General features: G+C 55.8%; 52 protein-coding genes, 1 tRNA gene and 1 other annotated feature (2 of these 54 only partly in view). Of the genes, 27 read left to right on the top strand and 26 right to left on the bottom strand.

Annotated elements, in window-relative coordinates; genetic code table 11:
- On the top strand, nt 1–2783 hold the 3' portion of the coding sequence (gene mscK / locus KCR01S_RS08390; RefSeq protein ID WP_061282041.1) for a mechanosensitive channel MscK. 568 nt of this gene lie to the left of the window's left edge; 2783 of the gene's 3351 nt are visible here — the last part of the coding sequence; its start codon lies beyond the left edge, outside the window; the stop codon is at nt 2781–2783.
- A 32-nt stretch (nt 2784–2815) separates the two neighbouring features.
- On the opposite strand, the gene KCR01S_RS08385 is transcribed toward mscK, so the two are convergent.
- The 3 genes from KCR01S_RS08385 to priC all read right to left on the bottom strand — a co-directional run bounded on the left by KCR01S_RS08385 (nt 2816) and on the right by priC (nt 4521).
- Nucleotides 2816–3739, bottom strand: coding sequence for an Rpn family recombination-promoting nuclease/putative transposase (locus KCR01S_RS08385; protein ID WP_061282039.1), 924 nt, complete (start codon nt 3737–3739; stop codon nt 2816–2818).
- Nucleotides 3740–3822: 83 nt separating this feature from the next.
- Nucleotides 3823–3981 carry a pleiotropic regulatory protein RsmS gene (rsmS, locus tag KCR01S_RS24055; protein WP_072277122.1) on the bottom strand — a complete coding sequence of 53 codons (159 nt, stop codon included), beginning with the start codon at nt 3979–3981 and terminating at the stop codon, nt 3823–3825.
- Nucleotides 3982–3993: 12 nt separating this feature from the next.
- Nucleotides 3994–4521, bottom strand: coding sequence for a primosomal replication protein N'' (gene priC / locus KCR01S_RS08380; RefSeq protein ID WP_061282037.1), 528 nt, complete (start codon nt 4519–4521; stop codon nt 3994–3996).
- Between the two features lie 67 nt (nt 4522–4588).
- Here priC and KCR01S_RS08375 point away from each other — a divergent pair, with 67 nt between their 5' ends.
- From KCR01S_RS08375 to KCR01S_RS08335, 9 genes are all read left to right on the top strand, one after another.
- On the top strand, nt 4589–4966 hold the full coding sequence (locus KCR01S_RS08375; protein ID WP_061282034.1) for a DUF454 family protein: 378 nt from the start codon (nt 4589–4591) through the stop codon (nt 4964–4966).
- 149 nt (nt 4967–5115) lie between these two features.
- A complete protein-coding gene (gene apt / locus KCR01S_RS08370) occupies nt 5116–5667 on the top strand; it encodes an adenine phosphoribosyltransferase (protein WP_035891847.1) in 552 nt (183 codons plus the stop codon).
- Between the two features lie 92 nt (nt 5668–5759).
- Nucleotides 5760–7691: a DNA polymerase III subunit gamma/tau gene (gene dnaX / locus KCR01S_RS08365; RefSeq protein WP_061282032.1), complete on the top strand. Its 1932-nt coding sequence runs from the start codon at nt 5760–5762 to the stop codon at nt 7689–7691.
- Nucleotides 7021–7085 (top strand) — a sequence feature (DnaX frameshifting element). Its footprint overlaps the gene before it by 65 nt.
- Nucleotides 7692–7748: 57 nt before the next feature.
- Nucleotides 7749–8081 (top strand): YbaB/EbfC family nucleoid-associated protein, encoded by a 333-nt coding sequence (locus tag KCR01S_RS08360; RefSeq protein ID WP_052283815.1) that lies wholly within the window; start codon nt 7749–7751, stop codon nt 8079–8081.
- Nucleotides 8081–8686, top strand: a complete 606-nt coding sequence (gene recR / locus KCR01S_RS08355) for a recombination mediator RecR (protein WP_061282030.1) — start codon at nt 8081–8083, stop codon at nt 8684–8686. Before KCR01S_RS08360 ends, recR begins: the two co-directional genes overlap by 1 nt.
- A gap of 108 nt (nt 8687–8794) precedes the next feature.
- Complete coding sequence (gene htpG / locus KCR01S_RS08350) at nt 8795–10669, top strand: molecular chaperone HtpG (RefSeq protein ID WP_061282027.1); 1875 nt, start codon at nt 8795–8797, stop codon at nt 10667–10669.
- Nucleotides 10670–10884: 215 nt separating this feature from the next.
- Entirely contained in the window at nt 10885–11529 is a 645-nt protein-coding gene (gene adk / locus KCR01S_RS08345) for an adenylate kinase (RefSeq protein ID WP_061282025.1), read from the top strand.
- A gap of 191 nt (nt 11530–11720) precedes the next feature.
- Nucleotides 11721–12683 carry a ferrochelatase gene (gene hemH / locus KCR01S_RS08340; protein WP_061282024.1) on the top strand — a complete coding sequence of 321 codons (963 nt, stop codon included), beginning with the start codon at nt 11721–11723 and terminating at the stop codon, nt 12681–12683.
- Between the two features lie 63 nt (nt 12684–12746).
- Nucleotides 12747–14051, top strand: coding sequence for an inosine/guanosine kinase (locus KCR01S_RS08335; RefSeq protein WP_061282176.1), 1305 nt, complete (start codon nt 12747–12749; stop codon nt 14049–14051).
- A 42-nt stretch (nt 14052–14093) separates the two neighbouring features.
- Here the strand turns inward: KCR01S_RS08335 and ybaL are convergent, their stop codons facing one another.
- Nucleotides 14094–15770, bottom strand: coding sequence for a YbaL family putative K(+) efflux transporter (gene ybaL / locus KCR01S_RS08330; protein ID WP_052283810.1), 1677 nt, complete (start codon nt 15768–15770; stop codon nt 14094–14096).
- Nucleotides 15771–16025: 255 nt separating this feature from the next.
- Nucleotides 16026–17246, bottom strand: a complete 1221-nt coding sequence (locus KCR01S_RS08325) for an MFS transporter (RefSeq protein ID WP_061282022.1) — start codon at nt 17244–17246, stop codon at nt 16026–16028.
- Between the two features lie 174 nt (nt 17247–17420).
- On the opposite strand from KCR01S_RS08325, the gene ushA reads away from it, so the two are divergent.
- Nucleotides 17421–19073 carry a bifunctional UDP-sugar hydrolase/5'-nucleotidase UshA gene (gene ushA, locus KCR01S_RS08320; RefSeq protein WP_061282020.1) on the top strand — a complete coding sequence of 551 codons (1653 nt, stop codon included), beginning with the start codon at nt 17421–17423 and terminating at the stop codon, nt 19071–19073.
- Nucleotides 19074–19126: 53 nt separating this feature from the next.
- Here ushA and ybaK read toward each other — a convergent pair whose 3' ends face one another.
- The 3 genes from ybaK to copA all read right to left on the bottom strand — a co-directional run bounded on the left by ybaK (nt 19127) and on the right by copA (nt 23193).
- On the bottom strand, nt 19127–19606 hold the full coding sequence (gene ybaK, locus KCR01S_RS08315) for a Cys-tRNA(Pro)/Cys-tRNA(Cys) deacylase YbaK (protein ID WP_061282017.1): 480 nt from the start codon (nt 19604–19606) through the stop codon (nt 19127–19129).
- Nucleotides 19607–19807: 201 nt separating this feature from the next.
- Entirely contained in the window at nt 19808–20602 is a 795-nt protein-coding gene (locus KCR01S_RS08310) for a TraB/GumN family protein (RefSeq protein WP_061282015.1), read from the bottom strand.
- A gap of 89 nt (nt 20603–20691) precedes the next feature.
- Nucleotides 20692–23193 carry a copper-exporting P-type ATPase CopA gene (gene copA / locus KCR01S_RS08305; protein ID WP_061282012.1) on the bottom strand — a complete coding sequence of 834 codons (2502 nt, stop codon included), beginning with the start codon at nt 23191–23193 and terminating at the stop codon, nt 20692–20694.
- A 95-nt stretch (nt 23194–23288) separates the two neighbouring features.
- Here copA and cueR point away from each other — a divergent pair, with 95 nt between their 5' ends.
- On the top strand, nt 23289–23699 hold the full coding sequence (cueR, locus tag KCR01S_RS08300; RefSeq protein ID WP_061282010.1) for a Cu(I)-responsive transcriptional regulator: 411 nt from the start codon (nt 23289–23291) through the stop codon (nt 23697–23699).
- A 3-nt stretch (nt 23700–23702) separates the two neighbouring features.
- Here cueR and KCR01S_RS08295 read toward each other — a convergent pair whose 3' ends face one another.
- Complete coding sequence (locus KCR01S_RS08295) at nt 23703–24164, bottom strand: NfeD family protein (RefSeq protein WP_061282008.1); 462 nt, start codon at nt 24162–24164, stop codon at nt 23703–23705.
- On the bottom strand, nt 24161–25078 hold the full coding sequence (locus KCR01S_RS08290; RefSeq protein ID WP_061282006.1) for an SPFH domain-containing protein: 918 nt from the start codon (nt 25076–25078) through the stop codon (nt 24161–24163). The genes KCR01S_RS08295 and KCR01S_RS08290 overlap by 4 nt, the downstream gene beginning before the upstream one ends.
- A gap of 129 nt (nt 25079–25207) precedes the next feature.
- Between KCR01S_RS08290 and fetA the strand changes: the two genes are divergently transcribed.
- Both fetA and fetB read left to right on the top strand, forming a co-directional pair.
- Nucleotides 25208–25876, top strand: coding sequence for an iron efflux ABC transporter ATP-binding subunit FetA (fetA, locus tag KCR01S_RS08285; RefSeq protein ID WP_061282174.1), 669 nt, complete (start codon nt 25208–25210; stop codon nt 25874–25876).
- Complete coding sequence (gene fetB / locus KCR01S_RS08280; protein ID WP_061282004.1) at nt 25869–26651, top strand: iron efflux ABC transporter permease subunit FetB; 783 nt, start codon at nt 25869–25871, stop codon at nt 26649–26651. The genes fetA and fetB overlap by 8 nt, the downstream gene beginning before the upstream one ends.
- A 61-nt stretch (nt 26652–26712) precedes the next feature.
- On the opposite strand, the gene KCR01S_RS08275 is transcribed toward fetB, so the two are convergent.
- From KCR01S_RS08275 to tesA, 3 genes are read right to left on the bottom strand one after another with little or no spacing between them, the layout of a single operon-like run.
- A complete protein-coding gene (locus KCR01S_RS08275; protein ID WP_061282002.1) occupies nt 26713–27567 on the bottom strand; it encodes a co-chaperone YbbN in 855 nt (284 codons plus the stop codon).
- A 58-nt stretch (nt 27568–27625) separates the two neighbouring features.
- The gene (locus tag KCR01S_RS08270; RefSeq protein WP_061281999.1) at nt 27626–28393 is read right to left on the bottom strand and encodes an SDR family oxidoreductase; all 768 of its coding nucleotides are present in this window, start codon (nt 28391–28393) and stop codon (nt 27626–27628) included.
- Nucleotides 28394–28415: 22 nt separating this feature from the next.
- On the bottom strand, nt 28416–29048 hold the full coding sequence (tesA, locus tag KCR01S_RS08265) for a multifunctional acyl-CoA thioesterase I/protease I/lysophospholipase L1 (protein ID WP_112202885.1): 633 nt from the start codon (nt 29046–29048) through the stop codon (nt 28416–28418).
- Between tesA and ybbA the strand changes: the two genes are divergently transcribed.
- From ybbA to KCR01S_RS08225, 8 genes are all read left to right on the top strand, one after another.
- Nucleotides 29016–29702, top strand: a complete 687-nt coding sequence (gene ybbA / locus KCR01S_RS08260) for a putative ABC transporter ATP-binding protein YbbA (protein WP_061281997.1) — start codon at nt 29016–29018, stop codon at nt 29700–29702. The two genes, tesA and ybbA, sit on opposite strands and share 33 nt — an antisense overlap.
- Complete coding sequence (ybbP, locus tag KCR01S_RS08255; protein ID WP_061281995.1) at nt 29699–32113, top strand: putative ABC transporter permease subunit YbbP; 2415 nt, start codon at nt 29699–29701, stop codon at nt 32111–32113. The genes ybbA and ybbP overlap by 4 nt, the downstream gene beginning before the upstream one ends.
- 296 nt (nt 32114–32409) lie before the next feature.
- Nucleotides 32410–33552 (top strand): porin, encoded by a 1143-nt coding sequence (locus KCR01S_RS08250; protein WP_061281993.1) that lies wholly within the window; start codon nt 32410–32412, stop codon nt 33550–33552.
- Nucleotides 33553–34010: 458 nt separating this feature from the next.
- Nucleotides 34011–35597, top strand: a complete 1587-nt coding sequence (locus tag KCR01S_RS08245) for an ABC transporter substrate-binding protein (RefSeq protein WP_061281991.1) — start codon at nt 34011–34013, stop codon at nt 35595–35597.
- Nucleotides 35598–35652: 55 nt separating this feature from the next.
- The gene (locus KCR01S_RS08240) at nt 35653–36597 is read left to right on the top strand and encodes an ABC transporter permease (protein WP_061281989.1); all 945 of its coding nucleotides are present in this window, start codon (nt 35653–35655) and stop codon (nt 36595–36597) included.
- Nucleotides 36598–36603: 6 nt separating this feature from the next.
- On the top strand, nt 36604–37449 hold the full coding sequence (locus KCR01S_RS08235; RefSeq protein ID WP_061281987.1) for an ABC transporter permease: 846 nt from the start codon (nt 36604–36606) through the stop codon (nt 37447–37449).
- On the top strand, nt 37442–38419 hold the full coding sequence (locus tag KCR01S_RS08230) for an ABC transporter ATP-binding protein (protein WP_061281985.1): 978 nt from the start codon (nt 37442–37444) through the stop codon (nt 38417–38419). The genes KCR01S_RS08235 and KCR01S_RS08230 overlap by 8 nt, the downstream gene beginning before the upstream one ends.
- On the top strand, nt 38416–39387 hold the full coding sequence (locus tag KCR01S_RS08225) for an ABC transporter ATP-binding protein (RefSeq protein WP_061281983.1): 972 nt from the start codon (nt 38416–38418) through the stop codon (nt 39385–39387). The genes KCR01S_RS08230 and KCR01S_RS08225 overlap by 4 nt, the downstream gene beginning before the upstream one ends.
- Here the strand turns inward: KCR01S_RS08225 and mnmH are convergent.
- The 5 genes from mnmH to ppiB all read right to left on the bottom strand — a co-directional run bounded on the left by mnmH (nt 39384) and on the right by ppiB (nt 43494).
- Nucleotides 39384–40472, bottom strand: a complete 1089-nt coding sequence (gene mnmH, locus KCR01S_RS08220; protein ID WP_061281980.1) for a tRNA 2-selenouridine(34) synthase MnmH — start codon at nt 40470–40472, stop codon at nt 39384–39386. The genes KCR01S_RS08225 and mnmH overlap by 4 nt on opposite strands.
- Before the next feature lie 108 nt (nt 40473–40580).
- Entirely contained in the window at nt 40581–41648 is a 1068-nt protein-coding gene (gene purK, locus KCR01S_RS08215) for a 5-(carboxyamino)imidazole ribonucleotide synthase (protein ID WP_061281978.1), read from the bottom strand.
- A complete protein-coding gene (gene purE / locus KCR01S_RS08210) occupies nt 41645–42154 on the bottom strand; it encodes a 5-(carboxyamino)imidazole ribonucleotide mutase (protein ID WP_061281976.1) in 510 nt (169 codons plus the stop codon). Before purE ends, purK begins: the two co-directional genes overlap by 4 nt.
- Nucleotides 42155–42273: 119 nt before the next feature.
- Entirely contained in the window at nt 42274–42996 is a 723-nt protein-coding gene (lpxH, locus tag KCR01S_RS08205) for a UDP-2,3-diacylglucosamine diphosphatase (protein ID WP_061282170.1), read from the bottom strand.
- A gap of 3 nt (nt 42997–42999) precedes the next feature.
- Complete coding sequence (gene ppiB, locus KCR01S_RS08200) at nt 43000–43494, bottom strand: peptidylprolyl isomerase B (protein ID WP_052283787.1); 495 nt, start codon at nt 43492–43494, stop codon at nt 43000–43002.
- 186 nt (nt 43495–43680) lie between these two features.
- Between ppiB and cysS the strand changes: the two genes are divergently transcribed.
- Entirely contained in the window at nt 43681–45072 is a 1392-nt protein-coding gene (gene cysS, locus KCR01S_RS08195; protein WP_061281974.1) for a cysteine--tRNA ligase, read from the top strand.
- A 45-nt stretch (nt 45073–45117) separates the two neighbouring features.
- Here cysS and KCR01S_RS08190 read toward each other — a convergent pair whose 3' ends face one another.
- From KCR01S_RS08190 to folD, 6 genes are all read right to left on the bottom strand, one after another.
- Nucleotides 45118–46053 (bottom strand): LysR family transcriptional regulator, encoded by a 936-nt coding sequence (locus tag KCR01S_RS08190; RefSeq protein WP_061282168.1) that lies wholly within the window; start codon nt 46051–46053, stop codon nt 45118–45120.
- A gap of 23 nt (nt 46054–46076) precedes the next feature.
- Nucleotides 46077–47282 carry an MFS transporter TsgA gene (gene tsgA, locus KCR01S_RS08185; RefSeq protein WP_061281971.1) on the bottom strand — a complete coding sequence of 402 codons (1206 nt, stop codon included), beginning with the start codon at nt 47280–47282 and terminating at the stop codon, nt 46077–46079.
- Nucleotides 47283–47330: 48 nt separating this feature from the next.
- Nucleotides 47331–48164, bottom strand: a complete 834-nt coding sequence (xapA, locus tag KCR01S_RS08180; RefSeq protein WP_061281969.1) for a xanthosine phosphorylase — start codon at nt 48162–48164, stop codon at nt 47331–47333.
- Between the two features lie 256 nt (nt 48165–48420).
- Nucleotides 48421–48942 (bottom strand): metal-dependent hydrolase, encoded by a 522-nt coding sequence (locus KCR01S_RS08175; protein WP_061281966.1) that lies wholly within the window; start codon nt 48940–48942, stop codon nt 48421–48423.
- 150 nt (nt 48943–49092) lie between these two features.
- Nucleotides 49093–49305 (bottom strand): ribosome-associated protein YbcJ, encoded by a 213-nt coding sequence (gene ybcJ, locus KCR01S_RS08170; RefSeq protein ID WP_061281964.1) that lies wholly within the window; start codon nt 49303–49305, stop codon nt 49093–49095.
- A gap of 1 nt (nt 49306) precedes the next feature.
- Nucleotides 49307–50173, bottom strand: a complete 867-nt coding sequence (folD, locus tag KCR01S_RS08165; protein WP_061281962.1) for a bifunctional methylenetetrahydrofolate dehydrogenase/methenyltetrahydrofolate cyclohydrolase FolD — start codon at nt 50171–50173, stop codon at nt 49307–49309.
- Nucleotides 50174–50428: 255 nt separating this feature from the next.
- Between folD and KCR01S_RS08160 the strand changes: the two genes are divergently transcribed.
- Nucleotides 50429–50505: transfer RNA gene (locus KCR01S_RS08160), tRNA-Arg, on the top strand.
- 150 nt (nt 50506–50655) lie between these two features.
- Nucleotides 50656–51126 (top strand): DNA gyrase inhibitor SbmC, encoded by a 471-nt coding sequence (sbmC, locus tag KCR01S_RS08155; protein WP_061281961.1) that lies wholly within the window; start codon nt 50656–50658, stop codon nt 51124–51126.
- A 112-nt stretch (nt 51127–51238) separates the two neighbouring features.
- Here sbmC and KCR01S_RS08150 read toward each other — a convergent pair whose 3' ends face one another.
- Nucleotides 51239–52495 carry a serine hydrolase domain-containing protein gene (locus tag KCR01S_RS08150; protein ID WP_376781981.1) on the bottom strand — a complete coding sequence of 419 codons (1257 nt, stop codon included), beginning with the start codon at nt 52493–52495 and terminating at the stop codon, nt 51239–51241.
- Between the two features lie 154 nt (nt 52496–52649).
- Between KCR01S_RS08150 and KCR01S_RS08145 the strand changes: the two genes are divergently transcribed.
- Nucleotides 52650–53603: a LysR family transcriptional regulator gene (locus KCR01S_RS08145; RefSeq protein ID WP_061281956.1), complete on the top strand. Its 954-nt coding sequence runs from the start codon at nt 52650–52652 to the stop codon at nt 53601–53603.
- 6 nt (nt 53604–53609) lie between these two features.
- Here KCR01S_RS08145 and KCR01S_RS08140 read toward each other — a convergent pair whose 3' ends face one another.
- Nucleotides 53610–54437, bottom strand: coding sequence for a DMT family transporter (locus KCR01S_RS08140; protein WP_072277120.1), 828 nt, complete (start codon nt 54435–54437; stop codon nt 53610–53612).
- Nucleotides 54438–54745: 308 nt separating this feature from the next.
- Here KCR01S_RS08140 and KCR01S_RS08135 point away from each other — a divergent pair, with 308 nt between their 5' ends.
- Nucleotides 54746–56893, top strand: the 5' portion of a protein-coding gene (locus KCR01S_RS08135) for a TonB-dependent receptor (RefSeq protein ID WP_061281954.1). Its footprint extends 39 nt past the window's final position; the window shows 2148 of its 2187 coding nt (coding positions 1–2148); the start codon lies at nt 54746–54748; its stop codon lies off the right edge, out of view.

Here is a 56893-nt window from a genome sequence, read left to right as displayed (position 1 = left end):
ATACGCTGCGTCCCACTCAGCAGACGATGATGCAGGTGCAAAAAACGCTGCTTGATGCTGAAATCGAGTTCCAGCGTAAAAGCCTTGCGGGCAACACGGTGCTTCAGGATACCCTGCAAAAGCAGCGTGATTACGTGACCGCATACAGTACCCGCCTTGAACATCAACTCCAGCTGCTGCAAGAAGCGGTTAACAGCAAGCGTCTACTGCTGTCGGAAAAAACCGCCGCGGAGACCGCTTCGCCTGAAGAAACCGCGCGGATTCAGGGGAACCCGCTGGTAAAACAGGAACTGGAAATTAACCATCAACTGAGCCAGAAGCTGATTACCGCCACCGAAAGCGGCAACCAACTGGTGCAGCAAAATATCCGGGTCAAAACCTGGCTTGATCGCGCGCTGCAGTCGGAAAGCAATGTCAAAGAGCAAATCGCCGTACTCAAAGGCAGTCTGCTGCTTTCGCGTATTCTCTACCAGCAGCAGCAGACGCTGCCGTCGGCGGACGAGCTGGAAGATATGACCACGCGCATTGCCGACCTGCGGCTCGAGCAATTTGAAATCAACCAGCAGCGTGATGCGCTGTTCCAGAGCGATGAGTTTGTCGCCAAGCTGGAAGAAGGTCACAGCAGCGAAGTGGATAGTGAAGTTCATGATGCGCTGCTGCAGATTGTGGATGCGCGCCGCGAAATGCTCGACCTTATCAACAAACAGCTCGGCAACCAACTGATGATGGCTATCAACCTGCAAATCAATCAGCAGCAGTTGATGAGCGTGTCGAAAAGTTTGAAATCCATTCTGACGCAGCAAATCTTCTGGGTGAACAGCAACAGACCGATGGACTGGGATTGGATTAAATCCTTCCCTGGCGCGTTGAAAGACCAGTTTAAGGCGATGAAAATCACCGTGAACTGGGAGAAGGCGTGGCCTGCGGTATTTATTGCTTTCCTCGCCGGGCTGCCTCTGCTGCTGATTGCCGGTTTGATTCGCTGGCGGCTGCAGTGGCTGCGTGATTATCAGAATAAGCTTGGCGATCAGGTTGGTAACCTGCGTAACGACAGTCAACTGCACACGCCAAAAGCGATTTTGATCGACCTCATCCGCGCCTTGCCGGTGGTACTGCTTATTTTGGCGGTAGGCCTGGTGCTGCTGACGATGCAGCTGAATATCAGCGTACTGCTGTGGGCATTTTGTAAAAAGCTGGCAATCTTCTGGCTGGTCTTTGGCCTGTGCTGGAAGGTCCTGGAGAAAAATGGCGTGGCTGTGCGCCACTTCAATATGCCAGAACAGTTGACCAGCCATTGGCGACGTCAGATTGTCCGTATCAGCCTCGCGCTGCTGCCGCTGCACTTCTGGTCCGTGGTGTCTGAGCTTTCGCCGCTGAACCTGATGGATGACGTGCTGGGGCAGTTTGTTATTCTACTGAACCTGCTGGTTATCGCGATTCTGGCGTGGCCGATGTGTCGTGAAAGCTGGCGAGACAAAGAGTCGCACAGCCTGCGTCTGCTCACCGTCACCGTGCTGTCGCTGGTTCCGGTGGGGCTGATGGTGCTCACTGCCACCGGGTACTTCTATACTACGCTGCGCCTTTCTGGCCGCTGGATTGAAACCGTTTATCTGGTTATTTTCTGGAACCTGCTGTATCAGACCGTACTGCGTGGCCTAAGCGTGGCCGCGCGCCGCATCGCATACCGCCGCGCGGTCGCCCGCCGTCAAAACATGGTGAAAGAGGGCGCCGAAGGGGCCGAGCCGCAGGAAGAACCGACCATCGCGCTGGAACAAATCAACCAGCAGACGCTGCGCATTACCATGCTGGTGATGGTGGCGCTGTTTGGCGTGGTGTTCTGGGCGATTTGGTCTGATTTGATCACCGTGTTTAGCTATCTCGACAGCATTACGCTATGGCATTACAGCGGCACCGAGGCTGGCGCCAGCGTGGTGAAAAACGTCACCATGGGCAGCCTGCTGTTTGCGATTATCGCCTCGATGGTGGCCTGGGCGCTGATTCGCAACTTACCGGGGCTGCTGGAAGTGCTGGTGCTCTCGCGGCTGAACATGCGTCAGGGGGCCTCCTACGCGATTACGCAGATCCTTAACTACGTCATTCTGGCCGTCGGGGCCATGACCGTCTTTGGCTCGCTTGGCGTATCGTGGGATAAGCTGCAGTGGCTGGCCGCCGCGCTGTCCGTTGGTCTTGGTTTTGGTTTGCAGGAGATCTTCGGTAACTTCGTGTCCGGCCTGATTATTCTGTTTGAGCGTCCGGTGCGTATTGGCGATACCGTCACCATCGGCACCTTCTCAGGGACGGTCAGTAAGATCCGTATTCGTGCGACCACCATTACCGATTTTGACCGTAAAGAGGTCATTATCCCGAATAAAGCGTTCGTCACCGAACGTCTGATCAACTGGTCGCTCAGCGATACCATTACCCGTGTGGTTATCCGCCTCGGCGTGGCTTACGGCTCGGATCTGGATAAAGTGAAAGCCGTGCTGCTGCAGGCGGCGACCAGCCATCCGAAAGTGATGCACGATCCGGAGCCGTCGGTGTTCTTCACCACCTTCGGGGCCAGCACGCTCGATCACGAACTGCGTCTGTACGTTCGCGAGCTGCGCGATCGTAGCTATACCGTTGATGAGCTGAACCGCACCATCGATCGTCTGTGTCGTGAAAATGACATCAACATTGCCTTTAACCAACTGGAAGTGCATTTGCATAATGAAAAGGGCGATGAAGTGACGGAAGTGAAGCGGGACAATAAAAACGACGGCACGCCGCTGATTGCGGATTAACGGAAAAAAGGCGACAGAGATGTCGCCCTCTTTTACTCGGTCTGAATGGCGAGATCATCGGCGGTTAAGCCGGTCAACTGGGTTATCAGAGTGACTGAGAGCCCGGCGTTTAACATGTTATGCGCAATCTTAACGGCCTCTTCCCGACGACCAAGCGCTTCGCCTTGCTCCATTCCTTGTACTACACCCTGCTTTTGCCCTTTTTCGGCGAGCCATTCTGCAATGGTCATTAGCTGTTCCCTATGCTGTGGTGAATATTCCGCGAGTTTGGCGATGAGTTGTTCCGGCTGCTGCGTGCCGCCCGCCTGCAGCATATAGTGAATCAGCGCCGCTAACTGTGGAGCAGTTAACCAATTTTCTATCAGCAGTGCCCCCAGGCGGTCGAGTAACGTCGCGAGATCGCGCTGACGTATATGTTTAAACAACAGTTCCAGCATTGCCATCCGGCGGTGGGTCATGATCTGATCATCGGGAATCACGGTGATATCCACCAGCGGAAAATCGTGCGTATACAGTTGGGCTGCCAGCGCGGGATCGGCAAACAGCGCCGTCCAGTTCAGGCGATAGGGCCAGGGGCTGGCGCAACCGTGATAAAAAAGCATCGGGATCACCAGCGGCAGCATGTCGTGGCCAGCATCCAGGTGCCGCTGCATGGCGGCGATGGCATAGCGCATCAGGCGAAAGGCCATCAATTTATCCGTGGAGCTTTGATGTTCAATTAATACGTAGATATAGCCTGGTCCATCGCGGGTTTGCAGCGCGTAGAGAATATCGGAGTAGCTGGCTCGTAGATCCTCTTCAACAAAACTGCCTGAAGTCAGTTGCAGCGTTTCCAGATCGCAAAGTGCGAGGAGGCCAGCGGGAAGGTGGGCTTCCAGAAAATCGCGGGCGATCGCCGTATGGTGTAAAAACTGCTTAAAAATGGCGTCGTGCGGGGTCGCCGAGAAAATTTTCATGATAATCCGTCATCACCTTTTCCATACGGTGACGGAAAATTTGCCATAGACGATGACGGCGAGGTAGCTGGCAATTGCGTATTTTACGATGCGTTTTCCGCATTTTTTAGCTTGTTAACATAATCTTGCCGCACCATTTCCAGCGCGCTTAGCACAATTTCCGGGGCGATCTGATTGCTCTCCAGCAGCTCGATAATATCAACCGCCAGTTTGACATCATCCGGGGCGTTTTCCAGCGACATAGCTTCTCCTTGTTAGCGCGTCATCCGCGCGAGCACTCGTTCAATTTCCTGTAGCGCCTGCTGACAGCGCGCGATGCGGCCATCAAAAGCGGTAATTTCACGTGCCAGGCGCTGCTGGTCATCCAGCGTGATGGCCTGCTGATACTGCTGTTGGCGCTGCTGCTTCATTTCCAGCAGACGACGTTCAAAATCCTGCGTTTCCAACCGTTTGCGCTGCCAGCGGCGTAGGCCGGGTGATGCGCTGTCCCATACCCGCAGCGACCAGGCTTCGCTCTCCCGGCTAATTGCTTCAAGTTGCGCGGTCAGGCGCTCGGCAAGCCAGGCAACCTGCGGCAGCTTCTGCTGCTCAACGGCATGTTTAAGCTCGTGAAAATTTGCCTGCGCTTCGTCAAGGTAGGCCTGCATTTGCGTGCTGCGCGTACGAAAGAGTTGGCGATCGAAACGGGCGCTCAGGGTGGCATGCGTGGCCTGCGGCGCGATACGCGTCTGCAAACGGGCAAGCTGTTGTTCTAGCGTTTGTAAAAGCAGGGCCGTTTTCACCAGGTTCTCCGTTTTAATCTTATCGGCTATGCTACATTAGCAGACTCATTTGATAACGATTCGCATTATGCAGCGTACTATTCTACTCATTATTGGCTGGCTGGCGGTAGCCCTCGGCACCCTTGGCGTGGTTTTACCGCTGCTGCCGACGACACCGTTCATTCTGCTGGCCGCGTGGTGCTTTGCCCGATCGTCGCCGAGGTTTTACGCCTGGCTGCTCTACCGCTCGTGGTTTGGCGGCTATTTACGCCACTGGCAGCGCTATAAAGCGATGCCGCCGGGGGCTAAGCCACGGGCGATTGCGCTGATTTTACTGACTTTTGCGATCTCGCTATGGCTAGTGAACATGCTCTGGGTTCGCCTGCTGCTGTTGGTGATTCTCTGCGCGCTGCTGATTTTCATGTGGCGTATCCCGGTGGTTGATGCAGAACAACAAAAGTCGTGAACCGCATTAATGGTGTTGCAATTCTACGAGCTAGCCAGTAAATTCTGGCGTTTTCGAGCACAGGCGCGCCCGGTTAAAATTTAAGCATTCAACATTTTTAACCCGTTTTGCTCGCCTTGAGTAACACTGTTTTAATTAGGCACAAACCTATGACCGCTACTGCACAGCAGCTTGAATATCTGAAGAACAGCATCCAGAGCATCCAGGATTATCCAAAACCTGGCATTCTTTTCCGTGATGTCACCAGCTTACTGGAAGACCCGAAAGCCTACGCGCTCAGCATTGAACTGCTGGTTGAGAAGTACAAAGATGCCGGTATCACCAAAGTGGTGGGGACCGAAGCACGTGGTTTTCTGTTTGGTGCGCCGGTTGCGCTGGCGATGGGCGTAGGTTTTGTCCCGGTACGTAAGCCGCGTAAACTGCCGCGTGAAACCATTGCTGAAAGCTATGAGCTGGAATACGGCACCGATCAACTGGAAATCCACGTTGATGCAATTAAAGCTGGCGACAAAGTGCTGGTGGTTGACGATCTGCTGGCGACCGGCGGCACAATCGAAGCGACCGTGAAGCTGATTCGTCGTCTGGGTGGTGAAGTGCACGATGCGGCATTCATCATCAACCTGTTCGATCTCGGCGGCGAGCAGCGCCTGGAAAAACAGGGCATCACCAGCTATAGCCTGGTGAATTTCCCGGGTCACTAAGCATTTCCCGATACATAGCCTCGCCGATCTGGCGGGGCTGTGATAGCATTACCCCTTCCAGAATCCACCTTCCAGCGTTTCAGAGCCAGCCAATGAGTTATCAGGTCTTAGCCCGAAAATGGCGCCCACAAACCTTTGCTGACGTCGTCGGCCAGGAACATGTGCTGACCGCACTGGCGAACGGCTTATCGTTAGGGCGCATTCATCACGCATATCTCTTTTCCGGCACCCGCGGTGTGGGGAAAACGTCTATCGCCCGTTTACTGGCTAAAGGACTCAATTGCGAAACCGGCATTACCGCGACGCCGTGCGGCGTGTGCGATAACTGCCGTGAAATCGAACAGGGGCGTTTTGTCGATCTGATTGAGATCGATGCCGCCTCGCGTACCAAAGTTGAAGATACCCGCGATCTGCTGGACAACGTCCAGTATGCGCCGGCGCGCGGCCGCTTTAAGGTCTATCTGATCGATGAAGTGCACATGCTTTCCCGTCACAGCTTTAATGCCTTGCTGAAGACGCTGGAAGAGCCGCCTGCGCACGTTAAATTCTTGCTGGCGACCACCGATCCGCAAAAGCTGCCGGTGACGATTTTGTCGCGTTGCCTGCAGTTCCACCTGAAAGCGCTTGACGTTGAACAGATTCGCCATCAGCTAGAGCACATACTTGATGAAGAGCATATCAGCCACGAGCCTCGCGCCCTGCAATTGCTGGCCCGCGCGGCGGACGGTAGCCTGCGTGATGCGCTGAGTCTGACCGATCAGGCGATTGCCAGCGGGGAAGGCCAGCTCACCACGGTATCGGTAAGCGAAATGCTCGGCACGCTTGATGACGATCAGGCGCTGTCGCTGATTGAAGCGCTGGTGGCGGCTAACGGCGAACGCGTGATGGAACTGGTCAACGATGCTGCGCTGCGCGGCGTTGATTGGGAAGCGCTGCTGGTCGAAATGCAAAGCCTGCTGCACCGTATTGCGATGGTTCAGCTGTCGCCTGCGGCGCTGGGCAGTGATATGGCGGCGATTGAACAACGTATGCGCAATCTGGCGCGAACGGTACCACCAACCGACGTTCAGCTTTATTACCAGACGCTGCTGATTGGCCGTAAAGAATTGCCGTATGCACCGGACCGCCGCATGGGCATAGAGATGACTCTGCTGCGCGCGCTGGCATTCCATCCGAATGCGCCGCTACCCGAACCGGAAGCACCGCCGCAGGCCTTTGTGCCCGCTAGCGCCCCGGTGACGCAACAGCCGCCATCGATGCCGGCCTCCGCCCCCGTGACGCCGCCCCCGTCGGCTTCGCTCCCTGATTCAACCAATCAGGTGCTGGCCGCACGTCGCCAGCTACAGCAGGGCAGCCAGGGAGCAACCCAACCAAAAAAGAGTGAACCGGCAGCCGCTTCCCGCGCGCGGCCGGTGAATAACGCTGCGCTGGAAAGACTGGCATCGGTATCCGAACGCGTTCAGGCGCGTCCGGCCCCGTCGGCGCTGACGAAGCCTGCGGCGAAGAAAGAGGCCTATCGCTGGAAAGCGACCACGCCTGTCGCCGAGGTGAAAAAAGAGGAAGTCGCCACGCCGAAGGCGCTGAAGAAAGCGCTGGAGCATGAGAAGACGCCTGAGCTTGCGCAAAAGCTGATGGCGGAAGCCATTGAGCGCGATGAGTGGGCGGCGCAGGTCAGCCAGATGGCGCTGCCAAAGCTGGTTGAGCAGGTCGCGCTTAACGCGTGGAAAGAACAAAATGGCCAAGCGGTGTGCCTGCATCTGCGTCCGACGCAGCGGCATCTGAATTCGCCCGGTGCGCTACAGAAGTTGACCGAAGCGATGAGCACTTTATACGGTGCACCTGTTGAATTGACCATCGTGGAAGATGATAATCCGGCGGTGCGTACGCCGCTGGAGTGGCGACAGGCCATTTACGAAGAGAAGCTTGCGCAGGCGCGCGAGTCAATTATCGCGGATAATAACATTCAGACCCTGCGTCGATTCTTCGATGCGGATTTGGATGAAGAGAGTATTCGCCCCATTTGATTGTGAGCCTGGCTCACGATTGTCATCCTTTAACGTGACTTATTGAGAGAGAAGCCTATGTTTGGTGGTAAAGGCGGTCTGGGTAACCTGATGAAACAGGCCCAGCAGATGCAGGACAAAATGCAGAAAATGCAGGAAGAAATCGCTCAGCTGGAAGTGACCGGTGAGTCTGGCGCAGGTCTGGTTAAAGTGACCATCAACGGTGCGCATAACTGCCGTCGCGTTGAAATCGACCCAAGCCTGTTGGAAGACGACAAAGACATGCTGGAAGATCTGGTGGCTGCGGCCTTCAACGATGCAGCTCGTCGTATCGACGAAACGCAGAAAGAGAAAATGGCTTCCGTTTCCTCCGGTATGCAGCTGCCGCCAGGCTTTAAGATGCCATTCTGATGCAAACCAGTCCGCTGTTAACTCAGCTGATGGAAGCACTGCGCTGTCTGCCGGGTGTTGGCCCAAAGTCAGCGCAGCGCATGGCGTTTACCCTGCTTCAACGTGACCGCAGCGGTGGAATGCGTCTGGCGCAGGCATTAACGCGTGCGATGTCGGAAATCGGCCACTGTGCCGATTGCCGTACCTTCACCGAGCAGGAGGTGTGCAACATTTGCTCGAACCCGCGTCGTCAGGAGAACGGTCAGATTTGCGTGGTGGAGAGTCCTGCGGACATCTACGCCATTGAGCAGACTGGGCAATTCTCTGGCCGCTACTTCGTGCTGATGGGCCACCTCTCGCCGTTGGACGGTATTGGTCCGGACGATATCGGGCTCGACCGACTTGAGCAGCGTCTGGAAACGGAGCAGCTCACCGAGGTTATCCTCGCCACCAACCCAACGGTGGAAGGGGAGGCGACCGCCAACTATATCGCCGAGCTGTGCGCGCAGTCAGGCGTTGAAGCCAGCCGTATCGCCCACGGCGTGCCGGTTGGTGGCGAGCTGGAGATGGTCGATGGCACGACGCTGTCGCACTCCCTGGCCGGGCGCCATAAGATTCGTTTTTAATCAATCGAGAGCAGGTTTTACTGCTCTCGCTTGAAATCCTTCCTACCCATCCCCATTTTCCTGTCATCGCTTTTTTTTACCTTGTAATCAGCATTGAGGTATTTTGCAATGAAAGGACAAGAAACCCGTGGCTTTCAGTCAGAAGTAAAACAGCTTCTGCACCTGATGATCCATTCTCTGTATTCTAATAAAGAAATCTTCCTGCGTGAGCTTATCTCTAACGCTTCAGATGCGGCGGACAAACTGCGTTTTCGCGCGCTGTCGACGCCGGATCTGTATGAAGGCGACGGCGAACTGCGCGTCCGCGTCTCCTTCGATAAAGATAAGCGTACGTTGACCATTGCCGATAACGGCATTGGTATGAACCGCGACGAAGTTATCGATCATCTCGGGACTATCGCCAAGTCCGGCACCAAGGCGTTCCTCGAATCCATGGGTTCCGATCAGGCGAAAGACAGCCAGCTTATCGGTCAGTTCGGCGTAGGCTTCTACTCAGCGTTTATCGTCGCTGATAAAGTCACCGTGCGCACCCGCGCGGCCGGTGACAAGCCGGAAAACGGCGTGTTCTGGGAGTCCGAAGGTGAGGGGGAATACACCGTTGCCGATATCACCAAAGCGGATCGCGGTACTGAGATTACGCTGCACCTGCGCGAAGGCGAGGATGATTTCCTCGACGACTGGCGCGTGCGCTCCGTTATCAGCAAATATTCCGACCATATCGCACTGCCGGTCGAGATTGAAAAACAGGAAGAAAAAGACGGTGAAACCGTCGTTTCCTGGGAGAAAATCAACAAGGCGCAGGCGCTGTGGACGCGTAATAAAGCTGAGCTTAACGACGACGAATACAAAGAGTTCTATAAACACATTGCCCATGACTTTACCGATCCGCTGACCTGGAGCCACAACCGTGTGGAAGGTAAGCAGGAGTACACCAGCCTGCTGTATATCCCATCGCAGGCGCCGTGGGATATGTGGAATCGCGATCACAAGCACGGCCTGAAGCTGTACGTGCAGCGTGTGTTCATCATGGACGACGCTGAGCAGTTCATGCCGAACTACCTGCGCTTCGTTCGCGGGCTGATAGACTCCAACGATCTGCCGCTGAACGTGTCCCGTGAAATTCTGCAGGACAGCACCGTCACCCGTAATCTGCGCAATGCGCTGACCAAACGCGTGCTGCAGATGCTGGATAAGCTGGCTAAAGATGATGCGGAGAAATACCTGACCTTCTGGAAACAGTTCGGTCTGGTGTTGAAAGAAGGTCCGGCGGAAGACAACGGCAACCAGGAGGCGATCGCTAAACTGCTGCGCTTCGCTTCGACGCATACCGACTCTTCTGAGCAGACCGTGTCGCTTGCCGACTACGTTTCGCGCATGAAAGAAGGTCAGGAGAAGATTTACTACATCACCGCCGACAGCTATGCCGCAGCGAAGAGCAGCCCGCACCTCGAGCTGCTGCGTAAGAAAGGCATCGAAGTGCTGCTGCTTTCTGACCGTATCGACGAGTGGATGATGAACTATCTGACCGAGTACGACGGCAAGGTGTTCCAGTCGGTGGTGAAGGCCGACGAATCCATCGACAAACTGGCGGATGACGTTGACGAAAGCGCGAAAGAAGCGGAAAAAGCGCTGACGCCATTCGTAGAGCGCGTGAAAACGCTGCTGGGCGATCGCGTGAAAGAGGTGCGTCTGACTCATCGTCTGACCGATACCCCGGCTATCGTCACCACCGATGCAGACGATATGAGCACCCAGATGGCAAAACTGTTTGCCGCTGCGGGCCAGGCTGCACCGGAAGTGAAATACATCTTTGAACTGAACCCGGATCACGTGTTGGTGAAACGCACCGCCGATACCCAGGACGAAGAGCAGTTTAAAGAGTGGGTTGAACTGTTGCTCGATCAGGCGCTGTTCGCTGAGCGCGGTACGCTGGAAGATCCTAACCAGTTCATTCGCCGCATGAACCAACTGCTGGTGTCGTAAGTCTTATCCTCACCCTCTCTCTGGCAGGGGGAGGAAACTGGCCTCGCGCGGGTTTCCTTCCTCTGCCAGTGGAAGAGGGTATCAAACCCCTTCTCGCTAAAATATCGTACCATTAACCGTTTCAGCCGCCCCTCCTTCCTTGAGCCATCGCCGTTCTGGTGGTATCGTTTAGCGCTTTTTTTAAAATATTGACAACCTTTGAGGGGATTTTCGCAATGCGTATCATTCTGCTTGGCGCTCCGGGCGCGGGGAAAGGAACTCAGGCACAGTTCATCATGGAGAAATATGGCATTCCGCAAATTTCCACCGGTGACATGCTGCGTGCCGCGGTAAAATCCGGCAGCGAGCTGGGCAAACAAGCTAAAGACATCATGGACGCGGGCAAACTGGTTACCGACGAACTGGTTATCGCGCTGGTGAAAGAGCGTATTTCTCAGGAAGACTGCCGTAATGGTTTCCTGCTGGATGGCTTCCCGCGTACGATCCCACAGGCTGACGCCATGAAGGAAGCGGGTATCAACGTTGACTACGTTCTGGAATTCGACGTTCCTGATGAGCTGATCGTTGACCGTATCATTGGTCGTCGCGTTCACGCGGCATCTGGCCGTGTTTACCACATCAAATTCAACCCGCCTAAGGTTGAAGGTAAAGATGACGTGACCGGCGAAGAGCTGACCACGCGTAAAGACGATCAGGAAGAAACCGTGCGTAAGCGTCTGGTTGAATACCATCAGATGACTGCACCGCTTATCGGTTACTACTCCAAAGAAGCGCAGGCGGGTAACACCAAGTACGCGAAAGTTGACGGTACCAAAGCCGTTGCCGACGTACGCGCTGAACTGGCAAAAATCCTCGGTTAATGTTTCTCGTCCTTCAGCATGTTCAGTGCCGAATGGCGGCATAAACGCCGTATCCGGCCTACAGAGTATTCCGTAGGCCGGGTAGACGTAGCATCATCAGCACCTTATCTCAGCGCCTCTCACAGCAATTAGTTTTTCTTCTTCGCTTTTCCGCTACAATTATCAACAATTTGAATCGATAAGAGGCGGTAATGCATCATAAGAAACCCGGTATTCTGCTGGTTAACCTCGGCACCCCTGATGCGCCGACGCCGGGCGCAATTAAACGTTACCTGCTGCAATTTCTCAGTGACCGACGCGTTGTCGATACCCCACGGCTGCTGTGGTGGCCGCTGCTGCGCGGCGTGATCCTACCCATTCGCGCCCCGCGCGTGGCGAAACTCTATCAATCCGTCTGGATGGAAGAGGGATCACCGCTGATGGTCTATAGCCGCCGTCAGCAGCGTGCGCTGGCCGCACGCCTGCCGGACGTGCCGGTTGTATTAGGGATGAGTTATGGCACGCCGTCGCTGCAAAGCGCGGTGGATGAGCTGTTAGCGCAGGGCGTTGACCAACTGATCGTTCTGCCGCTCTATCCTCAGTACTCTTGCTCAACCGTTGCGGCGGTGTGGGATGAACTGGCGCGCATTCTGGCGACCAAGCGCGCGATCCCCAGCGTGTCGTTCATTCGTGACTATGCCACTGACCACGACTACATTCAGGCGCTGGCCGCCAGTGCGCGGGCCTCATTTGAACGTAACGGCGAACCGGAAGTGCTGCTGCTGTCCTACCACGGCATTCCCCAGCGCTATGCCAATGAAGGTGATGACTATCCGCAGCGCTGCCGTGACACCACGCGCGAGCTGGTCTCTGCGTTAGGCATTTCGCCTGATAGAGTTATGATGACCTACCAATCCCGTTTTGGCCGTGAACCGTGGCTGACGCCGTACACCGACGAGACGCTGAAAATGCTCGGTGAAAAAGGGGTGAAACATATTCAGGTAATGTGCCCGGGCTTCTCTGCGGATTGTCTGGAAACGCTGGAGGAAATTGCGGTACAGAACCGTGAGGTGTTCCTCGAGGCGGGTGGACAGAAGTATGAGTATATTCCGGCGCTGAACGACGATGACGCGCACATTACGATGATGGCCAATCTGACCGCGTCGTATCGCTAATCGCAAGCAGGCGGGGGAGTGTGCTACTATTCTCCGCCTGTTAACGGCCACACAAAAATCACCATGAAATTTCCCGGTAAGCGCAAATCTAAACACTATTTCCCGGTGGACGCTCGCGATCCGCTGCTAAAACAGATCCAACCTGAGAGCGAAACCAGCGTCTCATGGGTGGTCGGTATCGACCAGACGCTGGTGGATATCGAAGCCAAAGTCGATGATGCGTTTATCGCGCGCTATGGCCTGAGCGCCGGGCACTCGCTGGTGATTGAAGATGAGGTTGCGGAAGCGCTGTACCAGGAACTGGTACGTGAAAATCTGATCACTCACCAGTTTGCCGGTGGGACGATTGGCAACACGATGCACAACTATTCCGTGCTGGCGGACGATCGCTCGGTCCTGCTCGGCGTGATGTGCAGCAATATCGAAATTGGTGGCTACGCCTATCGTTACCTGTGCAATACCTCCAGCCGTACGGATCTCAACTATTTGCAGGGCGTGGATGGGCCTATTGGCCGTTGCTTCACCCTGATTGGCGATGCCGGAGAGCGAACCTTTGCCATCAGCCCAGGACACATGAATAAGCTGCGTCCGGAGAGTATTCCTGAGTCCGTTATCGCCGGGGCTTCTGCGCTGGTGCTGACGTCCTATCTGGTACGCTGTAAACCGGGCGAACCGATGCCGGACGCCACCATGCAGGCTATCGCCTACGCGAAGAAATACGACGTGCCGGTGGTGCTAACGCTGGGGACCAAATTTGTTATCGCCGATAGCCCGGAGTGGTGGCAGAGCTTTATCAAAGAGCACGTGTCAATTCTGGCGATGAATGAAGAAGAGGCGGAAGCACTGACCGGACTGAGCGACCCGCTGCAGGCCGCAGATAAAGCATTGGATTGGGTCGATCTGGTGCTGTGCACCGCCGGGCCTACCGGGCTGTATATGGCGGGCTTCACCGAAAATGATGCCAAACGGAAAACGCAGCATCCGCTGCTGCCGGGGGCTATTGCTGAATTCAACCAGTACGAATTCAGCCGGGCGGTACGTTTTAAAGATTGTCAGGATCCGCTGCGTATCTATTCGCATATTGCGCCGTTTATGGGCGGGCCTGAGAAGATTATGAACACCAACGGCGCCGGTGACGGCGCGCTGGCCGCGCTGCTGCACGATATAACCGCCAACGCCTACCATCGCACGAATGTACCCAACTCCAGCAAACATCAGCACAACTGGCTAACCTATTCGTCGTTGGCGCAGGTCTGTAAGTATGCGAACCGGGTGAGCTATCAGGTATTGAACCAGCACTCTCCGCGTCTGACGCGTGGGCTGCCGGAGAAAGAAGATAGCCTTGAAGAGGCGTACTGGGAACGCTAAGTGGATATAGCAACGGGGGCCAATGGCCCCCGCTTTTTTTCACTACCCGCTCACCGCCTCTTTCAGCGGCGGCTCACTCAGTAGCCCCAGCATGGTTTTCGCAATCTCACGTTCGCCCATCACCACTTCATTTGCGCCTCGCTCGCTAATGTAAGCGACTTCGTCGTCATAATGCGCACGGGCGATAATCTCAAGGTGCGGGCACTTCTCACGGGCGCTGGCCACAATCTCACCGGCCTCGTAGCCGTTAGGAATGGTCAGCAGCAGCCAGCGGGCGCAGTCGAGGTGCGCGAGATTCATGATCTCTTCATTGGCGGCGTTGCCCAACACCGCACGAATGCCGCGCTCGCGCAGCTCGTCTACACGAGTACGCGAGGTTTCAATCACTACCAATGGAATGCCCTGGGCCATTAACTTCTCCCCCAGCAGGCTCCCTACGCGGCCATAACCGACCAGCAGCGCATGGTTGCAGATATCCACCGGGATCTGCTTTTCGTCTTCCAGCGCTTCTTCCAGCGTCTGTTCTTCCAGCGTTTCCGTCTTCTCGAGATACTTCTCAAGCACCGTGAACAGCACTGGATTGAGCATAATGGAGAGGATTGCACCCGCCAGCACCAGGTTTTGTCCGGCCTGCGGTAACAGATCCAGCGCCATGCCCAGACCGGCAAGAATAAAGGCGAATTCACCAATCTGCGCGAGGCTGGTGGCGATAGTCAGCGCGGTACGCTGCGAGTGGCCAAACAGGCGCACCAGCCCAAAGGCTGCCAGAGATTTACCGAAGATAATGATGGCCAGCGTCGCCAGTACGGCCAGCGGTTGCTCAATCAGGATCAGCGGATCAAACAGCATGCCGACGGAGACGAAGAACAGCACCGCAAACGCATCGCGCAGCGGCAGCGTGTCGTGGGCGGCGCGGTGGCTAAGCTCGGATTCATTTAGCACCATACCGGCGAAGAAGGCACCCAGCGCAAAGGAGACATCGAACAGTTCAACGGCGCCAAAGGCGATGCCCAGCGCCAGCGCCAGGACCGAGAGGGTAAACAGTTCGCGAGAGCCCGTTGCGGCGCTGCGTGAAAGGATCCACGGCACCAGGCGACGACCAACCAGCATCATGATGGCGATGAACGCCACGACTTTACCAATCGTAATGGCCATATCCATTGCCAGCGAGGCAAGGCCAATGTTCTCTTTTTCCATCATGCCGGCGACGGCTGGCAGCAGAACCAGCGTCAGCACCATGACCAGATCTTCGACGATAAGCCAGCCGATGGCGATTTGCCCTCGCTGACTATCAATAAGCTGTCGTTCTTCCAGCGCGCGCAGCAGCACCACGGTACTGGCGGTGGAAAGACACAGACCAAAGACGATACCGGTCATCATTGACCAGCCTAAGAAGGTGGAGAGCAGCATCCCCAGCAGCGTGGCGACGGCTATCTGAGCAATCGCTCCGGGGATGGCTATCGACTTTACCGCCATCAGATCCTTGAGCGAGAAATGGAGACCCACGCCAAACATCAGCAGAATAACGCCTAATTCTGCCAGTTCCGGCGCAAGTTTGGTGTCAGCGACAAATCCTGGAGTAAACGGTCCGGCCAGCACGCCCGCTAATAAATAACCTACCAGAGGGGAAATTCTTAACTTATTGGCAATCATGCCAAGGAAAAAAGCGAGCACAAGGCCACCAACAATGGTGGTGATAAGCGGTGTGGCGTGATGCATTCCGTCTCCTTTCGTCGTGATGCGTGGTTCCATTTTTGGTGCAGAGTGTCAAAACAGCCTGAAAACCAAAAAGCCTGGTAATAGTTTATGACAATTTTCACTATTTTGTTTGTGAATAATTCTTGAATTTAGCTAAAAAATTGAATTTTTAGAGGTAAATGGCACAAAAGTGAAAAATGGATGCGGGAAGTCAGGTAGAGGGCGAGCTTACAGGGAAGTGATGGCAGCCAAAATGATACTTTGGCTGCCCATAACTTAGTGTTTTTGGCGGTTATCAGGTAAGAATATGGTCAACATCCCAATAAGTGGTAGGAAAGCACATATTTTATAAACCAATTCAATGCTGGTGTGGTCGGCAATCAGCCCCAACACCGCAGCACCTAAGCCGCCCATGCCAAATGCGAAGCCGAAGAATAGCCCGGAAACCATGCCGATACGGCCGGGTAACAGCTCCTGAGCGTACACCAGGATGGCCGAAAAGGCGGATGCGAGGATAAATCCAATGATCACCGTTAAAATTCCGGTCCACCACAGGGTTGCATAGGGTAAAAGAAGGGTAAACGGTGCAACGCCGAGGATAGAGCCCCAAATAACATATTTACGCCCAATTTTATCCCCGACAGGGCCGCCAATCACTGTGCCTGCGGCAACGGCGAACAGGAAGGCAAATAAATGAATCTGCGCATTTTGTACGGATAATCCGAATTTTTGTATCAGATAAAAGGTGTAATAGCTGCTAATGCTCGCCATATAGAAGTATTTCGAGAAAATCAGCATTAACAGGATGGAAACGGCGAGAATCACTTTGTTTTTGGGTAACGGATTAATAATCGGCGCTTTAGGTTTCCCTTTATTCATACGATGCTGCGTGGCGTACCAGCGGCTCACCTGCGCCAGCACGACGATTGCCAGCAGCGCTGCCAGCACAAACCAGGCGACGTTGCCTTTACCGTACGGCGCAATGATGACGGCTGCCAGCAATGGCCCCAGCGAACTACCAAAGTTACCGCCCACCTGGAAAATAGACTGCGCCAGCCCGTGACGACCACCGGAGGCCATACGCGCTACGCGAGAGGATTCCGGGTGGAAGACCGAAGAACCGGTCCCGACCAACGCTGCGGCCAGCAGCACCATGCCAAAGCTTCCAGCCAGCGCCAAAAGCACCAGGCCCGTCAGGGTAAAGCACATGCCCACCGGCAGCGACCACGGCATTGAGCGTTTATCAGTGATGTAACCGATAACCGGTTGGAATAACGACGAGGTGAGCTGGAAGGTGAGGGTGATCATCCCGATCTGCACAAATGTCAGCGAAAACTCTGACTGCAGGAGCGGGTAAATCGCAAGGATCAGCGATTGGATCATGTCGTTAAGCAGGTGGGAGAGGCTGATTGCTCCCAGGATGCCGAATGAAGTGCGGCCCTTTTGCGAAGACGCAGAAGAGCCCGGCCGGGTAGGGCTAGTTTCAGAGATTGCCATAGATTCCACTTGTATTTTATCGAGCGATGTTGGGGATAAACGCTTTAATAATAGTTATCAGACTAAGATACCTGCCTAAGACGTTTGAAGGAAGTCTCATTTCTGAAAACAAATTAGACTAATATTTCATAGCGTTGTAATTTCTGCGGTTGTTATTCACTCAGGGAGAGATTTATGCGATTCGTCAAACGGGGCGTGGCGTTGGCGATGCTGGCGGCTTTATCGTTAACCAGCTTACCGGCACAGGCTTACCAGCAAGATAAAACTTATAAAATCACCATTCTGCATACCAACGATCACCACGGGCACTTCTGGCGTAGCGAGTACGGTGAGTACGGTCTGGCGGCGCAGAAAACGCTGGTGGACGGTATTCGTAAAGAGGTCGCGGCCGAAGGCGGTAGCGTGCTGCTGCTGTCCGGCGGTGATATCAACACCGGGGTGCCGGAGTCTGACCTCCAGGACGCTGAGCCTGATTTTCGCGGGATGAATCTGGTGGGCTACGATGCCATGGCCGTCGGTAACCATGAGTTTGATAATCCCATGAGCGTACTGCGCCAGCAGGAAAAATGGGCTAAATTCCCGTTCCTCTCCGCCAATATCTATCAAAAGAGCACCGGTGAGCGCCTGTTTAAACCCTGGGCTTTGTTTAAACGTCAGGATCTGAAAATTGCCGTGATTGGTTTAACCACCGACGACACGGCGAAAATCGGTAATCCGGAATACTTCACCGATATCGAATTCCGCAAACCGGCGGAAGAGGCGAAGCTGGTTATTCAGGAACTGCAGCAAAATGAGAAGCCCGATCTGATTCTGGCGACCACCCATATGGGGCACTACGATAACGGCGAGCATGGTTCCAACGCGCCGGGCGACGTAGAAATGGCGCGCAGCCTGCCTGCTGGCTCACTGGCGATGATTGTGGGTGGCCACTCACAAGATCCGGTGTGCATGGCCTCAGAGAATAAAAAGCAGGTCGATTATGTGCCTGGCACCCCGTGTGCTCCGGACAAACAAAATGGTATCTGGATTGTTCAGGCCCACGAGTGGGGAAAATACGTTGGCCGCGCTGACTTTGAGTTCCGCAACGGCGAGCTGAAGCTGGTGCACTACCAGTTGATTCCGGTCAACCTGAAGAAAAAAGTGACCTATGACAACGGGCAAAGTGAGCGCGTACTTTACACGCCACAAATCCCGGAGAACCCGCAGATGCTGTCGCTGCTGACGCCATTCCAGAGCAAAGGTAAAGCACAGCTGGACGTTAAAGTGGGGAGCGTTAACGGGCATCTGGAAGGTGACCGTAGCAAAGTACGCTTTGTGCAGACCAACATGGGGCGCCTGATTCTGGCGGCACAAATGGCGCGTACCGGTGCTGATTTTGGCGTGATGAGCGGCGGCGGCATTCGTGATTCTATCGAAGCCGGCAATATCACCTACAAGAGCGTGCTGAAGGTGCAACCGTTCGGTAATGTGGTGGTGTATGCCGACATGAGCGGGAAAGAGGTTACCGAATACCTGACCGTCGTGGCGCAGATGAAGCCGGACTCCGGTGCCTATCCGCAGTTTGCCAACGTCAGCTTTGTGGCAAAAGGCGGGCAGCTTCAGGATCTGAAAATCAAAGGTGAGGCGATTGATCCGGCGAAAACCTACCGTTTAGCCACCCTGAGCTTTAATGCCACCGGCGGCGACGGCTATCCGAAGATTGATAGCAAGCCGGGGTATGTGAATACGGGCTTTATCGATGCTGAAGTATTGAAGCAGTATATCGAACAGAATTCACCGCTCGACGTGAACGCTTACGAACCGAAAGGGGAAGTGAGCTGGCAGTAAGTTTCTGACTGACTCTCTCCTTATTGGGAGAGAGTCAGTCAAGAGCGTCCCTCTTAATCCCGGCGCGCGATATCTGCAAAGGTCGCGCCGAGGATTTTCGCTAAATCCGCCGCCGCCAGTTCGATATCTAATCCGCGTTTACCGCCGGAGACAAAAATAGAGGCAAACTCCTGCGATGGCGCGTCGATCACCGTCGGCAGACGCTTTTTCTGCCCGAGCGGGCTGATGCCGCCCACCAGATACCCGGTCACGCGCTGCGCCACCATCGGGTCGGCCATATCCACTTTCTTCGCGCCCAGCGCTTTGGCCACTTTTTTGAGATCCAGTTGCCCGGCGACCGGCGTGACCGCGACGGCGAGATGCTTCATATCGCCATTCACCGCAACCAGTAGCGTTTTGTAAACCTGGTCGGCGTTAAGACCTAATTTACGCACCACTTCATCGCCAAAATTGGTTTCATTGGGATCGTGATCGTAGGTGTGGATGCTGAATGGGATTTTGTTCTTTTCAAGTAACTTAACGGCGGGAGTCATAACGTTCCTTCTTACCACAAACGGAATATGCACTCAGCATACGCCCGTAAACAGACTAAAAAATAGTATAATCTTGCGCATTAGGTCTTGGCAGTTGCGGCAACTTTGAGCGACAATCGAAGGATCCGGAGTGTAAACTTCGGGATAATAATAATGATGAAATTCCTCTTTGACGGGCCAATAGAAATATTGGCCATTTTTTTATTTCAACATTTGCGGCAGATTGCCTTCCCCGTATAAATGCAACGCCCCCACGGCAACCACGTAGCGTCCCGGCGGCAGCGCCAATAGCGTATCGCGCCAGGCTTCATTTCTCTTCACCATCAATACGTCATACAGCGACTGGCTGAAGGTATTTGGCAGCGAGGCCGTACCGTTTGACGGCGGCTGCTGTAGCCACCAACCGATCATCACCTGTAACAATCGCGCGTTGGTATGCCAGTGGGTCAGCGTATCGTCCAGCAGCGCCTTCCCGCCATCGGGCAACTGGCACAAGAGATCGATCTGGCTATCGGCGCCTTCCAGCTCCTGCACCGGCAGTTCAGCAGCACGCGCGGCCGTGAGTAATTGGTAGTCGATGCCATAATCTGGACGCAGCCCTAAGCGCTGTGCCTGGGTGGCCTGCAACACCATGGCAATTTGCCACAGCGGCTGGCTGTCAAAACGAAACAGCGATAGTCCCTGTTCGTTGACTCGGTTTTCCAGCTCGCTTAGCTGCGCTTCGCTCAGACGTTCGGCCAACGGCGGGCAGACCGGGAGATCGCTGAACGGCATTTCGCTACCGGAAATATCGGCCTCAACGATCAGCGCATCGGCCTGGCGCAGCTTTTTAATCAGCCTGGCGGGAAGCGGGGCCATATCGCGGGTCCCCATATGGATACTGCCGACCAGGTGTAAATGGCGGCCTCCGGGTAAAACAACGTCAAGCGCCGGCCAGCTATAGGTTGAACCGCGCAGGGCGCGCCACAGGTTTTGGAGTTGATTTAGCAGGCTCATCCGCGCTCCCTGGAAGGAAAATCTCATGCTAGCGCGATGGGGAAAAAGGTGCAAACGCGTCCCTCCCAAAGATGGGAGGGACGGCGGGATTACTGTTTCGGTTTAAAGCGTAGCAGACGGTTGGCGTTGCTCACCACGGTGATGGAAGACAAGGCCATTGCCGCCCCAGCCACTACCGGGTTGAGCAATGTACCGGTTAACGGCCACAGGATCCCCGCGGCAATTGGAATACCCAACGAGTTGTAAACAAAGGCGCCGAGCAGATTCTGCTTCATGTTGCGCAGCGTGGCACGGGAGATTGCCAACGCATCGGCTACGCCCACCAGACTATGACGCATCAGGGTGATGGCCGCGGTTTCGATGGCGACATCGCTGCCGCCGCCCATGGCGATACCGACCTCTGCCTGAGCCAGCGCTGGAGCATCGTTAATGCCATCACCGACCATTGCCACTTTCTGGCCCTGCGCCTGCAGGTCTTTAATCGCCTGCGCTTTGCCGTCCGGCAAGACGCCAGCAATTACTTCATCAATCCCCGCTTCTTTGGCAATCGCGTTGGCGGTGACAGGGTTATCACCGGTCAGCATGACCAGGCGGTAGCCTTCGCGGTGCAGACGCTGCAGCGCCGCCACGCTGTCGCTGCGCAGCGGATCGCGGATGGCGAACAGCGCGGCGGCATGACCGTCAACGGCCAGCAGCACCGGCGTTGCGCCTTTGGCGGCCTGCTGCGTCATGTCATCATCGAGCTCACGCGTCACGACCTGCTGTTCGTGCATCAACGCCTGGTTGCCCAGCAGTACCCGATGCCCATCGACTTCACCACTCACGCCCAGACCGCGAAGAGTGCGGAAGGCACTGACCTGCGGCAACGATGTTTCGGCTGCTTTTTCTAAAATGGCGCGTGCCAGCGGGTGGTTCGAACCCTGTTCCAGCGCGGCGGCTAAGCGCAGCGCTGTCGCTTCACTAAGGCCGTTCAGCGTTTTCACCGCCACCACCTGCGGTTTCCCTTCGGTCAGGGTCCCGGTCTTATCAAATACCAGCGTCGTCAGCTCACTGGCGCGCTGCAATGCATCAGCATCACGTACCAGGACGCCGTATTCAGCGGCGCGACCAACGCCGGAGATAATCGACATTGGGGTGGCCAGACCCAGCGCACATGGGCAGGCAATAATCAGCACCGTGGTGGCAATCACCAGGGTGTAGACAATCTGCGGCGCTGGACCAAAGAAGTACCAAATGGCGGCACTGAAAATGGCGATAGCGACCACCACCGGCACAAAGACCGCCGAGATTTTGTCGGCCAACTGACCGATTTCAGGCTTGCTGCTTTGCGCCTGGCGCACCATTTTAATGATGCGTGACAAGGTGGTATGGCTGCCGACCGCGCTGGCGCGAAACAGCACGGAGCCGTCCTGCACCACGGTACCGGCGTGAATGCTGTCGCCGTCGCCTTTTTGCTGCGGAATAGGCTCGCCGGTCAGCATCGCTTCGTCAAACCAGGCTTCACCCTGGCTAATTTCCCCGTCGACCGGCACGCGATCGCCGGTGGCAAGACGCAGGGTCATGCCCGGCTGCACGTCGGCCAGCGGCACGGTTTTTTCGCCGTCATCGGTGACCACTCGCGCGGTTGGCGGCGTGAGGTCGAGTAATTTTTCCAGCGCCCGGGACGAACGCTGACGCGCCCGTGCTTCCAGCATATGGCCGAGGTTTATCAAACCGATAATCATGGCGCTGGCTTCGTAATAGAGGTGGCGGGCTTCCATTGGGAACCACTGCGGCCACAGGTTAACGCTCATCGAATAGAGCCACGCCACGCCGGTGCCGAGTGCGACCAGCGTATCCATGGTGGCGGTGCGATTCTTAAGGCTTTTCCAGGCGCTGCTGTAGAAGTGCCCGCCGGCAAAGACCATCACCGCGAGGGTTGCCAGGCCAATCACCAGCCACAGGGCGCGGTTATCATCGGAGACCATCATGTTGTCGCCGATCATCCCCCAAACCATGACCGGAATACCGACCAGCAGGGCGACAATTGCCTGCCAACGAAAACGTTTCATGGTTGCCAGCGCGGTTTCCTGCTGGCGTTCGCGGCGCTTGAGATCGTCCTCAATCGCTTCTGCGCCGTAGCCTGCTTTCTCTACGGCTTGTACTAAATCACCGGCGGAAGCGTTGCCCATCACTAAGGCCGTGCGCTCCGCCAGGTTTACCCGTGCCTGTACGACGCCGGGGACAGCTTGCAAAGCTTTCTGTACCCGAGAAACGCAGCTGGCGCAGCTCATACCGTTGATCAGCAGCTGTTGGCTGTCATCCAGGTCCTGTGCTGCCGGAAGCTCAGGGGTGGCCGCTGTCAGTGCTTCCGACGGGGATGATGACTCTGCCAGCGGTTTAGCCTTTGGGTGGCTTAACTCCGCACCATAGCCGGCTTGTTTAATGGTATCGATCAACGCTTCGGCGCTGGCGCTACCGGTGACGTGCGCGGTTTCGATAGTGACCTCTGCCTGTTCAACGTCGGGGCGTTGCTCCAGGCTCTCTTTGACGCGTTTTACGCAGTGACCACAGGACAGGCCGTCCAGAGTCAGGTCGATGGTATGAGACATGATGCTCTCCTTAATTGCAGGGTGACCAAATTCACCTTTTCGTCTACAGTTATGAAGGTTAAACCTTCCAGCAAGGGGAAGGTCAAGGGGGAAAAGTGAATATCAGTGATGTTGCCAAAAAAACCGGGCTAACCAGCAAAGCCATTCGCTTTTATGAAGAGAAGGGGCTGGTGACGCCGCCGCTGCGCAGTGAAAACGGCTACCGTAGCTATATGCAAAAGCATCTCGATGAATTTACGCTACTGCGCCAGGCGCGACAGGTGGGGTTTAATCTGGAAGAGTGCGGCGAGCTGGTGAATCTGTTTAACGATCCCCAGCGCCACAGCGCGGATGTGAAAGCGTATACGCTGCAGAAAGTGGCGGATATTGAACGCCATATTAGCGATTTGCAGGCGATGCGCGACCAGCTGCTGTCGCTGGCCGCTTCCTGCCCAGGCGATGACAGCGCCGACTGCCCGATCATTGATAATCTGTCCGGCTGCTGCCACCGTAAAGCCCAGGCCTGATCGTTAGCGTGGAGGGGAGATCCTGATGCGCAGGACGATCCCTTCCACCGCTACCACTTCTACTTTGCTGCCTGCGGGCAGATCGTCATCAGCGATAACCGGCCACGAACTATCCCCCACGCGCATATGACCACGGCCGTTAACCAGCGTGCTATCGAGCGTGAAGCGTTGCCCCAGCAGCTGTTGGCCGCGCTGATTGAGCTGCCCTTCGGCAGGACGCTGGCGGCTGGAGCGTCGGCTCAGCCACTTCCACCATAGCCAGGCCGCCAGCAGCGTGAGCACCGCAAACAGCGAACCCTGCCATTCCCAGCCTATCGGCAGGATCCACGTTAAAAGCCCGGTGACCGCCGCGGCGACGCCGCTCCATAATAAGTAGCCGCTGCCGCCGAGCATTTCTGCCGCCAGCAGCAGGCCGCCGAGGCTCAGCCAGAAGATGTGCGGGTGCGCGAGCACCAGGGCAATCATGATGATTTCCGTTCGCTGGCGCTGTCTTTAATCAGCTCAGCGATCCCGGCAATTGAGCCCATCAGGCTGCTGGCATCCAGCGGCATCATCACCACTTTGCTGTTGCTGGACGAACCAATTTGCTGCAGCGCATCGGTATATTTCTGCGCGACGAAGTAGTTCACCGCCTGAATATCACCGGCGGCAATTGCCTCAGAAACCATTTTGGTGGCTCGGGCTTCTGCTTCCGCCGAACGTTCGCGCGCTTCTGCCTGCAGGAATGCCGACTGACGCTCACCTTCGGCGGTGAGGATCTGCGCCTGTTTTTCACCTTCGGCTTTCACGATCTGCGCCTGGCGAATCCCTTCGGCCTCGAGAATATAGGCTCGCTTGGTTCGCTCGGCCTTCATCTGCGCGTTCATCGCGTCAATCAGCTCCGCCGGTGGGCGCACGTCGCGGATTTCAATACGGGTAATTTTGATGCCCCACGGATTAGTGGCTTCATCAACGATATGCAGCAGGCGGGTATTAATGTTATCGCGCTGAGAGAGCATTTCATCGAGCTCCATCGAGCCCAGCACGGTACGGATGTTGGTCATCGTCAGGTTGATAATCGCCAGCTCAAGGTTGCTGACTTCATACGCTGCTTTCGGTGCGTCAATCACCTGAATAAAACAGACGGCATCGATGGCGACGTTGGCGTTGTCTTTCGAGATAACTTCCTGGGAAGGAATATCCAGAACCTGTTCCATCATGTTGATCTTACGGCCAATACGGTCCATGAACGGCACCACCAGGCTTAAGCCGGGATGCAGCGTTTTGGTGTAGCGGCCAAAGCGTTCAACTGTCCATTGATAGCCCTGTGGCACAATTTTGACGCCCGCGGCCACAATCACCAGCGCGACGAAGATAAGAATAGGGATAAATACCAGCATAAAACCTCCTGTTTAACTGTCCGTAACTTCATCAAGTATATCGGCTCTGGCGTTGAAATTCGCCCCCTGAAATTAATTGGCGTTACACTGTAGGGACAAAAGAAAAAATCAGGATATGGAATGGCAACAATGGAAAATAGCGCTATTTTGCAGCTTCAGAATGTGGGCTTTGATATTGATGGAAATACGATCCTTAATGAGGTGAATCTTAGCATTGCCCCCGGTGAATTTAAGTTAATTACCGGACCTTCAGGATGTGGGAAGAGTACTTTACTAAAGATTATTGCCTCACTGCTTTCGCCGAGCCGTGGCGAGATTCGCTTTGAAGGTAAAGAGATAACCACGCTTTCACCCGAGGCTTATCGTCAGCAGGTTTCATACTGCGCGCAAACCCCAGCGCTGTTTGGCGATACGGTGTATGACAACCTGATATTTCCCTGGCAAATTCGCGGTAAGCAGCCGGAGCCGGATCGTTTTCTGTCGCAGTTGGTTCAATTCGGTTTGCCGGAAGAGACGCTGTCAAAATCGATAAACGAACTCTCGGGTGGGGAAAAGCAGCGGGTTTCGTTAATTCGCAATCTGCAATTTCTGCCGAAAGTGCTGCTGTTGGATGAAATAACCAGCGCGCTGGATGAGAGCAACAAAAAAAATGTTAACGACATTATCCATCAGTACGTTCGCGATAAGCAGGTGGCGGTGCTGTGGGTGACGCACGATAAAGATGAAATTAGCCATGCGGATGAGGTGATCACGTTGCCTTCTCATCGCAAAAGTGTGCAGGAGGCAGATCATGAATGATCATATTATTACTAACGAATCGTTAGCACTGTCGATGGTGCTGGTGCTGGTGGCGGTGCTGGTGAGCTATCGGGAAAAACTGGCGCTGGAAAAAGACATTATCTGGAGCATCTGCCGTGCGGTGGTGCAACTGGTGATCGTCGGCTACGTACTGAAGTACATTTTCAACGTCAACCACGCGATTCTGACGCTGTGTATGGTGCTGTTTATCTGCTTTAACGCCGCCTATAACGCACAAAAGCGCAGCAAGTACATTGATAAAGCATTTATCTCCTCGTTTATCGCGATTACCACCGGCGCCGGGCTGACGCTGGCGGTGCTGGTATTTTCCGGTTCCATTGCCTTTGTGCCGATGCAGGTGATCCCGATCTCCGGGATGATTGCCGGTAACGCGATGATTGCGGTGGGGCTGTGCTACAACAATCTGGGGCAGCGCTTTAGCGCCGAGCAGCAGCAAATTCAGGAAAAGTTAAGCCTGGGTGCCACGCCGAAAATGGCTTCGGCAAGGCTGATTCGCGAAAGTATTCGCGCGTCGCTCATCCCTACGGTGGACTCCGCGAAAACAGTGGGTCTGGTGAGCCTGCCGGGGATGATGTCAGGACTGATTTTCGCCGGTATCGACCCGGTAAAAGCGATTAAGTACCAGATTATGGTGACGTTTATGCTGCTTTCTACCGCCAGCCTGTCGACGATTATCGCCTGCTACCTGACCTATCGGAAGTTTTACAACGCCCGCCACCAGCTGGTGGTGACGCAGTTGAAGAAGAGTGCGTGAGGGATTTCGCCCGGACTATGTGTCGTCCGGGCGATGAACGTGTAATCGTTCAGACGAGCAATCAGTACAGCAGGGAATAGAGCTGACGACGGTACTTCGACGCCAGCGCATCGCCGGTACCGAGCGCCGCCAGAATTTCCTGCAGCATTTTGCGCGCCTGGCCATCCGCCGCGCCTAAATCTTTACGCAGGTGGCTGAACAGCAGCTCCAGCGCCTCTTCATTACGCCCCACCTGATGTAGCTGTAATGCCAGCTTAGAGGCCAGCTCGGCATCGTCCGGGTTCTGCTCAACCTGTTGTTGCAGCTGTTGAATTTCCGGAGTGTCTGCCGCTTTTTTCAGCAGTTCAATCTGCGCCAAAAGCCCCTGATAATGGGTATCCTGATCCTGCAGTGGAATGGTTTTCAGCACCGCTTCGGCGTCTTCGGAACGGTTAAGCGCAATCTGCGTTTCCGCCAGCAGCAGGCCAATCTGGCTATCCTGACCGGAAAGCTGCCAGGCGTCTTTCAGCAGCGGCAGGGCGTCGGCGTGGTTGCCTTCCTGAATCAGCGCCAGCGCCTGCTGTGCCTTCAGCTCTTCTTCACGCGGCAGCACTTTATCCAGCAGCGCGCGAATGGCTTCTTCCGGCTGCGGGCCCTGGAAACCGTCAACCGGCTGGCCGTTCTGGAACAGATAGACGGTAGGAATGGCGCGCAGTCCAAACTGGGAAGCCACCATCTGCTCGGCATCACAGTCAACTTTCGCCAGAATAAACTGACCGTTGTACTGGGTGGCCAGGCTCTCCAGTACCGGCGTCAGATCCAGGCAGTGCTGGCTGCGTTCAGACCAGAAATAGAACAGCACCGGCACGGTGGTGGATTGCTCCAGGGTCTGGTGCAGGTTAGCTTCGGTGATGTTTACGATACTCTGTACGGACATAAGTCATTCCCTATAATCGGTTTGTATTCGAGATGGGGGCAAAAGCGTGCGCTTCAACTTAGCCCTGCAGAATTTTGTCCATCAGTCGAGTCGGTAGCAGGCGTTTTAGCCAGCCGACGGCATGAGTCACCAGCGTGACCGGATAGCGCAGCTTGGGTTTATCGCTAATAAACGCGTGGCGCACTTTCTCCACCACGGCGTCCGGGCCTAGCGTAAAGCGCGCGGCGATCCCCGGATTTTCCACGGCGGTGTCGCTGGTCTGGTTGACGTTTTCAGTAAAACGGGTGCGAATTGGGCCGGGCTCGATCAGGCTGACTTTGACGCCGCTATGGCGAAGCTCCATGCGCAGCGCATCGGACCACGCCTCCAGCGCATATTTGCTGGCGGCATAGGCGCCACGACCTGGGGTAGAAATGAGTCCCATCACCGATGAGGTCATCACGATACGGCCCTCACCGTGCGGCACAATCGCGGGCAGCAGGCGCATGGTCAACTGATGAACGCCAAAAAAGTTGGCGGAAAATTGCTGCACCATCTGCGCGCGGCTGATGCTCTCCAGCGGCCCATAAACGCCGTAACCGGCGTTATTAAACAGCCCAAACAGGCGGTTATTGGTCAGGGCAATAACCTGATCCGCCGCGTTATCGACGCTTTCCGGGCTGTCGAGATCGAGGAGAATCCCCGTTAACCCCATGCCGTCCATGCGTTTAACATCATCGGGTTTGCGGCAGGCAGCCAGCACGCGAAAGCCCTGGCGTTTTAGCTCAAGTGCGCTTTCGAGACCAATCCCACTGGAACATCCTGTAATTAAGACCGATTTTTGCATAACTTTACCTGAAGACACCGCTTTACTTTCCGGCGTCGTGATTAACTAATGGAGCCAGACGTGTCGCCATCCAGTCGCGAATAAACGGCTGGGCGTCACGGTTGGGATGGATGCCATCATCCTGCATCCACTGCGGCTTGAGATAGACCTCTTCCATAAAGAAGGGCAGCAGTGGAACGGTGAATTCGCTGGCAAGCTTCGGATACACGGCGCTAAAGGCCTCATTATAGCGGCGTCCATAGTTTGCTGGCAGACGAATTTGCATTAATAACGGTTGGACATCAGCGGCCTTGAGCTGCTGCAAAATCGTGCGCAACGTAACTTCAATCTGCTGCGGTGGAAAACCGCGCAGCCCATCGTTGCCGCCAAGTTCGACTAACACCCAGCGCGGCTGGTGCTGCTTGAGTAATGCCGGGAGGCGAGCCAGCCCCTGCTGGGCAGTGTCGCCGCTGATGCTGGCGTTGACGACCGAGATTTTTGGCTGCCATTTATCGTTTAGCAGGGCAGGCCAGGCGGTATTGCCAGCCATGCGATAGCCTGCGCTCAGGCTGTCACCGAGAACTAACAGCGTGTCCGCCGCCGCGGCGCGAAAGCTTAACAGAATCAAAAACAGGACAGGCAAATGCCAGCGGAAAACGTACTTGAAGTTCATCATCTTAAGAAATCCGTCGGTCAGGGGGAGCATGAGCTTTCCATCCTTACCGGAGTTAACCTGATTGTCAAACCGGCGCAAACCCTTGCTTTAATTGGCGAGTCTGGCTCCGGTAAGTCGACGCTGTTGGCTATCCTGGCGGGGCTGGATGACGGCAGCAGCGGTGAGGTCAAGCTGCTGGGCCATCCGCTGGAGAAAATGGATGAAGAGGCGCGAGCGCGATTACGCGCTCAGCATATCGGTTTTGTCTTTCAATCATTTATGTTGATTCCAACGCTGAACGCGTTGGAAAACGTTGAGCTTCCCGCGCTGCTGCGCGGTGAAAGCGACAGCCAAAGCCGCCAGGGGGCGAAAGCGCTGCTTGAGCAGTTAGGGTTGGGTAAGCGTCTGCATCATCTTCCGGCGCAGCTTTCCGGCGGTGAACAGCAGCGCGTGGCGCTGGCGCGCGCCTTTAACGGCAGGCCCGATCTGCTGTTTGCCGATGAACCTACCGGCAACCTTGACCGTCATACCGGCGATAAAATTGCCGACCTGCTGTTTTCCTTGAACCGTGAACACGGTACCACGCTGATTCTGGTCACCCATGATGCGCAGCTGGCGGCACGCTGCGATCGTCGCCTGCGTCTGGTCGATGGGCAACTGCGGGAGGAAGCATGATCCTACGCTGGTTCTGGCGCGAATGGCGGTCGCCATCGCTACTGATTGTCTGGCTGGCGCTCAGCCTGGCGGTGGCCTGCGTGCTGGCGCTGGGCAGCATCAGCGACCGTATGGATAAAGGGCTCAATCAGCAAAGCCGTGACTATATGGCCGGTGACCGGGCGCTGCGCAGTTCGCGTGAAGTGCCGGCTGAGTGGCTGAATAAGGCACGCTCCCTGGGGCTGACGGTGGGGGAACAGATGAACTTTTCCACCATGACCTGGTCGGGCGACACGCCGCAGCTCGCGGACGTTAAAGCGGTGGATGATAGCTATCCGCTGTACGGCGAGCTGCAAACGCTGCCGGAGAACGTCAAACCGCAGGCCGGTACGGTGCTGATGGCACCGCGTCTGATGGCGCTGCTCAATTTGAAAACCGGCGACAATATTGACGTCGGCGATGCCACGCTGCGGATCGCTGGGGAAGTGGTACAGGAGCCGGACAGCGGCTTTAATCCCTTCCAGATGGCGCCACGGCTGATGATGAATATGGCTGATGTGGCGAAAACTGGCGCGGTACAGCCCGGCAGCCGGGTGAGCTGGAACTATAAGTTTGCCGGAACGCCAACGCAGCTGGCGAGCTACGAAAGCTGGCTGCTGCCGCAGCTTAAACCGGAACATCGCTGGATTGGGCCAAATCAAGACGATGGCGCGTTAGGCAAATCACTGCAGCGATCGCAGCAGTTTTTACTGCTGTCGGCCCTGCTCACGCTGCTGCTGGCGGTGGCCGCCGTGGCCGTAGCGATGGGACATTACTGCCGCAGTCGTTACGATCTGGTGGCTATCCTGAAAACCCTGGGCGCCGGTCGGGCGCAGCTGCGCAAGCTGATTATCGGCCAGTGGGTGCTGCTGCTGGCGCTGTCGGCGCTGGCGGGCGGCGCGATGGGGCTGCTGTTTGAGTCAATTCTGCTGACGCTGTTAAAACCGGTACTGCCGGCGGCATTACCGGCCGCCAGCGCCTGGCCGTGGCTATGGGCCGTAGGGTCGATGGCGGTGATTTCGCTGTTGGTGGGGCTGCGCCCTTATCGTTTATTGCTGGCGACGCAGCCCCTGCGCGTGTTGCGTCAGGATATGGTAGCCAACGTCTGGCCGCTGAAAATCTATCTGCCGGTGGTTTGCGTGATTACCGTGGCACTTCTGGCGTGGCTGATGGGCGCCAGCCCGCTGCTGTGGTCGGTTCTGGCGGGGGCCGTGGTGCTGGCGGCGCTGTGCGGGCTGGTGGGCTGGCTGCTGCTGAAAGTGCTGAAGCGCCTCACGCTGCGCGCGCTGCCGTTGCGTCTGGCGGTTAATCGCCTGCTGCGCCAGCCGTGGTCAACGTTGAGCCAACTGGCGGCTTTCTCGCTGTCATTTATGCTGTTGGCGCTGCTGCTGGTGTTACGCGGCGATCTGCTGGACCGCTGGCAGCAGCAACTGCCGCCGGAAAGCCCGAACTACTTCCTGATTAACATTGCACCGGAGCAGGTGAGTGAGGTGAAAACTTTCCTCGCCGAACATCAGGTGATCCCCGCGGCGTTCTACCCGATTGTGCGCGCCCGTCTGACGCAGATAGATGGGCACAGCACCGAAGGCAATAAAGATGAGTCGCTGAACCGCGAGCTGAACTTAACCTGGCAAAATCAGCGGCCGGAGCATAATCCACTGGTGGCGGGGATGTGGCCGCCGAAAGCCGGGGAGGTGTCGATTGAAGAGGGGCTGGCGCAGCGGTTGAATATTGCTCTCGGTGATAGCGTCACCTTTACCGGCGATACTCAGGACTTTACCGCTACGGTCAGCAGCATTCGTAAAGTGGACTGGGAGAGTCTGCGGCCAAACTTCTTCTTTATTTTCCCTGACGGTGCGCTGGACGGCCAGCCGCAAAGTTGGCTGACCAGCTTCCGCTGGGATCGCGATACGTCACTGTTAACCCAGCTCAACCGTGAGTTTCCAACGGTCAGTCTGTTGGATATCGGCGCCATTCTGAAGCAGGTGGGCCAGGTGCTGGCGCAGGTCAGCCGGGCGCTGGAGGTGATGGTGGTGCTGGTGACCGCCTGTGGCGTGCTGCTGCTGTTGGCGCAGGTGCAGGTGGGGATGCGCCAGCGTCATCAGGAGCTGGTGGTTTATCGTACGCTGGGCGCCAGCAAATCGCTGCTGCGCGCCACGCTGTGGGCTGAGTTTGCGCTACTCGGCGCGATTTCAGGCCTGGTGGCAGCCATCGGGGCGGAAACCGCGCTGGCTCTGCTGCAAAGCAAGGTGTTTGATTTCCCATGGTCGCCGGATTGGCGCTTGTGGGTGGCGCTGCCGGTGTGCGGGGCGCTATTGCTTTCGCTGTGCGGCGGCGGGCTGGGGCTGCGTTTACTGAAAGGTCGGGCGCTGTTCCGCCAGTTCTCTAGCTAACTCGGGCGTGTCCTGTTATGACGCTTATCCGGGCAGGATAAGCGTCTCTCTTCATTCGTCTCCACGAGATGGTCACGGGAAAACCGTCCCATTGGCCGATAAACTCTCTGCAATCGTTGCGCTAAGGGGCATAAAATTGCCCATCCTTTCATCAATTTGCCTCTTTTACGGCACCATTCGGTAAATCTGGAAAGCTAAAGCGCACGTTTCATTAAAAATCAGCGAGGTGCAATTTATTAATAAACGATAATATTTGTTAGCCAGATAGTTGGCTCAAAATCTATCAAGGAAAAATAATGACTATAAAAATGAAAGCACTGGCGTTATCGATCGGTGCTGCAGTGGCATTGACGTCTTTCGCATCCCAGGCTGAAATTACCCTGCTCAAGCAGGATCCTCAGGCTGGTAATCCGCTGAGCCGTCTGAACTTCACCGTCGGCGGGAGTATCCGTCCGCAATTCAACATGATGACCGGTGATGGCGACAAAGGCTCTTACAAACGTAATGGCTTCGATGGCGGCACTCGTTTCCGTTTCGCAGCAGATTACTACCTGTTCGACGATATTAGCTGGGTCAGCTACTACGAACTGGGCGTGAATATTCCTGCGGTCTTCGACTGGGATAACCACTACGCCGAAGGCGCAAACGACACCACCCGTCGTATGCTTTACACCGGCCTGAAGAGCGATACCTGGGGTACGCTGACCTTCGGCCAACAGAACAGCATCTACTATGATGTGGTCGGTGCGAAAACCGATATCTGGGACTATGACATGATTGGTCAGGCGCCAGGTAACGGTATCAACGGTGACTACGATGGTTCTTACCGTACCCGTAAATCTCTGAAATATAAGAAAACCGTAGGCGATGTTGATCTCTACGCTTCCTACCTGTTCAGCGATGATCTGAACCTGAACAATGGCCTGATGTACAAACGTAAAGGCGGCGGTTCACTGGGTGTGGATTACCACATCACCGACGATCTTTCCTGGGGTACTGCATGGAACTATACCCGTGCGGATATGAGCAACATCAACAACAGCGAAGGCAAAACCTACGATCAGAACATCGTTGGTACCGCACTGAGCTGGACGCCTGACAACTGGACCTTCTCCGTTGGCGGTGGCTGGTATCAGAACTTCATGACCACCAAGAAATCGTCCGTTCACGACTACTTCGCCGGTGATGCATGGGGTGTGGAATACTTCGCGGGTTACAAAATCCCGGTTGGCCAATACGCGCTTAAATCCGTTCAGCCATACTTCATGGGTGACCGTATTGAATACGTAAATGGTCGCAACTACCAGCGCATCGATAACGGTGTGGGTATCAGCTTCCAGCTGGATTACGGTTTCCGTGTTGACTATGAACACGTCTTTACCTCCAGCACCGATGACCTGGGCGATATGAACCTGGTGCGTCTGCGTTACGATTTCTAATCGTCAACACATCATCCTTCACGCGGCTTCAGCATTGGCGGTATGAAGGATGGGTGAATGAAAGGGCGGCGCTGGCCGCCCTTTGCATAGTTTATTTTCAACTTTCCTTAGCTAAAAAACGTCTAGCTTCCCCCGCCATTCCCGCTTTTTTGTTACACATCAGCTGGTTATAATTTCGCTCCTCAACTACTCCCATTTTTTATTTCATGTTGGCTACAGTAGAGAGTTATCTGACTGTAAATACTGACTTTTCTCTTATTAGAGGAAGTGTGAAGAGGTTAACAACGTGAAGGGTATTCAATTGCTTACTAAATGAGAATGGCGCTTATATACCAGGTTAAAAATAAAACCAGATATACAGCCATTATCGTGCCGTTGAAACGGATATTGACCACCGGGTCTGTCGGTTTATTTGTTGGCAAAAATAATAATTTTAAAGGGTAAGGAGTTAATGACGTATGCGTAAATTTTTCATTCCCGCGGCCTTCATTTCATTGGCGTTGGGGCTCACCGGTTGTGACGATGCCAAAAATAAAGATACCGCCAATGCGCCGGCCGCCAGCACCGCAGCCAAAGAGGGGGGCTCGCTCATTATTGGCATTACCTCCGGCGACCCGCTGGCAGTGAATCCGATTTACGCCAGCGACCGGACCACGCTGACCATCATGCAGGCGCTGTACGCACCGCTGTATAGCTATAACGACGGCAAAATTGAGTGGGACCTGGCGGAAAGCCTGGAACCATCCGCCGACAACCTGAGCTATATCCTCAAGCTCAAACCGAATCTGAAATGGCAGGATGGTCAGCCGATCACCGCCGCTGACGTAGTCTTCACCTTCGATAAGCTGCTGGATGAAAAACAGCACAGCTTCTTCCGCAGCATGTTTATGTTTGGCGGTAAACCGGTGCAGGTGAGCAAAGTTGACGATCTCACCGTGAAATTTACCCTGCCGCAGGTGAGCGCGGCGTTTGTGGGAACACTGGTGCAGATCTATCCGATCCCGCAGCACGTTTTCGCGAATGAAAGCGATCTGGAAAAAAGCAGCAAAAACGATGCGCCGGTGGGATCCGGGCCGTTCAAATTTAAAGAGTATCGCGCGGGTCAGTACTATGCCCTGACGCGTTTCGACGATTACTGGAATGGCAAAGCTAAGCTGGATTCCGTGACCTACCGTTTTGCCAAAGACAGCAACTCGGCGAACCTGGCGCTGCAAAACGGTGAAATCAACCTCAAGATGGTCGACCCACAGGACGTTTCCCGTCTGACTAAGACCGATAAATTCAACTTTGTGGTCTACCCGGAAGGGCGTCTGGCGTACATGACCTTTAACCAGAACGTGCCGGCGCTGAAAAGCAAAGAACTGCGCCAGGCGATTGCCTATGCGATTAATAAAAACGATCTGGTCACCACCGCATTCACTTCAACGGACTACGCGAAACCGGCAACCTCCTTCCTGACGCCGGATACGCTGTACCATTCTGACGATGTCGAGCAGTACGCCTACGACCTGCAAAAAGCCAAAGACCTGCTGAAAGCCTCTGGAACGCCAAGCGATCTGAAGCTGCGCCTGGCCTATATCAATACCAATAAAACGCAGGAAAGCATGGGGCTGTATATTCAGCAGCAGCTGAAAGCGCTGGGGCTCAACGTCGAGCTGATGCCGCTGGATGCCAACGCCATGTCACAGCGTAGCCTGGATATGAACAACACCGCCTACGAGCTGAGCCTTGGTGGTTACATCATGGGGGCGGAGCCGGACGGCTATAAGTCGCTGTTTATGAGCAATGAAGCCTACAACTACGCACACTACAAAAATCCGCAGTTCGATGCGCTGTGGGACAAAGGCGCGGTCGAAACGGACAGCGCTAAACGCGGTGAAATCTACAAGCAGATCCAACAGGTCGTTGCCACCGACATGACCTACTACCCAATTGCCTACACCAACGCGGTGGTGGCGGTGGATAAACGTTTCGGTGGCACCAAAGAAGCCGAGCCGAAACCGGTCTATATGTTCCAGGATTTATCAAAAATCTACCAACAATAAGCCAGATTAGCCCCCGGTCATGGGGGCTTTTTGTGAAGGGAATGTCGTGAACACAATGTTGACACGTCGGTTGCTGCAACTGCTGCCGATGCTTTTCTTTATCTCACTGGTGGCGTTTTTGCTGGTCAAACTTGCCCCCGGAGACCCCATCCAGGCGTACATCACGCCGCGCATGTCGCCAGACGATATTGAGCGTATTCGCCATAGTCTCGGGCTGGATAAACCGCTGGTGACCCAGTATCTGCTGTGGCTAAAAAATATTCTGCACGGCGATCTGGGCTATTCGCTGATTTACCACCGCCCGGTGCTGGAGATGATCCTCGAACGGATTCCCGCCACCCTTGGCCTGATGGGTGCTTCATTGCTGCTGGCGATTGTGCTGGCAGTGCCGCTGGGCCTGCTGGCCGGTGCGTTCAAACATCGTTGGTTGGACTATGTGCTGAACCTGTTTGCCTACATCGGTATCTCCGTGCCGATCTTCTGGTTTGGGATCTTGCTGATTACCGTTTTTGCCGTGCAGCTCAACTGGTTTCCCAGTATGGGGATGCGGACTATCGGCGTCGAAGATAGCTGGCTTGATGTTATGCGCCACGGTGTGCTGCCGTGTATCGCGCTAACGTTTTATAACCTCTCAACCTACGTCCGCTACGTGCGATCTAACACCATTACTCAACTGTCGGCGGACTATGTACAGACGCAGTTGGCCTACGGTGCGACCTATCGCACGATCTTGTTCCGTCACGTGCTGAAAAACGTTCTGCTGCCGGTGATTACGCTGTTCGGCCTGTCGTTTGGTGAACTGGTGGTGGGGGCGTACGTGACCGAAAGCGTCTTCTCCTGGCCGGGCATGGGGCTTTTGGGGATCCAGGCGATCACTTCGCTGGACTATCCGCTGATCATGGCGATTATCCTGCTGTCGTCGCTGATGCTGATCGTTGGCAATTTGCTGGCCGATCTGCTGTATCGCTTTGCCGATCCCCGCATTCGTACAATGAGGTAACCGACGATGAATCGACGCTGGCAAAACGTTCGCCACCAGCTCCGCCGCAATCGTCCGGCGCAGTTTTCCCTGCTGGTGCTGTTTATTTTTGTGGTCGCGGCGCTCGCCGCAGGTTTAAGCCCATACGATCCGGACCAGATGTCGCTGGCCGCACGCATGCTGCCGCCCGACGGCGCGCACTGGTTTGGCACCGATGAATATGGCCGCGACTATTTCACCCGCGCGCTTTCCGGTGGCCGAATCTCGCTGATGGTTGGCTTTCTGGCGATGCTGTTTTCCACACTGATAGGCACGGTGGTGGGTACTATTAGCGGCTATTTTGGCGGCTGGCTGGACAACCTGATGATGCGCGCCGTCGATATTCTGATGGCGATCCCGGCCTTTTTCCTGCTGCTGGTGCTGAACGCCTATCTGAAGCCGGGTGTGGACAACATCATTATGATTATCAGCCTGTTGACGTGGATGAACATGTCGCGGCTGGTGCGTGCGGAAACCCTGTCTATCAAGGAGCGTGAATACGTGCTTTACGCCCGTGCCTCCGGGGAGAATCCGCTGCGCATTATAGTCCGGCATATTATTCCCGGCGTACTGCCGACGATTATCGTGGCCGCGACGCTCAACATTGCTTCGGCGATTCTCATGGAGTCGACGCTGAGCTTCCTTGGTCTTGGCGTCCAGCAGCCCGCCGCATCGTGGGGCAGTATGCTCAATAACGCCCAGTCGTATATCGGCGAGGCCTCCTGGCTGGCTATGTTCCCGGGCATTTTGATTTTGCTGACAGTCTTTAGCTTTAACGTACTCGGCGACGTGTTCCGCACCGCCTTCGAACCGGGGGCCAACCGCGATGCATAACTTACTTGAGCTCGATAATCTGCAAACCTCATTTTTCACCCGTGACGGGGAAGTTCACGCGGTGCGCGGCGTCAGTTTTGCGCTTAACGCGGGGGAGTTGGTCGGTATCGTCGGAGAGTCCGGGTGCGGCAAAAGCGTAACCTGTAAATCGATTCTTCAGTTGCTGGGCAATAACGGCAAAATCACCGGCGGCAGCGTACGCTTTCGCGGTGACGATTTGGCGCAAAAAACGCCGCAGCAGATGCGGCAAATACGCGGTAATGACATCGCGATGATTTTTCAGGATCCGATGACTGCGCTCAATCCGGTGCTGACGATTGGCCGGCAGATGACGGAAATCCTGATGCGCAATAAAGGGCTAAGCCGCAAAGCTGCCAACCAAAAAGCGCTGGCGATGCTGGAAAGCGTTGGCATTGCCGACGCGTCGCGGCGCTTTAAGCAGTATCCGCATGAATTCAGCGGCGGTATGCGCCAGCGAGTGATGATTGCTATCGCCCTCTCCTGTGACCCGCAGTTGCTGATTGCCGACGAGCCGACCACCGCGCTGGACGTCACCATTCAGGCGCAAATTCTGCGGCTGTTGAAATCGCTGCAGCAGCAAACTCAGGCGGCGATTTTACTGATTACCCACGACCTTGGCGTGGTGGCGCAGATGTGCAGCCGCGTGGTGGTGATGTACGGCGGGCTGGTGATGGAAGAGGGCAGCGCCGAAGATATTTTCCTGCGTCCGGCGCATCCTTATACCCAAGGGCTGTTGGCTTCGTTACCCCGTGCCGATGACCCGGAGCACCGACTGTCGCCGATTGAAGGCTCCCCGCCGGGGCTGTTGAACCCGCCGCCGGGCTGCCCGTTTGCTGAACGCTGCTCGCAGCGTATGCCGCAGTGCGCGGCGCAGCCGGCGTTTCGTCAATGCGGTGAAGGCCATCGGGTCGCGTGTTGGTTATTGGCAGAACAGGAGGTATCGGCATGAAGGAGGAACCGTTAATTCGTTTGCGTGAGGTGCGAAAACATTATGCCCTCAACGGCGGCATCTTCAGCCAGAAACGGGTAGTCAAAGCCGTTGATGGCGTCAGCTTTGATATTCAGCCGGGCGAAACCTTCGGCCTGGTGGGGGAGTCCGGCTGCGGTAAATCAACGGTCGGGCGGTCGATTCTGCGGCTGTTTGATATCACCTCGGGTGACATTGAATTCGCCGGGCAGGATATTGCGCAGGCGTCGGAGGCAACGCTCAAGCCGTTACGTCGCCGGATGCAGGCTATTTTCCAGGACCCGTGGTCGTCGCTTAACCCCGGCATGACGGTACAACAACTGGTGGCGGAGCCGATGAAAATTCACGGCTATGACGCCCATACCCAGCGCGAGCGCGCCGAGGAAATGCTCTACAAAGTGGGGCTCAAGCCTGAGCATCTGACCCGTTTCCCCCATGAGTTCAGCGGCGGACAGCGCCAGCGTATTAGCATTGCCCGCGCGCTGTCGGTGCGTCCGGAGTTTGTGCTGTGCGATGAGCCGCTGTCGGCGCTGGACGTGTCGGTGCAGGCGCAGGTGGTGAACATTTTGCAGGATCTGCAGCAGGAGCTGGGGCTGACCTATCTGTTTATCGCTCACGACCTGTCGATGGTGCGGCATATTTCCAGCCGTATTGGGGTGATGTATCTCGGTAAGTTGGTGGAAGTGGCACCCGCGGGCGAGCTGTATCAGCGCCCGGCGCATCCGTATACGCAGGCGCTGCTGGCCTCGGTACCGGTGGCCGATCCGCGGATTCAGCAGTTGGACGACGGTGGCTTAAAGGGCGAAATCCCCAGCCCAACGGCGGAGCTGAGCGGCTGCCGTTTTTGCAGCCGCTGCCCGCAGGTGATGCCGCAGTGCCAGCAGCAGGAGCCGCCGATGCGGGAAATCGCCCCACGTCACTTTGCGGCCTGCTGGCTATTTAAGGCTTAAGGGTGCGAAGAGAGCCAACTCATGACGTCTTCTGATGTCCCACGGAAGACAATCTTGTCGGCTTTCTTCTCCAGTTGATAGCGGTACATCGGGTCGTAATACTCGTTAAGCAGCGGCACCAGCCAGGCGAAATGCGCTTCGGTGGAGCCGCTGCGCCGCTGTTCGGCCAGCGACGCATCGAGCGTGGCGGTCAGTTCGGCAAAACGCTGTAGGCCCAGGCGACGGCGGATGGCGAACAGGCCGTGATGCAGGTAAGCGCTATATTCTTGCCAGCCCAGCTCTTCACCGTAGGCGGCGAAGAAGTCATGGTGCATGCGGGTGAAATACTCTTCCCGCAGCCGCTCAATACGGAGATCGAAGGGATCCTCCACCACCGCAATAGGCGACTGCGCCATACGATCGCGCAGGCATTCCGGCAAATGGTTGGCACCAATCATCCGGCCCTCATCTTCCAGCACCCAGCGAACGCGATCCTGTTCATGCGCGCCTTGCAGCAGCGCCGTTGCCAGATGGTTCTCAAAAGTGGCCTGGGAGAACTGCGCATTGAGTGTGCGGCCAAACGAAGAACCGCGATGATGAGCCAGCCCTTCGAGGTCGATCCCCTGCGGCTGTTGGCGAACCAGCGGCGTTTTGCCGTTACCGGTGCAGCCGCCGATAAGGATTATCGGATGGCGGACCAGTTCTTCGGTAGCTTTAATCGCCGCCTGACGCAGGGCCTTATAGCCGCCAACGATCAGCGGATAGTCGATGCCATGCTCTTTTATCCAGCTTTGTGTGATATGCGAACGCTGCCCGCCGCGGGCGCAGCACAGGTAGCCGTTCGGTGCGTCACGGCAGGCGTCCAGCCAGGCCGTAATGCGCTGCTGGCGAGTGTCGCCGGCAACCAGCTTATGCCCCAGCGCCAGCGCGGCGTCTGCCCCTTCGCGTTTATAGCAGGTGCCAACGGCGGCGCGCTCTTCGTCGTTCATCAACGGCAGGTTAACGGCGGCGGGCATTGCGCCCTGAGCGAACTCAACCGGTGCACGAACGTCAATGATGGGCGTTTCCGCGCGCAGAATGGCGCAGTAATCCGTCCCATTATTCATGGGGAAATCCTTCTGTGAACAAAGTGGGGGTATTGCGGTTACGGCGGGATTTTACGCTTCAAGGAGGGGGCCGGGGAAGCGTAAGTTGCTTTCCCCGGCACTAAAGGCCTATTTCAGCCGCGTTTGCGCCCAGGCAATTCCGCTGGCGTACTCGGCCGGCAGCAGCGGAACCAGCGCTTCCAGCGTAGCGGCGAGACGGCCGGTATCGCTGTCATTGAGGTTCAGGTGACCCACTTTACGGCCCTCGCGAACGTCTTTGTCATACCAGTGCAGGTGCACCAGCGGCAGCTTCAGCCAGTCATAGTTCAGGTCGGTGCCAATCAGGTTAACCATCACTGACGGACTATTGACCACCGGCGGCGGTAACGGCAGGTCGGTAATGGCGCGCAGGTGCAGTTCGAACTGACTGATGGACGCACCGTTTTGCGTCCAGTGGCCGCTGTTGTGCACGCGCGGGGCCAGCTCGTTGATCAGCAGACCGGCAGGCGTTACGAAGCACTCCATCGCCATCACGCCCACATAGTTCAGCTCTTGCATAATGGCGGAAAGCATCGTTTCTGCCTGCGCTTGCTGCTGAGCATCTGCCTGCGGGAAGGCGACGCTCATGCGTAGAATCCCGTCCTGATGCAGGTTGTGGGTCAGGGGATAGAACACGGTGCTGCCGTCGTGCGCACGCGCGCCGACTAATGACACTTCGCCAGAGAAATTAATGCCTTGCTCAACGATGCACTCGCCGTAGCAATCGTTCGGTAGCTGAGCGGTTTCGTTAGCGCGCAGACGCCACTGGCCGCGGCCATCGTAGCCACCAGTGCGGCGTTTCACGATCGCCAGCTCGCCCAGACGGTCAAAGACCGCTGGCCATTCACCGGCGTTCGCCAGCAGTTGCCATGGCGCGGTGGCGAGGCCAAGCTTATCGAACAGCTGTTTTTGCGTCAGACGGTCGGCAATAATCGGGAATACGTCGCGGTTAACGAACGCTTTATGTTCCGCCAGTTCGCGGGTTAACGCGGTTTCCGGCCAGCGTTCAATCTCAGCGGTAATGACGCTTTGCTGAAACGGCACGGCGGCCGGGTCGGCTTCTAAACCCACGGGCCAGACGGCAATACCCAATGGCTCACCGGCCTGGCGCAACATCCGGCCTAGCTGACCGTTGCCGAGTACGCAAACCTGTTTCATGCCGCACCTCGCGGATCGGGATTATCCAGCACTTCGTCGGTCTGTGCTTTACGCCAGTCCTGCAAACGTTGATGCAGTTCTGCGTCGTGCTGTGCGAGGATTTGGGCGGCGAGCAGGGCGGCGTTGGCGGCGCCTGCTTTGCCAATTGCCAGCGTGCCAACCGGGATCCCGCGCGGCATTTGCACAATAGAGTAGAGGCTATCAACGCCGCTTAACGCCGCGCTCTGTACCGGAACACCCAGTACCGGGACCAGCGTTTTGGCTGCAATCATACCGGGTAAATGCGCAGCGCCGCCGGCACCGGCAATAATCACCTGATAACCGTTGCTTTCGGCTTCTTCGGCGAAGCTGAACAGTTTATCGGGGGTGCGGTGGGCGGAAACCACTTCAACGTGGTGAGGAACATTCAGAATATCGAGGATTTCTGCGGTGAACTGCATGGTTGCCCAGTCACTTTTGGACCCCATCACGATGGCGATACGTACCGGATTATTGCGGGAAGACATACGTCTTAAAACTCCTGTGGGTGTGCTGCACACGACGTTAGAGGCCACAGAGAATAACACGGAAAATGGGCAAGGAAAACGGTTGCGTAGCCTTGGGTAGGGGGAATCAGATGGAAAAATTAAAACGGGAAGGGGATAAGTTCGACGTCTTCGCGGCTCACTTTCACCATCGAGCCGTGGTGATGCCAGGCGCCGAGTACTACGCGGTGTGCCGTTTCGCCGTTGGCGCTAAGGGTATGGATATCCGGGCGATGGGTATGCCCATGAATCAGCCACTGGACGCGATGTTTCTCCATCACCGCCACAACCGCCTGCGGGTTCACATCCATAATCTCCATCGACTTGCTGCTGTTAGCGGCTTTGCTGTCGTTACGCATTTTCTGCGCAATGCGGCGACGGATAAACAGCGGCAGGGCAAGGAACAGGGTTTGGATCCACAGCGTGTGAACTTTGGCACGAAACGCCAGATAACCGGGATCGTCGGTACACAGAGTGTCACCATGCATAATCAGCACGTCACGACCGTAGAGATTCAGGACTTTTTCTTCGGGGAGCAGCTGCATGCCGCTGTCACGAGCGAAACGCTTGCCGATCAAGAAATCACGGTTGCCGTGAATGAAATAGCAGGGAACGCCGGAATCCACTAATGCTTTGATTGCCGTAGCGATTTCCCGGTGCAGCGGGTTCGGATCATCGTCGCCAATCCAGGCTTCAAACAGGTCGCCCAGAATATACAGCGCATCGGCGCCGCGCGCTTCACCGGCTAAAAAACGCAGAAAACCGGCGGTAATCGCCGGTTCTTCTGTTTGCAGATGCAAATCTGCAATAAAGAGTGTCGCCACCAATTACTCGCTGACGGTCACGCTTTCGATGATAACGTCTTCTTTAGGAACGTCCTGATGCATGCCGCTACGACCGGTAGAGACTGCTTTGATTTTATCAACAACGTCCATGCCTTCTGCGACTTCAGCGAAGACACAGTAGCCCCAACCCTGCAGGCTTTCGCCGGAGAAGTTCAGGAAGTCGTTGTCTGCCACGTTGATGAAGAACTGTGCGGTCGCAGAGTGCGGAGCCTGAGTTCGGGCCATCGCCAGCGTACCACGGGTGTTTTTCAGACCGTTGTTCGCTTCGTTTTTGATAGCCTCTTTGGTGGTTTTCTGGTTCATGCCCGGCTCGAAGCCGCCGCCCTGAATCATAAAGCCATTGATAACACGGTGGAAAATCGTGTTGTTGTAGAAACCTTCGCGGCAGTAGTCCAGGAAGTTTTTAACTGTTTCCGGCGCTTTGTCGTCGAACGTTTTGATGACGATATCGCCGTGATTAGTGTGGAAAGTAACCATTTCTGCATCCTGTTCCGTATTAGAGTGGTGCTTTAGCCCGCAGTTTAGCGGCATATAGGTGCTTGTTATAGCATAACCGACGACATCGATCACCTTGCATTGTGTGCTGCTTCCGGGTTGAATTACGGGTAGAATATACCGTTTCAGGCGAAAGCCCGGTTCACACACGTAAACATGGAATTCTCGATGCTAAAAATCTTCAACACAATGACGCGCCAAAAAGAGGAATTTAAGCCTATTCACGCCGGTGAAGTCGGCATGTACGTGTGTGGTATCACCGTTTACGATCTCTGTCATATTGGCCATGGCCGTACTTTTGTCTCCTTTGACGTGGTGGCACGCTACCTGCGTTTTCTCGGCTATAAGCTGAAGTACGTGCGCAATATCACCGATATCGACGACAAAATCATCAAACGTGCCAACGAAAACGGCGAAAGCTTTGTCGCGCTTGTCGATCGCATGATCGTTGAGATGCACAAAGATTTCGATGCGCTGAATATTCTGCGTCCGGATAGCGAACCGCGCGCGACCCATCACATTGCTGAAATCATCGAAATCACCGAACAGCTGATTGCTAAAGGCCACGCGTATGTTGCGGACAACGGTGACGTGATGTTTGATGTTCCAACCGATGCCGATTACGGCAAGCTGTCGCGCCAGGATCTGGATCAGCTGCAGGCCGGGGCCCGCGTTGACGTGGTTGACGTTAAACGCAACCCAATGGACTTCGTGCTGTGGAAAATGTCGAAAGAGGGCGAACCAAGCTGGCCGTCCCCGTGGGGCGCAGGCCGTCCGGGCTGGCACATCGAATGTTCGGCGATGAACTGCAAACAGTTGGGCAACCATTTTGATATTCACGGCGGCGGCTCCGACCTGATGTTCCCGCACCATGAAAACGAAATTGCCCAGTCGACCTGCGCGCACGATGGCGAATACGTTAACTACTGGATGCACTCCGGAATGGTGATGGTTGACCGCGAGAAGATGTCAAAATCGCTGGGCAACTTCTTTACCGTGCGCGATGTGCTGAAATATTACGACGCCGAAACCGTGCGTTACTTCCTGATGTCCGGCCACTATCGTAGCCAGCTGAACTACAGCGAAGACAACCTGAAGCAGGCCCGTTCCGCGCTGGAGCGCCTGTATACCGCGCTGCGCGGCACGGCACATTCCGACGTTGAATTCGCGCGTAGCGCGCAGTATGTCGAGCGCTTCAAAGAAGCGATGGATGACGATTTCAACACGCCGGTGGCCTACGCGGTGCTGTTTGATTTAGCCAAAGAAGTGAACAATGCCAAACAGGCGGGCAATAGCGAAGAAGCAAACTCCGCGGCGACCTGCCTGCGGACGCTTGCCGCCGTGCTGGGCCTGCTGGAGCAGGATGCTGAAGTGTTCCTGCAAAGCGGTGCCCAGGCTGACGATAGCGAAGTGGCGGAAATCGAGTCGCTTATCCAGCAGCGTCTGGACGCGCGTAAAGCCAAAGATTGGGCCGCTGCCGACGCCGCGCGTGACCGTCTCAACGAGATGGGTATCGTGCTGGAAGATGGTCCACAGGGCACCACCTGGCGCCGTAAGTAAGTTCTTCCCCTCTCTCCATCGGGGAGAGGGGCTTTCCCTCCAGGACTAACGCCCCTGTAGCCCCGCGATAAACTCTGTAAGAAGATCTGACAGCGGTTCGTCATACCACAACGCATAAAGATCGGCCGGTACGGCCTCTTCCAGCGCCAGAAAACGCACCCCCGGCCAGTGGATCAGTCCGCAGGTTTCCGGGAGCAGCGATACCCCCATTCCTGCGCTCACCAGCGCTAACGCCGTTTGTGGCTCATTCACCTGGTGGGCGATCAGCGGATAAAATCCGGCTTCCACGCAGTGGTCCTGGAGCTGGCGGGCAAAGTCACTTTGATGAAAGGCCAGTGAGATAAGCGGTCTACCGGAGAGGGCCGTTAAAGGCACCTTACCCCGTTGGCACAGCGGATCGTTTTCCGGCACGGCCAGCGCGACCGATTCATGCGCGATGAGCTGATTCCGAATATGCTCTTCAGCATAGGGCAGCACGTTACGGTTAATCGCGATATCAATCGTGCGGGCTCGTAGGGCGGCAATTTGCTTATGCTGCGACAGTTCGTGCAGGCTCCACTCCACATCAGGATAGCGCGCCTTAAAACTTTTGAGCCGCGTCAGTAACGTCCCCCACAGTGCGCTGCCGATAATGCCAATACTGATGTGTTGATTTGCGCTACGGCCAATTTGCCGAACATAGTTGAGTGAATGTTCTGTGGCATTGAGGATGCGGTCTACCTCGGTTTTTAAAACCTGGCCTGCGCGAGTTAACGTCACGCGACGACTGGTTCGCTCAAACAGTTTGGTTTCCAGCGTCTCTTCCAGCTCTTTAATTTGTATGCTCAACGGCGGCTGAGAAATGTTCAGCCGGGCCGCCGCACGTCCGAAATGCAGCTCTTCGGCCAGCACCTGAAAATAGCGCAGCGCGCGGATATTAATACGATTATTCGTCAGAGCATCGGTCATGGTTTGCTTGGGAAAAAGAGGAGGGAAGGCCATCATGCCGCCCTCCTTTTTTGTTGTCAAACGGCCGCCTGTGCAGGGGCGTGTAGGCGTTCCGCACGGCTACACACAATGGCAATAACCAGAACGACCAGCAGGACGGCGTAAGAGAATGTGGCGGTATTCAACGCGCCGTGTAGGCCGTAGCGAGCGTTGACCAGCGAAGAGATGCTGGCGAACAGCAGCGTGCCCACCGTGCCGCAAGTCAGCAACGCGGAGATGAGCGTCGGGGAACTTTGGTTAACCTGCAGCGAGCCGTAGCTCATCAAACCGGAAAACAGCCCGGAATTGAAGAAACCGAAGATGGCGCAGGCCAGCAGAATCAAGGTGGTATTGCTGCTGTTAGCAATGACTACAATGGCTATTAGCCCGATTCCGGTGCAGCCGAGCAGGAAGGTGCGCAGCTTCATCCACTTCACGGTAAATTGATTGAGGAACAGACCTATTGCTTTCGCCACCCAGTACACGGTGGTGTACAGCGCTGCGTCCTGCGGTTGAATATGGAAACGAGATTGCAGATAGCCCGGTGTCCACATGGTGAAAATCGGCTCGGCCAGCAGGAAGGCGAACAGGGCAAAACAGATTAAGTAAATTGACGCGCCCCACGGCTCGCGCGCGGCGCTCGTGCTGTGTTGTTGCGCCGCCGCCGCTTCGGTTGTCGGGAAGCGGCAGCGAAGGGTCAGCGCCAGCATCAACGCGCCCAAGCCGCCCATAATCCCGTACATCGCCACCCAACTGGCACCCATGCGGAACAGCCAGGCCAGCAGGAAAGAGAGCGTCGCCCCGGCAAGGCTGAAGAAGAAATCAGTAAAAATAAGGCTTGATGAACGGCTCTTTTCATCCGGATTAATGCGGACGACCAGATAGCTGCCAATGGTCATGAAAATCCCGCCACAGGCACCGATACCGGCGACGGCGAAGCTGAACATCGTCAGCGTGGGGGCGACGAAAAGGACAGCGCTGATAAGCACCGTCAGCGCGGCGGCAATCACCAGCGGCTTTTGTAGCCCCCATTTGCGCATCAGAATGCCGCCCAGCATGATAGGGATAAACATGCCGATGTTCATCAGCGTAAAGACCTGGCCGATAAAGCTGGGATCTTTATTAAAAGCGGCGCACAGCGGGCCAAGGACGATGCCGAGAGTGGAGACCAGTGCGCCAACGAAGTAATAGCTCAGGTACGAGACGGCGTTTAAATTAGGACGAGAATATGAAGCGTCTGACATAAACATCTCTCCGGGCAGGCAGCGAACCGCCCGCCGATGAATGAGGAATTAGGCATACTGTTTGATGAATTGACCTATCAGGCGGATAAAGTCGCCGGTCACCATCGCCGCGCATTTCAGCGTCTGTTCGTGCGAGAGTTCTACGTCGCTCAGTCCTTCCGCCATGTTGGTAATGGCGGAAACCGCCAGCACTTTCAGGCCACAGTGGCGCGCGGCGATCACTTCTGGCACGACCGACATACCTACTACGTCGCCGCCCATGCGCTGCATCATGTGGATCTCCGCTGCCGTTTCGAAGTTTGGCCCCGGATAGGAGACAAAGACCCCTTCGTGCAGCGCGATTTCAAGACCTTTCGCCGTTTGATGCAGTCGTGCGCGCAGCGCTTTATCGTAGGCATTTGCCAGGCTAAAGAAGCGCGGACCAAAACGGTCGTCATTCGGGCCGACCATCGGCGTGGACGGCATGGTATTGATATGGTCGTTTAATGCCACCAGACTGCCGGCGGGAATCGCTGGATTCAGGGAGCCCGCGGCGTTAGTGCAGAACATAAATTCACAGCCGAGCAGCTTAAAGGTGCGGACGGCCTGGGTCATGATGCCCATACCTACACCTTCGTAGAAATGGCCGCGTCCTTTCATGCAGATCAGCGGTACGCCGTGCAGCGTCCCCATCACAATCTCACCGGCGTGGCCGATGACGGTGCTCACCGGAAAGCCGGGCAGATCCTCATAAGAGAGCATGGTTTTGTCATCCATATCATCGGCCAGCGCACCAAGACCTGAACCGAGGATGAGCGCAATGCGCGGGCTAAAACCCGGCTTTGCGGCGCGAAGGATTTCGACCGCTTCATAGGGGGCATTGTTAAGAATTGACGATGACATACGGGCTCCAGAATCAGGGATGTTTTGCGTTATTCTGGGGAGCCGTTGATTGCCAATCCAATTCGATAACTGGCGATATTGATATTTAAATCGAATTAATTGCGCAGGGGATAATATTTAACGACGGTAATTCAATGCATTACAAATAATATGTTGGGATGAATGCCCGGAAATGCACTCTCCGGGCGTTGTGAATTGTGATGTGCTTCACTTTGGCCGCCCGGTGTTTTTTGCGATGTCTGGCTCTCTGCGCGTGCTATCGACGCCGCCACCACAGCAATCCCATCACTGTTACCGCAGGCAGCCATACCCACATTAGCTCTGACATAATCACCTGATGCCCATACGGCGTGGTGTAGCGCGAGAGCGCAAACGGTGCAACCTTAATCACCTGCCACGGCGCGAAGAATCGTTCATCTGACCACGGCCACAGCCAGCCGACGCCTTTACCGCCGGTAGTGATGGAATCCAGCAGACTATGCGACAGTAGCGAGACCGTTAAGAATAACCAACAGCGTATGAGTCCCGCACGAAACCATCGTCGACCGACGATTATGCAAATTAGCGGTACCACAAAAGCAAACAGCAGCGAGTGGGTAAAGCCGCGATGGCCGAAAATATTGCCGTAGGCAATACCAAACTTAAAGGCGAGGACATCGGCGTCGGGCAGCATCGCCAGGGCGACGCCTGCGAGCAGCAGTCGCGGCGGAATGACGCGCGTGCCCAGTCCTAAACCAAGACACAGGGGGACGGCAGCATGGGTGATAATTGTTGGCATCGGGTGTCCGTTTTCAGGAAGAAAAAACAGAGTATTAACGGAAAACGGCGCAAATGCAGCAGGGGGATAGTCTTAAAAATAAGGTAAGAAAACCCCGGCGTTGCGTTGCATCGCCGGGCTACTGGTCAGCTGACGTTTTTACCTGGAAAATCAGGCAATAACGGTAATGCTTTGGCCTTCAAAGTTGACGGTTTGGCCGGCGACAATTTTGCAGCGCTTGCGGGTTTCCACCGCGCCGTCAACTTTCACCAGGCCATCGGCAATGGCGATTTTCGCCTGTGCACCGCTTTCGCTCCAGCCTTCCAGTTTCAGTAAGTCACAGAGTTCCACATGCGGATGCTTACCCAAAGAAAATGTTGCCATCTTATGCCTTCTCCACGTCGTGATACTCTTCACAAGCCTGTAAGGTGTTTTCAATCAGGGTGGCGACGGTCATTGGCCCAACGCCGCCCGGTACCGGGGTGATGTAAGATGCGCGCGCGGCGGCATCGTCGAACACCACATCGCCGACTACTTTACCGCTTTCGAGGCGATTAATCCCGACATCAATCACGATGGCGCCGTCTTTAATCCACTCGCCCGGGATAAATCCAGGTTTTCCGACTGCCACAATTAGCAGATCCGCGTTTTCCACGTGGTGGCGCAGATTTTTGGTGAAGCGGTGGGTGACGGTGGTGGTGCAGCCGGCCAGCAGCAGCTCCATGCTCATCGGGCGACCAACGATGTTGGATGCGCCAATCACCACGGCGTTCAGGCCATAGGTGTCGATGTTGTAACGCTCAAGCAGCGTGACGATACCGCGCGGCGTGCACGGACGCAGGCGCGGCGCGCGCTGGCACAGGCGACCCACGTTGTACGGATGGAAGCCGTCTACGTCTTTATCCGGGTCGATACGCTCGAGGACTTTTACATTATCGATACCGGCTGGCAGCGGAAGCTGGACCAGAATACCGTCGATGGTGGTATCGGCGTTCAGGGTATCAATCAGCGTCAGCAGTTCAGCTTCGCTGGTGGTTTCCGGCAGATCGTAAGAGCGGGAGATGAAGCCCACCTCTTCGCAGGCTTTGCGCTTGCTGCCGACATAAATTTGCGATGCGGGGTTGCTACCAACCAACACAACGGCCAGCCCAGGAGCGCGTTTTCCGGCCGCAACGCGAGCCTTCACTTTTTCCGCAACTTCAGAGCGCACCTGCTGCGCAATCGTTTTACCGTCAATAATCTTTGCTGCCATCAGGGAAATGATTCCATCTGTGATTCACGAAGGGGGGATGTACATATTTTGTCAGATGCGAGGCTCGCTGTCAGTTATCGTTTGCGAGTTTTCCACGGAAAGTGGTTTTGTTGAACTGTTGAGCGATTGTTGGCGCGACTTTATCCACCGCCGCATTCAACGCAGGTTTCACGAGGAAATGGATTGACTCATCGGTCAGTGACCGTATAATTCCACGCGCTTCACCCCATCAGGAAGTTTTTGGCTTCCCCCAGTGCGCCCTTAGCTCAGTTGGATAGAGCAACGACCTTCTAAGTCGTGGGCCGCAGGTTCGAATCCTGCAGGGCGCACCATTTTCTTGTTAACTCCCCCAGTTTTCTCACCTCGTTATACGCTCCCTGGCAAGAGTGCGAATCTGCTCACATAATGTTCACTGTTCGTTTGTCGAAATGCGAAAACTCAAATTATACTGTATGAAATTACAGTATGGTAACGGAGGCAGTATGGACTACGAGATTAAGCAGGTTGAGCCGCGCAAAATCGCAGGTTTTCATATGGTTGGACCGTGGGAACAAACGGTCAAACAAGGGTTTGAACTGTTGATGAAGTGGGTCGACGGTCAACAGATTCCCGCCCAGGAGTGGCTCGCCGTTTATTATGATAATCCGGACGAAGTGCCGGCAGAAAAGCTGCGCTGCGATACGGTAGTTTCGGTGGCCGACGATTTTGTCCTACCGGCCAATAGTGAAGGCGTGATGACGGCGAACGTTGCGGGGGGATTATACGCGGCGGCACGTGCGCGGGTGATTGATCATGACTTTTCCACGCCGTGGTACCAGTTCTTTGACAGCGTCCTGAAAGACGAAAAGCACCGGATGGTGGCTAAACCTTGTTTTGAGATCTACCACAATAACGGGGCGGAAGACGGCTACTGGGATATTGAAATGTTCGTCGCGGTGGAACCGAAGTCATAACCCAAAAACGCCAGAGCGCGTTGGCGGCTCTGGCGTTGTGAGCTGACGCTCCCTGTAGCGAACGATGATTCAGGACGATGAATCTCCGATAATGCGCACAGGGCTTCTGCGGTTAGCGTAGTGCGTTGGCCATCGCGCTGAACATCAGTGAGGCCTCAAGCGGCTGTGCGCTGAACGATGGCTCCGCCTGTGGCCAGGTTGACCACTGGACGATCACCAGATTCTCTGCGCGGTTGACCATGATCATCTGACCAAAAATCCCCAGCGCCCACATGGAACCTTTCAGCGAATCCCTGGCCGTTGGCACCACGTTTTTTGCATTGGCGGGCACTTCATTATTCCACCACTGGTAGCCATAAATTCCCTGAGGATGCGCGGCGGATACCGATTTTTGCGCCGTGTTCCAGTTGGCTGATTGCGCGACCCAGTTTTCCGGCAGAACCTGCTTACCGTTTGGCAGGCGGCCGTTGTGCAGAACAAACTCTCCGAAGCGGCCCCAGTCTTCCAGCGTGGCGTTGAAGCCGTGCGCGCCGACGTCATGCTGCCCTTGAGTATACGCGTGCCATACGCCGTCATTAGCCATACCGTACGGTTGCCAGATAGTCTGCTGCAGATAGCCGGCGAGCGTCATGCCCGTTGCGCGCTCCAGCACATCGCCCAGCAGCCAGGCGCCGCCGGAAGAGTATGACCAGACTTCACCTGCTGGATGCGCGCGCTTCAGGCCGGAAACCAGCGTACGTACGCATTCATAGGCACCTGGATGCGCCTCACATTGTGTCAGTTTGGCGAAGTCTGACTGTGGATTGGTGTAATCTTCGTTCCACGCCACCCCCGATGTGTGCTGAATCAACTGCTTGAGCGTGACGCCGTCCCAGGCGGTGCCTTTCAGGTCCGGTTCATACTGCGTCACCAGGTCATCCATTGAGTGAATTTTTCCCTCTTTCAGCGCTGCGCCAAACAGAATTGAGACCACCGCTTTGCCCACTGAACGGGAGGTCCACAGCGTTGTATCGGTGTTGCCCTCCGCCAGATATTTGAACGCGACCTTACCATCTTTCAGCACCAGCATGCCGCTGACGTTCTGCCGCTGAAGATAGTCCTGTAAATTCCACTGCTTGCCGTTTACCTCATAGCTCGCCTGCGTCAGCGGCTTATCGGCGGCTACCAGCGGCGTTGCTTTACCATGGCGGAAGACATCACCTTTGTAGTTGCGATAATCATTGCGAAAGCCGACAACGCGCTCGGCCTGGCTCCAGGTCAGCATTTTTTGCGTATCCGGCAGTTTGGCATCAAATGGCGCGGGGCATTCGGTCAACGCTGTTCCCTCACAGGCCGCCATGGCGGGCGCGGAGATAAAGGTTGCGGCCATCAGGCTCGCTAACAGACAGGACTTTGCAGGGAAGGATTTATGTTTATTATTCATAGTGTTCTCGATTTTAGTTATACCCGTAGACTCGTCTCTACCGCGTAGAGGTAGGACGGATTGAGTATAAAAATCGGCGCACTATAATAAAAAACGCGTTATGGGGGGAAAACCCCCACAACAACGGCCAAAGGAGACCGGTGTGGCATCATTGTCCTACTCATTTTCGCAGCTTGAAGCGTTCACCACCGTCGCGGAGTGCGGCAGCCTGGTGAAGGCCGCCGGTAAATTGGATAAAGACCGCACCACGCTGCGCGATCTTATCGATCTTCTTGAGGACGGTCTCGGCTATGCGCTTTTTGTCCGCCAGGGGCGAGCGCTACAGTTGACGCCGCAGGGTGAACAGCTTCATCGTCAGGCGCATCTGCTAATGCGTCAGGCGCGCGCGTTTGAGCAGTTTGCCCGTCAGGTCCCGGCCACTGAAGTGCAGGAGCTGAGCATTGCCTACGATCCTTTTACCCCGCGACGTTTTTTACAGGCTTTAATCGCCCAGATGGCGAACCGCCATATTCGTCTGAGCCTGCGATGCACATCGCGTGAGGAAGGGGAACGGGCGCTGGCGAGTGGACATGCGGACTTAGGCTTCTTTCAGGCCAATAATCACAGCGTTGGTAACGAGATGGAGTGGCGCGCGCTGGGAACCATCGATATGGATTTTTTCGCCGCCGACAGCCTCTTTGCCGATGTCGTACGTCCCTGTTCGCTGCTCGATCTTTCCCTTACCCCGCAGGTAGTGATGCATTCGGCAAGCGATATCCCGATGGCGCGACGGCTGCAAATTTCCGGCAATGTGATTATGGCCAATGAACTGGAGATGCTGCGCAGCTTGATTGAGGCCGGGTGCGGCTGGGGATTTTTACCCACCCATTTTCAGGCATCGCGCTGGGAGAATGTGTCGGTGGTTCCAACGGTGGTGGGCAATGAAGGCATCAGCCAGACGATGGTGACCCTCTGGCGCCCGGGTAGTGAAAAGCGGGTATTGATTGACGACACGCTGCTCCGGCTCTCGTCGTTGTGGCGGGATGCAAACTCGCCCAGCGGTGAACAGCGATAGCGTGCGCTATTGACGTCGGTCGGCGGCAATCACCAACCCAATTCCGGACAGGGTGATAACAATCGCCAGCAGCATCCGCCCATCGAGGGCTTCACCCATAAAGACCAAACCACCGAGCGCCGCAAGGCAGGGAACGCTCAGCTGGAGCGTGCTGGCGGTGGTGGGGCTGAGTTTTGGCAGCAGCGAATACCAGAGCAGATACGCGCCACCGGACATCAATGCACCGGAGGTTACCGCCAGCAGTACACCATAGATATCGGCCTCAATCGACATGCCGTGAAAGGCGAAAACTAGCAGGGCCATCGGCACCGCCAGCATAAAATTACCGGCGGTCGCCGCCGCCGCATCGCGCACCTTTTTCCCGGTAATGCAGTACACCGCCCAGGCCGCGCCGGAAACCATCATCAATAGCGACGCACCGATGGACGGATGGCCGGCGCCCGGTAATAGCAAAAGCGCCAATCCGCCCATGGCGGCCAGCATGCCAACGCTTTTCAGCCCGGTGAGCCGCTCGCCTCGCGCCAGGCCCCAGCCGCTCATCACTATCTGAACAGTGCCGAATAACAGTAGCGCCCCCGCCGCGGTGGTTAACGACACATAGGCCAGTGAGAAGGCGAAAACGTACACGGCGAGCAGCGCGGCGTTCAACACATTAAATTCGGTTTTTCTTCGCATCCCCGGCAGCTGTAACAGCAAATACAGCGCTACCGCGCCGCTCAGTAGGCGAACGCCGCTAAACGACACCGCATCCATATGCAGCCCTTTAAGCGCCAGTCGGCACAAGAGTGAATTGGCGGCAAAGGCGACCATCGCAAGAACAATTTTGAGCAGCACGAGGGCTCCTTTTTAAAGCGGTAGCCGAGATTATGCGGCAGGCCGCGGTTTGTCGCACGCGCGTTTTGTGCACCTAAGGGCAATCAAGCATTTGCGCCATCATGGCAATCGCGGCGGTTACATCTCTTTACGCTTGATCATAAAACGATAATGAGTATAGTTCTCAGTCTCTTTTTTATTCACCGCGTTGATGCCACTGGGCCAGTCATCAGTAAGGAATGTTTCACAGGGGAATTCTGGGGCGAGATGCTGCAAAAAACCTGCTGGTACCGACGGTGAATTTTTATTGCATACCAAGGACTCCTCCCATGACGATGAAACTCTCGACGCTGGCATTGGCAATCAGCGCCGTCATACCTGCCGCCTATGCTGCCACCGCTGACGATACAACCACAAAGAAAAACCAGACCGAAACCATGGTCGTACAGGGCGTGACAAGTGGTGATTTTACCCCCGGCGGTGAACAGCTGGTTCCGGCTTACCTTGATGGGCAAATTGCCCACGGTGGCCGCATCGGGATGCTGGGCGAGCAAAAAGCGATGGACGTACCGTTTAACGTCATCGGTTACACCTCTAAATTGGTTCAGGATCAGCAGGCGAAAACCATTGCCGATGTGGTCAAAAACGATGCCGGTGTACAGGCAGTGCAGGGCTACGGCAACTTTGCTGAAACCTACCGGATTCGCGGCTTTAAACTCGACGGTGACGACATGACCATGGGCGGCCTGTCCGGCGTGGTGCCACGTCAGGTGATGGATACCCAGATGCTAGAGCGTATCGAAGTCTTTAAAGGGGCCAACGCACTGGTGAACGGGGCGGCCAGCTCCGGCGTCGGCGGCATGATTAACCTTGAGCCGAAGCGCGCTGAGGATATTCCGACCACGCGTATTGGCGTCGACTATACCGGTGATTCGCAGGTCGGCGGTTCGCTGGATCTGGGCCGCCGCTTCGGTGACGACAACCAGTTTGGCGCGCGCGTGAACCTGCTGCACCGCGAGGGGGAAGGGCGCGTTGATAACGACAATCGCCGTACCACGCTGGCCTCGGTGGGGCTGGACTACCGCGGCGATCGCTTCCGTTCCTCTTTTGATTTTGGCTACCAGAAAAAGACCTTCCACGGCGGTGAGATGGGGATTGGCTTTGCCGACATTAGCGAGGTGCCGAAGGTGCCAAGCAACACCAAAAATACCGGGCAGAAATGGGGCTACAGCGATATCGAAAATGAATTCGGTATGGCCAAAGCGGAATACGACCTGACCGATAACTGGACCACCTACGCGGCCTTAGGCGCACAGCATGCGCATGAGGAAGGGACCTACGGCGCACCGAAGCTGACCAATATCAACGGCGATGCCACCATCAGTAGTATGGATACTAACCGTATCATCGATAGTTTCAGTGGGATGGGCGGTATTCGCGGCAGCTTTGACACCGGCGCAGTGTCTCACAAGGTTAACATCGGTTACTCGGCGCAGATGCGCAGCGACGCCACCGCCTGGCGTATGTCGAGCGCTAAGACCAACAAGAACGTCAATATCTATAATAACCACGATGTGAGCATGCCTGCTTATACCTCGGTTGGCGGTAACTACCATGATCCGCTGACCACGGCACGCAACCGCACGCAGGGCTGGCTGTTCAGCGATACGCTGGGCTTCTTCGACGACAGCCTGCTGTTTACCGCTGCCGCGCGTCATCAGAAAGTGGTGATTCGTAACTACAGCAATACCACCGGCCTGGAAACCACCACCTCCAGCTTCACGGAAAGCCGCTGGATGCCGACTTTCGGCGTGGTCTACAAACCGTGGGAAACCGTGTCGCTGTACGCTAACCACACCGAAGCGCTGCAGCCGGGCGGCAACGCACCGAAAACCGCGAATAACTTTGGCCAGAGTATCGGCATTGCCCATTCCAAACAGGAAGAGGTGGGCGTGAAGGTTGACTATCAACGGGTAGGCGGTTCGCTGTCGCTGTTCCAGATTAAGAAACCGTCCGGCGTGCTGGACAACGATGGCTACTACCGTATGGACGGCGAGCAGCGCAACCGCGGCCTTGAGCTGAGCGTCTTCGGCGAGCCGATGTTTGGCCTGCGCCTGAACGGTAGCACCCTGTGGATTGACCCGGAGATGACCAAAACGAAAGGCGGCCTCAACGATGGCAACGATGCTATCGGTGTCTCCCGCTTCTACGCCGTACTGGGTGCCGAATATGACATCAAACCGGTGGATGGCCTGACGGCAACCGCGCGCGTGAACCATACCGGTTCGCAGTATGCGGATTCCGCCAACACCAAGAAGCTGGATAGCTACACCACGTTGGATTTAGGCATGCGCTACCGTATGCACCTGAACCAGGAGCAAAACGACCTGGTATGGCGCGTGGGCGTGACCAACGTGACCAACGAGAAGTACTGGTCCGGCGTGGATGATACCGGCGTTTACCTGTATCAGGGCGAG

The organism is Kluyvera cryocrescens NBRC 102467 (genome assembly GCF_001571285.1).
GTDB classification, from domain to species: domain Bacteria; phylum Pseudomonadota; class Gammaproteobacteria; order Enterobacterales; family Enterobacteriaceae; genus Kluyvera; species Kluyvera cryocrescens.
Note: the sequence above shows the minus strand (reverse complement) of the source record. Positions and strands in the feature narration are given on the sequence as shown.

What these genes read in the sequence shown, in the direction of transcription:
- KCR01S_RS08385 (WP_061282039.1), bottom strand. Translation starts at nt 3,739, where the DNA reads ATGAAAATTTTCTCGGCGACCCCGCACGACGCCATTTTTAAGCAGTTT.
- rsmS (WP_072277122.1), bottom strand. Translation starts at nt 3,981, where the DNA reads ATGTCGCTGGAAAACGCCCCGGATGATGTCAAACTGGCGGTTGATATT.
- KCR01S_RS08375 (WP_061282034.1), top strand. Translation starts at nt 4,589, where the DNA reads ATGCAGCGTACTATTCTACTCATTATTGGCTGGCTGGCGGTAGCCCTC.
- apt (WP_035891847.1), top strand. Translation starts at nt 5,116, where the DNA reads ATGACCGCTACTGCACAGCAGCTTGAATATCTGAAGAACAGCATCCAG.
- dnaX (WP_061282032.1), top strand. Translation starts at nt 5,760, where the DNA reads ATGAGTTATCAGGTCTTAGCCCGAAAATGGCGCCCACAAACCTTTGCT.
- KCR01S_RS08360 (WP_052283815.1), top strand. Translation starts at nt 7,749, where the DNA reads ATGTTTGGTGGTAAAGGCGGTCTGGGTAACCTGATGAAACAGGCCCAG.
- recR (WP_061282030.1), top strand. Translation starts at nt 8,081, where the DNA reads ATGCAAACCAGTCCGCTGTTAACTCAGCTGATGGAAGCACTGCGCTGT.
- htpG (WP_061282027.1), top strand. Translation starts at nt 8,795, where the DNA reads ATGAAAGGACAAGAAACCCGTGGCTTTCAGTCAGAAGTAAAACAGCTT.
- adk (WP_061282025.1), top strand. Translation starts at nt 10,885, where the DNA reads ATGCGTATCATTCTGCTTGGCGCTCCGGGCGCGGGGAAAGGAACTCAG.
- hemH (WP_061282024.1), top strand. Translation starts at nt 11,721, where the DNA reads ATGCATCATAAGAAACCCGGTATTCTGCTGGTTAACCTCGGCACCCCT.
- KCR01S_RS08335 (WP_061282176.1), top strand. Translation starts at nt 12,747, where the DNA reads ATGAAATTTCCCGGTAAGCGCAAATCTAAACACTATTTCCCGGTGGAC.
- ybaL (WP_052283810.1), bottom strand. Translation starts at nt 15,770, where the DNA reads ATGCATCACGCCACACCGCTTATCACCACCATTGTTGGTGGCCTTGTG.
- KCR01S_RS08325 (WP_061282022.1), bottom strand. Translation starts at nt 17,246, where the DNA reads ATGGCAATCTCTGAAACTAGCCCTACCCGGCCGGGCTCTTCTGCGTCT.
- ushA (WP_061282020.1), top strand. Translation starts at nt 17,421, where the DNA reads ATGCGATTCGTCAAACGGGGCGTGGCGTTGGCGATGCTGGCGGCTTTA.
- ybaK (WP_061282017.1), bottom strand. Translation starts at nt 19,606, where the DNA reads ATGACTCCCGCCGTTAAGTTACTTGAAAAGAACAAAATCCCATTCAGC.
- KCR01S_RS08310 (WP_061282015.1), bottom strand. Translation starts at nt 20,602, where the DNA reads ATGAGCCTGCTAAATCAACTCCAAAACCTGTGGCGCGCCCTGCGCGGT.
- copA (WP_061282012.1), bottom strand. Translation starts at nt 23,193, where the DNA reads ATGTCTCATACCATCGACCTGACTCTGGACGGCCTGTCCTGTGGTCAC.
- KCR01S_RS08295 (WP_061282008.1), bottom strand. Translation starts at nt 24,164, where the DNA reads ATGATTGCCCTGGTGCTCGCGCACCCGCACATCTTCTGGCTGAGCCTC.
- KCR01S_RS08290 (WP_061282006.1), bottom strand. Translation starts at nt 25,078, where the DNA reads ATGCTGGTATTTATCCCTATTCTTATCTTCGTCGCGCTGGTGATTGTG.
- fetA (WP_061282174.1), top strand. Translation starts at nt 25,208, where the DNA reads ATGGAAAATAGCGCTATTTTGCAGCTTCAGAATGTGGGCTTTGATATT.
- fetB (WP_061282004.1), top strand. Translation starts at nt 25,869, where the DNA reads ATGAATGATCATATTATTACTAACGAATCGTTAGCACTGTCGATGGTG.
- KCR01S_RS08275 (WP_061282002.1), bottom strand. Translation starts at nt 27,567, where the DNA reads ATGTCCGTACAGAGTATCGTAAACATCACCGAAGCTAACCTGCACCAG.
- KCR01S_RS08270 (WP_061281999.1), bottom strand. Translation starts at nt 28,393, where the DNA reads ATGCAAAAATCGGTCTTAATTACAGGATGTTCCAGTGGGATTGGTCTC.
- ybbA (WP_061281997.1), top strand. Translation starts at nt 29,016, where the DNA reads ATGCCAGCGGAAAACGTACTTGAAGTTCATCATCTTAAGAAATCCGTC.
- tesA (WP_112202885.1), bottom strand. Translation starts at nt 29,048, where the DNA reads ATGATGAACTTCAAGTACGTTTTCCGCTGGCATTTGCCTGTCCTGTTT.
- ybbP (WP_061281995.1), top strand. Translation starts at nt 29,699, where the DNA reads ATGATCCTACGCTGGTTCTGGCGCGAATGGCGGTCGCCATCGCTACTG.
- KCR01S_RS08250 (WP_061281993.1), top strand. Translation starts at nt 32,410, where the DNA reads ATGACTATAAAAATGAAAGCACTGGCGTTATCGATCGGTGCTGCAGTG.
- KCR01S_RS08245 (WP_061281991.1), top strand. Translation starts at nt 34,011, where the DNA reads ATGCGTAAATTTTTCATTCCCGCGGCCTTCATTTCATTGGCGTTGGGG.
- KCR01S_RS08240 (WP_061281989.1), top strand. Translation starts at nt 35,653, where the DNA reads ATGTTGACACGTCGGTTGCTGCAACTGCTGCCGATGCTTTTCTTTATC.
- KCR01S_RS08235 (WP_061281987.1), top strand. Translation starts at nt 36,604, where the DNA reads ATGAATCGACGCTGGCAAAACGTTCGCCACCAGCTCCGCCGCAATCGT.
- KCR01S_RS08230 (WP_061281985.1), top strand. Translation starts at nt 37,442, where the DNA reads ATGCATAACTTACTTGAGCTCGATAATCTGCAAACCTCATTTTTCACC.
- KCR01S_RS08225 (WP_061281983.1), top strand. Translation starts at nt 38,416, where the DNA reads ATGAAGGAGGAACCGTTAATTCGTTTGCGTGAGGTGCGAAAACATTAT.
- mnmH (WP_061281980.1), bottom strand. Translation starts at nt 40,472, where the DNA reads ATGAATAATGGGACGGATTACTGCGCCATTCTGCGCGCGGAAACGCCC.
- purK (WP_061281978.1), bottom strand. Translation starts at nt 41,648, where the DNA reads ATGAAACAGGTTTGCGTACTCGGCAACGGTCAGCTAGGCCGGATGTTG.
- purE (WP_061281976.1), bottom strand. Translation starts at nt 42,154, where the DNA reads ATGTCTTCCCGCAATAATCCGGTACGTATCGCCATCGTGATGGGGTCC.
- ppiB (WP_052283787.1), bottom strand. Translation starts at nt 43,494, where the DNA reads ATGGTTACTTTCCACACTAATCACGGCGATATCGTCATCAAAACGTTC.
- cysS (WP_061281974.1), top strand. Translation starts at nt 43,681, where the DNA reads ATGCTAAAAATCTTCAACACAATGACGCGCCAAAAAGAGGAATTTAAG.
- KCR01S_RS08190 (WP_061282168.1), bottom strand. Translation starts at nt 46,053, where the DNA reads ATGGCCTTCCCTCCTCTTTTTCCCAAGCAAACCATGACCGATGCTCTG.
- tsgA (WP_061281971.1), bottom strand. Translation starts at nt 47,282, where the DNA reads ATGTCAGACGCTTCATATTCTCGTCCTAATTTAAACGCCGTCTCGTAC.
- xapA (WP_061281969.1), bottom strand. Translation starts at nt 48,164, where the DNA reads ATGTCATCGTCAATTCTTAACAATGCCCCCTATGAAGCGGTCGAAATC.
- KCR01S_RS08175 (WP_061281966.1), bottom strand. Translation starts at nt 48,942, where the DNA reads ATGCCAACAATTATCACCCATGCTGCCGTCCCCCTGTGTCTTGGTTTA.
- ybcJ (WP_061281964.1), bottom strand. Translation starts at nt 49,305, where the DNA reads ATGGCAACATTTTCTTTGGGTAAGCATCCGCATGTGGAACTCTGTGAC.
- folD (WP_061281962.1), bottom strand. Translation starts at nt 50,173, where the DNA reads ATGGCAGCAAAGATTATTGACGGTAAAACGATTGCGCAGCAGGTGCGC.
- sbmC (WP_061281961.1), top strand. Translation starts at nt 50,656, where the DNA reads ATGGACTACGAGATTAAGCAGGTTGAGCCGCGCAAAATCGCAGGTTTT.
- KCR01S_RS08150 (WP_376781981.1), bottom strand. Translation starts at nt 52,495, where the DNA reads ATGGCCGCAACCTTTATCTCCGCGCCCGCCATGGCGGCCTGTGAGGGA.
- KCR01S_RS08145 (WP_061281956.1), top strand. Translation starts at nt 52,650, where the DNA reads ATGGGGGGAAAACCCCCACAACAACGGCCAAAGGAGACCGGTGTGGCA.